Source organism: Thalassospira xianhensis MCCC 1A02616, from assembly GCF_003326475.1.
In the GTDB taxonomy this organism is placed as follows: domain Bacteria; phylum Pseudomonadota; class Alphaproteobacteria; order Rhodospirillales; family Thalassospiraceae; genus Thalassospira; species Thalassospira xianhensis.
This window is the reverse complement of record NZ_JPWA01000007.1, coordinates 1-57,671: the sequence shown is the minus strand read 5'-3', so window position 1 is coordinate 57,671 and position 57,671 is coordinate 1. Positions and strand designations below refer to the sequence as shown.

Here is a 57,671-nt window from a genome sequence, read left to right as displayed (position 1 = left end):
AATGGCTTGACACCCGACGCATAACCTTTATGTTCCGCGGCCTGAGATACACCTGAACACAGGAAGCTGAGATATGGCGAAGCCCGCTTCGATCCTCGTAAAGTTGGTAAGCACCGCTGATACCGGTTACTTCTATGTCGTTAAGAAGAACCCGCGGAATACCACCGAGAAATTCTCGTTTCGCAAGTACGATCCGGTCGTGCGCAAGCACGTCGAGTTCAAAGAAGCGAAAATGAAGTAATCTTTCAGCTAACGCTGACTGGATTATCGGAATTAAAAAAGACGTGACCTTCGGGTCGCGTCTTTTTTATTGCCTGATCGGATCGAATAAATCGTATCAGGCTGAAAATCGTTTCCACCCCGCCCCGGCCAGCATCAGCCAGCCAGTTATGAATGACAGCCCGCCAATCGGGGCGATCATGCCAAAGGTGCTGATCCCGGCAAAGGCAATGACGTAAAGCGCCCCGCAAAAGAACAGAATGCCCGTCAGCATCGCATAAGCCGCCCAGCGCAGAAGCCGTTCATCGGGCACCTGATAGGCAAGGGCCGCGATGGCAACCAAACCCGCGGCATGCACCAGTTGATAATGCGCACCGGTTTCCACAAGCTCGCGCGCACGGTTCATTTCCTCGCCCGCCATGCCGTGGGATGCAAATGCACCCAGCCCAACCGCGATTGCCCCGTTCAACCCTGCCATAACAACAGATAACCGCATGAAGTTGTTTTCCGATTTCATGATGCTTTGTACTGGCGACACTTTATCGCCCCGCAGACAACCGCGCCATGATCAAACGCAAAAAAAATGGCCGTACAAAAATGTACGGCCAGTAAACTCTCTTGGGGGAGATGTGCCGGACCAATTAAATGCCCGTCACTCTGTTTTTCTATCCTGAATAATCAATCGGCTCTGTGACATTCGTCACAATTTGTGAAACATTTTCAATTTTCTGCCGATAATTCATCACTTTGCCCTCAATTTTGATCTAATGGATCGATTCACTGAGGAATTCTTCAAGACGCTGTACATTGGGCACATACAGACCCAACTCGACTTTGGCGATCAAACCATTTCGGGCAAGTGTTCCCATGACACGGGCAACGGTCTCGCGAGATGTGCTGACCCTGCTGGCAATTTCTGAATGCACGGGCACAGGACTTAACATCGCAGATCCGTCTTCTGCGATCTCGATCTGCGAGCAACGCAAGATTTCCGCAACAACCCGTTCATTTGCACCAAGTGTGCTGACGTCAACAATGCGTCGGGTCGATGTTCTGACGATCCTTGCCAGTTCCCTGATGACACTCCAGGCAACAGAAGGATGGTTTTTGACGATTTTTTCGAAATTGGCGGGGCTTACAATCGCGACATCCGTATTTGTAACAGCCAGGACACAGGCTGAACGCGGCTCGCCGTCTATTGCCGAAAGTTGCCCGACACAACCGCCTGCCCCGATTTCTTCGAGCGTGATCTCGCGACCGGACAAAGAATAATTCACAATTCGGACCTTACCCGACAAAATCAGATAAACATCCGAACTGTCGGATTCGGGTTCAATAATCTGCGCCCCAGCCGAAAATGTTTTCCGGTTGATGTGCCGCTCGACATCTGCGAGTGCGACCTGATCAAGCCCCGCGAGAATACCGACCACCGATAATTCTACCATCTACCCCAGCTTTTCTATGCTTTCGCTATCATTTTCGCGTCAATGCGATGGTCAGACTTAACGCCATGCATTGCTTTTGAATGCTGTCCCGTAAAGATCATATGCAAAGCAGACGACACTGACAATCATCCGCGGCCACGTCCCCACGGCAATTTACAATACAATTGTATGACTATACAGCATCCAAACGAATGCTGCGGATGCGAAATCCGGATTTTCATGTTACGTTATAGTGATCCCCACACAGTTCGCATGCAGGAGGCCTGCCATGAGTCCCGAATTGGAGATTTTTCGCCGCAGCCCAAGCGACAACCCCAAATGCAAAACGCCGGTCGTTTTCGTCCATGGTGCATTTACAGGCGCATGGTGCTGGAACGAACATTTTCTAACCTGGTTTGCCGATCAGGGGTTTGAAACCATTTCATTTTCGCTGCGTGGCCATGGCGGCAGCGGCGGGCGCGAGCTGCGCAGTCTGGCATCGATTGACGATTATGTCGAAGACCTCGAAACGGTTGTCGATACGCTCGGCCAGAAGCCGATCCTGATCGGTCATTCGATGGGCGGCTATATCATTCAGAAATATCTTGAAAAGCATAAGGCAACCGCCGCTGTCCTGATGGCATCCGTCCCGCCCGAGGGACTTCTTGCCAGCAACACCATGATGGCAATGGCTCAGCCCGACCTTTATCTTCAGATGTTCTGGCTTCAGGCCATCGGGCCGCATACCCTGCTGCGTGACCGGCTGGGACGCGCGATGCTTTCACCCGATATTGCCGAAGACGAAGGCATGATCTATTTCGGCCGACTTGAAACGGAAAGCCATCGGGCACTTATGGACATGATGGGTGGCAATCCGGTGTTTCTGTCGCAAACCGATCTGCCGCCGATGCTGGCGATTGGGGCACGCAATGATGAAATTATTCAAAGCGAAGTGGTCAATCATACAGCAAGGCGTCTGGGAGCGGATTGTGTTCTGCTTGATGACATCGCGCACGCCATGATGCTTGACGCAAAATGGGAAAAGGCCGCGACCCAAATTGCCGAATGGCTTGAAAAAAACGTTATCGAAAAGCAGGACAGCACATCGAAAAAATCTGCTGCCTGATTGATTACGGAAAACGAATTCAGCTTTATAGGCAGGATGTTAGCGCATTCTGCCTTTTGTTTTTCGAACGCCGCCAACTGTTTTCTTTTCAATCACCACCATTTCTGGAAGCATGAGCTATCAGAACCACAACAAAAAGGTTGGTGACATGCCCCACATGACCAAAGGTTTCCGTCTGAAATACTTTCTGCTGAGCAGTGCTACGGCAATGCTGATGACGCTGCCGGTTCATGCACAGCAGGCGACGGATGCGATTGCCCCGGAAAGTGCAACATCACCGGTTTCGCATCGGGAAGCCGTGCGCGCGCCGAACTGGATGGTTACGGCAGCCAACCCGCTGGCGGTTGAGGCAGGTGCGACTGTGCTTCGTCGCGGCGGCAATGCGATTGATGCCATGGTCGCCGTTCAGACAATGCTCGGATTGGTAGAGCCACAGTCATCGGGACTAGGTGGCGGTGCCTTTCTGGTTTATTTTGATGCGCGTAGTGGCAAGCTGACAACCATGGACGGTCGCGAAACGGCACCGATGGCCGCCACACCGACTCTGTTTCAGACCGAAACCGGCGAGCCAATGGAATTTTATGATGCGGTTGTCGGCGGTCGGTCCGTTGGGACACCGGGAACACCAGCGTTGCTGAAAGTTGCCCATGAAAAATGGGGTCAACTGGAATGGCCGACATTGTTGGCCCCTGCCATAGAGCGCGCCGAAATCGGTTTTAATGTCTCTCCACGCCTTGCCGGACTGATCGCCGAGGATGCCGAAAAGCTCTCGCGCGATGACACGGCAAAGGGCTATTTCTTTGACGAAAATGGCGCGCCACTTGAAGCAGATGCGCTTCTGAAAAACCCGGAATATGCCAATACTCTTAGGGCTTTGGCGCAAAAAGGTACTGACGGGTTCTATTTTGGGCAGATTGCCAATGACATCGTTAACAAAGTTCAAGGGGCAAGCTGGAACCCCGGTGTTCTGTCCCTGAAAGATTTTGCCAATTATAGCGTCAAGGAACGCGATCCGGTTTGCGCCGATTATCGCGGCTATGAAATATGCGGCATGGGCCCACCATCCTCCGGGGCCCTGACAGTCGGGCAGATACTTGGCCTGATCGAACCGTTTGACATTGGCGATTTTGGCCCAAAATCGCCTGAAAGTTGGCGCTTGATCGGCGATGCGTCGCGGCTGGCTTTTGCCGATCGCGGCCGTTATATGGCCGACATTGATTTTGTGCCGATGCCATTGACCGGCCTACTTGATAAGACCTATCTGACAGATCGCGCCAAACTTCTGGAAACAGGCAGTGCACTGGGCAATGTGGAACCTGGTCTTCCAGCGTTCAGCCACGCGATGCGACTGGCCGATGATGAAGCGATCGAGTTCCCCAGCACCAGCCATTTTTCCATCGTCGATGCCATGGGTAACGTCGTTTCAATGACCACTACCATTGAAAACGGCTTCGGGTCACGCCTGATGGTGCGCGGCTTTATGTTGAACAATGAACTGACCGATTTTTCGTTCAAGACACACAGCAACGGTGTGCCGATTGCCAATCGGCTGGAACCGGGCAAGCGCCCGCGTTCTTCCATGGCACCGACAATCGTCATGCAGGATGGCAAACCAGTTATTGCCGCTGGATCACCGGGGGGATCACGGATTATCGGTTATGTCGCGCAGTCGTTGATCGGGATGATTGACTGGGGCATGGACCCGCAGCAGGCCATCAACATGCCCCACCTGATCAACCGTTTCGGAACGTTTGACATCGAGGCCGGAACAGAGGCCGAAGCGCTTGAACCATATCTTCAGCAACGCGGTTTCAAAACCGAGATTCGCGATCTTAATTCCGGTCTGCACATCATCCAGATTACTGATCAGAGCCTGATTGGCGGAGCCGATCCACGACGCGAAGGCATTGTTATCGGTGAGTAAAGATAGATTTCGGTGATTTGAGAACGAGGCGGCATCAATTAGATGCCGCCTTTTTCAATCGATCCAGTCAGCCAGAAAATCGCGCAATTCCAGATGATTTTCCGCGACATAATGCGCCCCTGCCCCACGCAGAGAATCCGCCGATGTCAGATCGACCAGACCGATTGTTGTCGCACCGGACGCAACACCGGCAAGGACACCACTGATGCTGTCATCGATCACCACGCATTCGGTGATATCGATACCGATTTTTTCGGCGGCCAGCAAATAGACATCGGGTGCCGGTTTCGCGTGGGCAACATCATGGGCCGAGCATATCCGGCCACGAAAACGATCCAGCAACCCGACCTTGCCAAGCGATACATCCATCTTGTCATGCGGGCCGTTACTGCCGATTGCCATCGGGATCCCTTTGGCATCGAGCAGCTCAAGAACAGCGCCCAGATCTGGATAGGGCATCAGATCTTTTTCAAATGATTTGAAGGTTCTGGCATAACATTCCTTAATCCAGCCGTCAGGTAACGTTACACTAAAAGATTCCGCCATTTTGGGTGCAACAGCCGCCAGCGTACCACCGATAAAAAACTCGTGGCTTTGCGCCGGGGTCATGTCACAGCCATATTCGCACAACAGATCGGTCAGGACCCTGTTGGCAAGATTTTCGGTATCCACCAGCACACCATCGCAATCAAAGATCACGCCGCGCACGACCGGTTTCGTCACAATCGCATCCATCATTTCCCTGCTCATGCTCCGGCCAGCTCGGACCAGCGCCCTTCGTCATAGGCCACGGTGCGGGTCGTGCCAAAATCGACAACCGGACGTTTGATCACGGTCGGATTGACCGCAAGGATGGCTGCCGCAGCCGCATCATCATTTTCAAGCACGGCCTTGTCGGCATCGGAAAGATTACGATAGCTTGGCCCGCGTTTATTGATCAGGGTCTTGCCACCGACTTCGGCAAGCCAGCCTTCGATGGTTTTGGCATCAATTCCGTCAACGCGGAAATCATGGAACTTGTGTTCAAATCCCTTGGCGTCGAACCATTTCAGGGATTTTTTAACTGTGTCGCAGTTTTTGATGCCATAGACCGTGATCATGAATTCTTCCTGTATTTCGCAATGCGCGATGCAGCCATGCATCGCCGAATGAGTTTTGACCCTAAATCCCGGAACATATATAAAGACCGCGCCCGGAAAACGGCAACCCCATTCACGTGCACAGGTTCAGGAACAACTCGGTATGACTGTCAATCGGCGTATTTCTGTCGCCCCGATGATGGATTGGACGGATCGGCATGATCGCTATTTCCTGCGGCAGATCAGCCAGCATGCCCTGCTTTATACCGAAATGGTCACCACGGGGGCCATCATCCATGGCGGTGCGGAACGGCATCTGCGTTATGACGCGGCCGAACACCCCATTGCCCTGCAGCTTGGCGGCAGCAACCCGGATGATCTGGCGCGCGCCTGCGACATTGCCAATAATTATGCCTATGACGAGATCAACCTGAATTGCGGCTGCCCGTCGGATCGCGTGCAGAACGGGGCATTTGGTGCCTGTCTGATGGCGACCCCCGATGTGGTGGCAAATTGCGTCAAAGCGATGATTGACACCAGTGAGGCGCCGGTAACGGTCAAAAACCGTATCGGCATCGACAATCAGGAAGATTACCCGTCGCTTAAACGGTTTGTGGAAACCGTGGCCGACGCCGGATGCAGGACCTTCATCGTGCATGCACGAAAAGCATGGCTGAACGGACTTAGCCCCAAGGAAAACCGCGAAGTTCCGCCGCTTAAATATGAACTGGTTTACCAGTTGAAACAGGAATTGCCGGAACTTGAAATCCTGATCAATGGCGGTATCAAGACACTGGACGAAACCGAAGAACATCTGAAAGAGGTTGACGGTGTGATGATCGGGCGCGAAGCCTATCAGAACCCCTATGTTCTTTCGGATGTCGACCGTCGTTTTTATGGCGATGACACCCCGGCCCTAAGCCGTCATCAGGTGGTCGAGGCGATGCTGCCGTATATCGATGAACATCTGAAATCGGATAACGGGACGCTGGGCCATGTGACGCGGCACATGCTGGGACTGTTTCAGCATATGCGCGGTGCAAAACAATGGCGCCGGTATTTAAGCGAGAATGCCCATCGCAAAGGTGCGGGTGTTGATACCGTGCGCGAGGCATTGGCACTTGTGTCCGAAGAAGATGCCAAGGCACTGTCTGCATGAGCGCAGATGAACAATCGCCCGATGCCCCGAAACAAACCGGCGGCATTACATGGCGGGAAGGCAACGTCCCCTATTCCCCGCAATTTGGCGATATTTATTACAATCCGAAAAACGGATTGGCCGAAACGCAATATGTTTTTGTTGCGGGCAATAACCTGCCCGAAGCATGGCGGGCACGCGAAAATTTCACGATTGGCGAAACCGGCTTTGGCACGGGCCTGAATTTTCTTGCCGCGTGGGATTGCTGGCAAAAGGACCCGGCGCGGTCCAGACGGCTTCATTTCATATCGGTTGAGAAATTCCCGCTGACGCGTGATGCGATGGCACGCGCGCATCAGAACTGGCCGGAATTGGCAGAAATTTCGGACCAACTTGTCACGCAATGGCCGACCGGCACGATATTGCCCGGTGTGCATCGGTTTGATCTGGGCGATGGTTCGGTTACGCTGACACTTCTGATCGGGGATGCGATTGGTTGTTACCGAGATTATCACGGAATGGTCGATTGCTGGTTCCTTGACGGTTTTGCCCCGTCGCGCAATCCCGATATGTGGCGGCCGGAATTGTTTGCGGCCCTTGCCGCCGCATCAAGCCGTGATGGTGCGACCCTTGCGACATTCAGTGCGGCACGCATCGTGCGCGACGGGCTGGAACAGGCCGGGTTCGAGATCAGCAAGCGCAAGGGATATGCCTATAAGCGCGATATGATCACGGCCAGATTTGCGCCGAAGGATGCACCTGATCAGGACACCAGCGGCAAAGGGATTGATGAAAATCCTTGGTTTGTCTTGCCAAAGACAACCGGCAAAAAACATATCGCGATCATTGGCGGCGGTATGGCCGGTGCCGCCTGTGCGCACGCCCTGCACAATCGCGGATGTGCGGTGACGCTTTTTGAAAAATCGGATCATTTGGCCGACGCGGCATCCGGCAACCCGATCGGAATGCTTGAACCCTACCTTACCGTCGATGATGCGATTACCGGGCGGTTTTACGAAGCCGGGTTCAGATACAGTCAGCGACTGGTACGCACACTTGCAGAAGCAGGCCATATCGAAGCTGGTTTCTGTGGCGTGCTTGATCTGATATCCGGCCCGCGTGATGAAGAACGTCAGGCAGGACTGATCAATAGACTGGGGCAAAATCCCGATCTGGTTCGCTTGCTTGATCGTGATGCCGCCAGTACCGCCTTTGGCCTTTCTCTACCGCATGGCGGGCTGTTTTATCCGGATGCGGGTTGGGTTAATCCGCCGTCGCTTGTGTCATACCTTGCGCGCGGAATTGAATGCCGTACGGGGCGCAATATTGTCGGCATTTTTGACGATGGCGACGGCAAAGTCGTGAAATCCGCCGATGATCGTGAATTTGGCCCATTTGATGCAGTTGTCATCGCAGGCGCAACCGAAACCGGTGCATTTGGCCAGACAGACTGGCTTTCGGAATATCTGCGCCCGGTACGCGGGCAAATCAGCTATTTTGATGAAACGACGCTTCGGGATTGTTACGGGGATCATCCGATCCGTTGTGTTTTAAGCCACAAGGGATATCTGACCCCCGCCAGAAACGGCATTCATGTTTTCGGCGCGACATTTGGGCGCAATGATAACCAAACGGATTTGCGTGAAAGCGACCATGCCTTCAATGTCGGACAACTGGGCAAAGTCTTGCCCACACTTGCCGACATGCTTGAACCATCGAAACTGTCTGGTCGGGCGGCACTTCGGACCACAACTCCCGATCATTTGCCCGTGGTTGGCCCGGCACCGGATTATGGGTCCTATCTTCTGGCCTATGCCGGTATAGACAAAGGAAAAAAGGCGGCGCGATATGTCGATGCGCCTTACCACAAAGACGTGTATATCTGTACCGGATTTGGCGCACGCGGGTTGATTGCAGCCCCAATTGCCGCCGAAATAATTGCCAGCGAGATCTGCAATATGCCCCTGCCCCTTGAAAAGTCCCTGTTGGATGCCCTCCATCCCGCACGGTTCATCGTGCGTGGTCTTAAACGGCGGCAGATCGCGGCATGATCAACAAGCCCATCCTTCCGTCATTTGACGACCCTCGCATGAAAACCGCAACGATCCTTGCGCTGTTTTTCGTGGGGCTTTTCCTTATTCAGGGTGTGTTTCTGCCCTATTGGCCGGTCTGGCTGAAAAGCCAGAGATTGTCGGCGGGCGAGATCGGTATTTTGCTGTCCCTGCCCAACTGGGTTCGGGTTTTTGCCGATCCGTTGATTGCACAGCGCGCAGATCGAACCGGCAATCGTAAAACGCCGATGCTTTGGCTGGCGGGAATTTACGTCGTTACGGTTCTTGCCTTCCCGGTATCGAGCAATTTCTGGTGGCTGGCCGGGTTGTCTGTGATCATCGGTTTCACCTTTGCACCATTATTGCCGCTGGGCACGACAATTACGGTTCATGAATGCAAGGCCAAGGAACTTGATTACGGGCGGGTGCGACTTTGGGGATCACTTGCCTTTATCGCCGCATCCTATGGTGCTGGATGGGTTCTTGATGGTACATCGACCGCATGGATTGTCTGGTTGCTGTTTATTGCCGGGATTGTCAATTTTGCCATCGTCACCCGCATGCCCGATCCGCAAACCGACCGGCCATTGCGCTCTGGCTCTTCGATCATCTATCTGATGCGTAAACCGGTCTTCCTGATTTATCTGGGCTGCATCGGTTTTGCACAAGGATCGCACGGGACGTATTACAGCTTTGCCTCTGTCCACTGGGAAAATGTCGGTTATCCACATGATGTGATCGGGGCATTCTGGTCGATCGGGGTGATTGCCGAAATAGCGCTTTTTGCCTTTGCCGGTAAATATGTTCGCGGTCGGCATCCGGGCATTTTGTTTGCCATCGGGGCCGCGTCAGGCGTTCTGCGCTGGACGGTTCTGGGCATGACCGACAATTTCTGGCTGATTGTTCTGGTGCAACCCTTGCACGCCATGACATTTGGCATTACCCATCTGGCGGCTGTCAGCTTTATTGCGCGTGCCGTACCGCCACAATTGGCAACGTCGGCACAAAGCCTGATGGCGACATTATCCATGGGTGTTTTCCTTGGCAGTGCGATCTGGGCATCTGGGCCGCTTTATGATCATTTCGGATCACATGCCTATTACGCCATGAGCGGACTTTCGATTGTTGCCTTTTTCTTTGCGCTTTGGCTGATCCGGCGCTGGCGCGGCGAAGACAACACGTTTTGTGAATGACCGGGACATGCCTGGGGGAAATCTGATGAGCAATCTTCCGCTTTCGCGGAAATGGCGCCGTTTGAAACTGGGGCTTAGGACGCTTTTGACGGCGTCGCCCGCCGGTTATTTCATTCCGTATCGCTATGCCGCCGAAACCGCCAATGCCGCTGGCCGACCGCATTACCCGGCCATCGAAGCGATGATGGATCAGGCCGCACCGACCATGAAGGCATGGCTGACCAAGGCCACTAAATATCAGGATGCGTTTGCCAGTTTTGGCAATGCCACCCCACCCGATCCGCGCTGGCAACAAAGCTGGTTTCCGCGACTGGACGGGATGATGGCCTATGTGCTGACGCGTGAATTTCGTCCGGAACGGATTGTTGAAATCGGATCGGGGCATTCCACACGGTTTTATCATCGCGCCATTCTTGATGGTGAACTTGAAACCATCTTTCACGCGATTGATCCGGCCCCGCGCGCCGATATTGCCGCCCTGCCGATTACGGTTGAACGGACCATCGTGCAAAAGGCCGATCCGGCCGTGTTCAAGACATTGTCGGGTGCGGATATCCTGTCAATTGATTCAAGCCATATCCTGATGCCCGGAACGGATGTTGATCTGCTGTTTTCAACGGTCATACCAGCATTGCCCAGTGGGGCAATCATTCATATCCATGACATCACCCTGCCCGATGACTATCCGGAAATCTGGCAATGGCGCGGATATAATGAACAGCAGGGCGTTGCGGCCTTGCTGGCCGGGAACGGATTTGAAATCCTGTGGTCCAGTGCCTATGCCACGACACGCCTGAAGTATCTTGTAGCCCGGTCGATTGCCAATGGCATTCACCTGCCCGAAGGCGCACACGAGACCAGTTTATGGTTGCGCAAGAAGTAATTCCGACCAGATAAGATCAAGCCAAACCGATAGTTTACAGAAATAACGGGGTGCCAAGCCCCGCCTGCCCACCGGGAAAACGTCCTTCCACCCGACCCGAGGTTAATCAGGATTAAGTCGATGTCGCGAACAGATGCTCCGGGTCTTGGCCGGGGACTGACCTTTGTCATGGCGATCGCTGCCGGTCTTGCCGTTGCCAATATCTATTATAATCAGCCGATGCTTGGCATCATCATGGCGGAATTCGGCCAAAGCGGCACAGCGGCCCTGATCCCGACGGCAACGCAGTTGGGATACGCCATTGGCCTGTTTTTGCTGGTGCCACTTGGCGATTTGTTTGACCGACGCAAACTGATCGTCCTGCAGTTTCTTCTGCTGGCCCTTGTGCTTGTGATCGAGGGATCCGCACCGACAGATTACATTCTGTTTGCCTCGTCAGTCCTGCTGGGTGCCTGTTCGACTGTCGCCCAGCAGATCATCCCCTATGCGACCGCCCTGACTCCGCCCGAAAACCGTGGCAAAACCATCGGAACGGTTATGGCGGGCCTGCTTTGCGGTATTCTTTTGAGCCGCACGCTGGCGGGGTTTGTTTCAACCCATCTTGGCTGGCGCGAAATGTTCTGGCTTGCCGCTCCGGTGGCGGTTCTTACAGCGATCCTGATGGCGGTGATGCTGCCAAAGGACAAGGCACGTACATCCATCGGCTATGGCGAGGCGCTTTTATCCGTCCTGTTCCTGTGCAAGCAACAGCCTGCCCTTCGCCGTGCGACATTGACGCAAGCCGCCCTCTTTGGCTCGTTCTCGGCGTTCTGGACCGTCTTGGCGCTGCATCTTCAGGAACCCGATTACCATCTGGGGGCGGATATTGCCGGGCTGTTTGGGGTTCTGGGCGCGATTGGTGTTCTGGCAGCGCCCCTTTCGGGCCGACTTGCCGACCGTTACGGCCCGGCCCGCGTCATTGCCGCAGGTGTTATCATTTGTGTGATTTCATGGCTGGCATTTGGGCTTTGGACGGCGCTGGCCGGCTTGATCGTCGGTGTGATCATTCTGGATTTCGGTGTGCAAAGTGCGATGATTTCCAACCAGCATGTGATTTTCGGCCTGGTCCCCGAGGCGCGCAGCCGGATAAATACCGTTTATATGACCGGTATGTTCCTTGGCGGTTCGTTCGGCTCGGCCGGGGCGACTTATGCCTGGGGGCTGGGCGGATGGCCCGCGGTTTGCGGCTTTGGCCTGGCACTTTCGCTAATTGCAATGGTGCCTTCCATGGCTCAACTGCGATCAAAGCCGATTACGCATTAAAACAAAACAGCCCGCCAATAGATGGCGGGCTGTTTTGCATATGGCAGGATGATCAGTTCTTGTAAGGATCAGCCGCGTCGCGCAGGCCATCGCCAAGGAAGTTGAACGCCAGAACGACGATCACGACCGGCACGACTGGCAACATCAGCCATGGATAGACGGCAACGGCGTTGATGTTCTGGGCCTCGTTTAGAAGCACGCCCCAACTGGTGACTGGTGCGCGCAGGCCAAGACCAAGGAAACTGAGCGCCGTTTCACCAAGGATCATGTTAGGGATCGAAAGGGTTACCGATGCGATCAGATGACTGGCAAAGTTCGGCAGCAGATGGCGGGCAATGATGCGTTTGGGCTTTGCCCCCATCAGGCGCGCGGCAAGCGCATAGTCTTCTTCGCGTAGTGCCAGAAGTTTCGAGCGCACCGCACGGGCAAGTCCTGTCCAGTCGATAAGGCCCAGAATGATCGTGATCCCGAAATAAATCAGAACCGGGCTCCAGGTCACCGGTAATGCCGCCGACAACGCCATCCATAGCGGGATTTCGGGCATGGAACGGATGACTTCGATCAGGCGCTGGGCTGTTGCATCGACCCAGCCGCCGTAATACCCCGCCGCCCCGCCAATAAGAATGCCGAGAATGAAACTGACCGCTATACCAACCAGACCAATGGTCAGCGACACGCGTGCGCCGTAAATCATCCGTGACAGCATATCGCGCCCCAGCCGATCCGTGCCCAGCAGGAACAGGGTTCCGTCCTCGGCCGGGCACATCACATGAAAATCGGCTTCGAACAGGCCCCAGAATTCATAGGGATCACCGGAGCAGAAGAAGCGGATTTTTTCGATGCGGCTGTCGCTTGGCGTATAGATCGGTTTCAGCGTTTCCATATCAATCGAGAAATCAGTGCCATAGGTAAAGGGCCCGACAAATTTTCCGTCATGGAACAGATGGATCGCCTGTGGCTGGTGATGGATATATTCCGAGTTTCGTGTTTCCTGCGCATAGGGTGCGAGGATTTCAACGATGAAAACGGATGCATACATAATCGCCAGAATGATCAGCGAAACATAAGCCAACCGATGGCGTTTAAGCCGCCACCAGATCAGCTGCCACTGCGACGCGAGATAGTATTTTTCCTGCGCGGCTGTCAGTTCCTCGCGATCCCAAGGATCAAAAGGCGCGGTATCAATGAAATGCTCGTTACGTTTATCGTCGCTGCGGCTCATTGTGATACCCCTCCCTGCAGGCGAATTCGGGGATCAAGCCAGGCAAGAAGCAGATCAGACACAAACATGCCAACCACGGTCAGAAGAGCCAGAAACATCAGGAATGATCCTGCCAGATACATGTCCTGACTTTGCAGGGCGGCAAGCAGCATCGGCCCGGTGGTTGGCAGCGACATCACAACAGATACCAGCACAGAGCCCGATACGACCTGCGGCAGGATATTGCCGATATCGGCGATAAACGGGTTCAGTGCCATGCGAAGCGGGTATTTGAACAGAACACGCACTGGCGATAAGCCCTTGGCGTGGGCCGTCACAACATATTGTTTGCTCAGTTCATCAAGCAGATTGGCACGCAGACGCCGGATCATCGACGCCGTACCCGACGTTCCGATCACCAGAACCGGCGCCCAAAGATGTTCAGCGACCGACATGACCTTTGCAAAGGACCAGCCCTGATTGATGAATTCCGGGTCCATCAACCCACCGATAGAGGTTCCGAAAACCACGTTGGCGTAATAAAGCAGAATCAGCGCAAACAGGAAGTTCGGCATGGCAAGACCAAGAAAGCCGAGCAAGGTAAAGCCATAATCGCCCCAGCTATATTGACGGGTGGCCGAATAGATCCCGATCGGGAAGCTGACGATATAGATGAACAGAACCGTGCTGAAATTCAGAACGACCGAAAGCCAAAGGCGATCCCCGACCACCTCGGTGACCGGAAGGTTATATTCGAAGGAAAAACCAAGATCGCCATGCAGTAATCCCCAAGCCCAATCGAAATATTGCTGCCAGATCGGTTGATCGAGACCGTATTGCTGTTTGAGGAAAGCAATCTTGGCGGGATCAACCGCCTCGCCCTGTGCCTGCAGTTCATTCAGATAGGTGGACAGGAAGTCGCCCGGCGGCAGTTGAATGATGACAAACACCAGCACGCTGATAAAAAACAGCGTGGGCATCATGACAAAAAGCCGTCTTGCCAAGAAAGTCAGCATCGGCGGTTAAGCTCCCCCTGACGCATCGCCCGGTTTCCCTGCCCGGAATGATGCGTTCGATTTCAGACCACTGCGATCAACGGTCCCACCAGAATGTATCGGGACGGTAAATACCAAAGAACGCGCCCGGTTCCCAGCTGTGTATCCCTTTCTCAGGTACATTCCGCAAATCATTGCGGACCACAACCGGCTGCGGCACATTACCAATCAGACCAATCGAAAACATGTTTTCCGCATTAATATCAAGAATGCCTTGCCAGGCTTCCTTGCGGGCAGTTTCATTGCCCTTCACCCATTTGCCATAAAGTTCCATGAGTTCCTTTGCAGCAGGTAAATCCGGTGCCTCGCCTGCCTCGCCATTGGTCTGGAAATACTGCCCCCATTTCGGCCATTGCAGGCTATCCTGCTGGATCGGAACGAATTCGGACGGAACGGTTGCAGGCGTTGCAAGACCGCTATCAACACCATTAAAAATCGACATGACGGTCTCACCGCTATAAGCGCGATTACGCAGAACTTCGCGCTGCAATCCCTTGACGAACAGTTTCACACCGATCTGTTTCCAACTGTCGCCGATCAGTTCTAGCATGTCATCATGTTCAGGATTTTCGCCCATGGTCTCGACAATGATTTCAAGCGGACGACCATCGGGCATCAAACGGATACCGTCACCATTGCGCTTGGTCAGGCCAATTTCATCGAGCAACGCATTGGCTTTCTTCACATCGAACTTAATGTAGCTTTCGCGATATTCCGGTTTGAAAAGCGGGCTTTTGGGCAGAACCGTATTGTTGGTTGGTGTCGCCAGACCAAAGAACATCACCCGGTTGATCTCGGTTCTGTTAATGGCAAGCGACAGTGCCCGACGAAAACGCACATCGCGCAGCAATTTCCGCCAAACCGGGTCGGAACAGGTCAGGTTCGGATAAAGTGCGGCATAGGCACCGTAACCAACATCCCAAAGGTTAACCTTGAAGTTTTGTTGTGGCTCGGACTGTTTGAGGAAGGTGTAATCCTGCAGTGACAGAATACGGCTTTGCAGGTCGACCTCGCCCGCACCGACCTTGGCCGGAACCAGTTTCGCGTTGGAGATATTGAAGATCATCCGGTCGATATAGGGCAACTGATTGCCGTCCGGATCAACGCGATGATAGTAAGGATTGCGCTCAAAGATGAAGCGGTCAGACGGTTCTTCGGTCCGGATCAGCCATGGCTCCAGCGATGGACGTTCAATATTTTCAAGCCTGTAGGGACGGTCCTTGTCAGTATGGAGCACCGCCCAGCTTCGCAAACCACGTTCTTTGACAATCGCATCAAGTTCGGCGGCATCACGGTAATCTTCGTGAAACTGTTTGAGGTAATGCGCCGGACGATAAATGAAAGGCGGACGCGTTGCCGCCAGTTCCGTCAGGAAGAACGGGTTGGGCTGGGACCAGCTGTAACGAACGGTATATTCATCGAGGACTTCGAAGGTTGCCGGTTCATCGCCAACGAACAGGAACCGGGGCGGACCAACAGGAAACAGTTCATCATTATTGACGATATCTTCCCAGAAATAGCGGAAGTCCTCGGCCGTGAACGGCTCGCCGTCAGACCATTTGTGGCCTTTACGAATATGCAGGGTAAATTCATTGCCCGCATCGTTAACATCCAGTCTTTCAAGAATGTCGGGCTTCAGATTGAGGTCTTCATCATAGCCGATCAGGCGGGCATATGCATATACAACCGCCATGCGAATATCACGCGAACGCCCCATGATGGTAACCAGATCACCACCATATTTACCGATTTCCTTGTTTTCGGCGGTAAAGTCGATGACCTTGGGATGTTCGGGCAGGCGTTCCGCCATCGGTGGCAGTTCACCTTTCGACACGGCATCCTTGAAATACGGGATTTCAGCCAGTGCCGGGCTGCCAAGCGATATTATTCCCGCCAGAATCATCCCCCCAAGGCCTGTGCGTGCACGTTTATTGCGTGACCTGTTGAACCACCCCTCAGAGAACGCAGGAACAATAATCGGGTTCATATGGCGATCTCCTGATAGTCGGCACGTGCGGCACGGACAAAATGATCTTCGGCAAACTGGACCATACGGGGGTCCGACTGCGCATCAATGGTAAAGGGCGCAGGCCAGCGGCGCGGATCTGAAGCCTTGCCATCGACGATCTTGGTGAAATCCAGAAGATGATCAAGATCGGCAAATGGCACGGCATTAAGCAATGCCTGGGTATAGGGATGAACGGGGTTTCTGAACAACTGTTCGCGCGGTGCCGACTCAACAATCCGCCCAGCGCACATCACCGCAATCCGGTCCGCGATATAATCAACCACTGCCAGGTTGTGCGAAATAAACATGTATGTCAGTTTAAGTTCACGCTGCAAATCCTTTAGAAGGTTCAGGATTTGCGCCTGAACAGACACATCAAGTGCAGATGTCGGTTCATCAAAAATCAAAAGGTCCGGCTTAAGTGAAAGGGCGCGCGCGATGCCAATGCGCTGCCGCTGCCCACCGGAAAAACTGTGCGGATAGCGGTTCAGGAACCGTGGATCAAGCCCCACCAGTTCCATCAGTTCCAGCACCATTTTCTTGCGATAGGATGTGTCACCGATACCATGAATGATCATCGGTTCCGTGATGATATCCTGCACGGTCATGCGCGGATTAAGCGAGCCGAACGGGTCCTGAAACACAAACTGGATACGCTTTCGATATGGATTGAGCTGATCTTCGTTCAAACCGGTCAATTCGGTCATCTGACCGCTTTCACCACGAAACAGGATTGAACCGCTATCAGGTGCCATCGCCCGCATGATCAATTTGGAAAGAGTGGTTTTACCGCAGCCGCTTTCCCCAACCAGACCAACACATTCGCCGCGATTGATCGTCAGCGATACATCGGCAACAGCGGCAATTTCCTGTTCCTCGGCCTTGAACCAGTTGCCCTTGCGGACGGCAAAGCTTTTATAAAGGTGACGGACGGCCAAAACCGGTTCGCTCGCCATTGCCGGATGCAATGCCAGAGACGGTGGAACATCCCCCTCGCCCGAAGAATCCTTGTCCCCGCAGAAAGTCAGCAGACTATCGACTTTGGGCTTGATTTCGCGCAACGGGCGCAGGCGTTCATCGGGCCCCATATCGAAATGCGGGACGGCAGAGAGTAGCGACTGGGTATAGAGGTGTCCCGGATTGACAAAAACATCATGCGTCAAACCGCTTTCCACAACCCGACCGTCATAAACCACCACCATTCGGTCTGCCATATTGGCGACCACACCAAGATCATGGGTAATCAGCAGAACAGACATTTGCAGTTCCGACTGCATATCCTTGATCAGGCGAAGTGTCTGGGCCTGTATCGTCACGTCAAGTGCAGTTGTCGGTTCATCCGCAACCAGCAGGGCCGGACGACATACCATCGCCATGGCAATCATCGCACGCTGGCGTAAACCACCAGACAGTTCGAACGGATATGTCTTTAACGACCTTTTCGGATTGGGAAACCCGACAAGTTCCAGCATTTCGCGGGCAAGCTCCTTGGCCTCGCCCGTCCCGACCTTGCGATGAAGGCGGACTGCCTCGCAAATCTGATCACCAATGGTATGAAGCGGCGAAAGGGAACTCATCGGTTCCTGAAAAATCATCGAAATACGGCCACCACGAATGGAGCGCATTTCAGCACCCGAGCGATCCAGCATTGCGATGTCGACCCGTGTACCGGGCTTTTTCGGATCCGCGAACACAATTGATCCGTTGGTAATCTGTGCCGATTTGGGTAGCAATCCCATAATTGCCTGGGAAATGGTGGTTTTTCCCGATCCGGACTCCCCGACAAGAGCCACGGTTTCCTGCGCACCAATGCGAAAGCTTACATTTTCGACCGCCTTGACCCGCATATGGGGCAAAACGAATTCGACTTTCAAGTCACGGATACGCAGTATATCGGTCATCTTCCCTCGCCAATGCCGCCTGCCCGACTTGATGCGGCTGCCTGGACCATTGTTTCGGCCTCATCCATGCGCATCAGATTGGTTCTTGTTATGTCGTCGACCAGTAACTGGTTATCTTTGGCCCAATCCCGGGCAATTTCAAGCAGATCATCAAAACCGTCCAATGTTGATTCTGTGACGATTTTTGCATCCCCTGCCTGCAGGGTAAGTTCAAACCATCCCTTTTTGCCATCGCGACGGGTAGAGAAATAACGCAACCGGAATTTGGAAAGTTCCGACCAGGCGAACGCCGTACCGCCACGCAAGTTGCTGATTCGGATACCATATTCCGAGACATAAATCTTTGATTGAAACCTTAGTAAGGTGCGGACGAAATAGACAACAAACAGCAATGCAAGCCCCGCGGCAGTCCACTGAATGATCGGCAACATTTCAGGGATCAATGCGATAACACCACAAATCAGCAGGCCAGCCACCGATTTCGCCATATCCGGAGCCATAAGTCTTGGTGGATATCCCATGATCTGCACATCACGATCACGCACACCAGCCGGTTTGACCGGATCGGCTGTTTCAACACCGCCGGTTTCTTCGATAGGGCTTATTGCCATGGGAAAACTCCGGGAATTCGCAACCATTTGAGCGCCGCATGCTCAAACGAAAACAGGTTTTCAAGAAATCGTGTTGTTGCATCGTCGTGAACCAGATGGTGGGTCAGAAGCCCGGTGGCTTCCGCGTCATCCACCACACCGTTCCGACGTGCTGACAAATGGGAAATCATCGCATTGATGCATTGATCTTCGCCCGCAAAACCACGCGTTCCGCGCCAGTCAATCACGTCGACATGCGTATTGACCATCAGGAGCCCCGGAACGGGATAGGCATCTGATCGCGCGTTAAACGTGCTGATACCGCGCAGACCAAGTGATGGCAAAGCCCTCATGACGTCATCGGCGATGCGGTTCCATGGCGGCACCATGACGGGCAGGAAACGGTTGCCAAACTGTGATGACAGAACGTCAAACCCACGGCGAATATCGGTGACAACCGCACCGATATCACGAACATCGTCCAGTTCCTGCTTTTTGCGACCTGCAGGCATATGGTTGGTATGCGACCAGCCATGTTGCAACACCCGGGTATCAAGTGTTTCTGCCAGACGCAGTACAAGATCGTGTTCAAGATCAGCCGGGATCACGGCAAGAGCCAAAGGAACCCCATGATCCTGCTCGAAGGCAAGAAGGGTTTCCAGGGCTGGCGTAACTGCAACCGCATCGTCGTCACGCCACCACATCGTGGCAATCCGTTCTTCGGACTGCCACAGATCCAGCTCTGCGCGAAGTTGATCCCAGGTGCTCATGCCTTCCCTCTTATTCTTTCTGCGAGTTTAGCCGCAGTTATCCCTGCCCCGTCCAGAGATATATCTAATTTAACAGGATTCTTCGCCCGATCTATTTGATTTGCCAATGATTGTGGATTCAAATCGTCGGGATCAAGCAACGACAGTACGTTCTTTCCCGCCAAAATAGCAGCACGTTCAGCCTGTTCGCTTTCACCACCATCGGCGAATGGAACCATGACCGATGCGGTTCCCGTCGCCAGAACATCCATCAAGGTATTATAGCCTGCCTGCGAGACGGAAACACAGGCATGTGCCATGCGTTCACGGAAATCCGGCAAAAAGCGATGCAAGTTTATCCCTGTCGGCAGGTTTTCCTCAAGGCGCTGGAATGCTTCACGCGGGAAATGCGGCCCGGCCACGATATCCCAAGGCTGATCGGCAAAGCGGCTGGATAGTGGACGCGCAGCAATTGCCGCCTCAATCAATGCAGTTCCGACCGCGCCACCACCGGCAGAAACAAGAACACCCTTTCTTTCGCCTGCCGCAAAATCGGCTTTGGGTGCGACATAGCCGGTATATTCGATCAAATCGGCGATATCATTGGCAAACGGGAAGCTGCGACCGAAATCAAAAAGCGCCGGATCGCCGTGAACCAGCACACGGTCAAAATGGCTGCGCGCGATATCACGCATCCATGCTTCTTTCGAACGATCGGATTTGCGCACCAGAAGGTCACGAACGGAACAGATACGGGGAATCCCCGCCTGCCCGGCCTTATCGAGTAACGGCAACAATTCAAACCGGAAGGCCCGACGGCCAAACGGGAACATTTCGACCATTAAAAGCTTGGGCGCAACGACATTGAACGCATCAAACAGAGCCTGCTTTCGCCGTTGCTTCCATGCCTCATCAACCGGGTTGCCGACTTCATCGATCAATCCGGAAAAACCGCTATCTGCGGTTCGGCAAGGGGGAAGCTGGATCACATTATCGCTGCCAAAATCCAATGAGGCATCCGGGATACCTCCGGTGACAACAGTTGTTGTCATGCCCAGCCTGCAAAGTTCCGCATTGATCAGGGCAACGCGTCGGACATGGCCGATGCCAAGCAGATGCTGAACATAGATCAGAATGTCGCTCATGTGGTTGTTCCGTCCCGTTCAAGAAGCGGACAATTCAGATCAACGATGCCAAGCCCGTCATCGGAAGACCAGGAAAAGACATGAACGGCTTTCCAATCGAGTTTGTCCGGGCTTTTTCCCATCATATTCCAACCGCATGCCGCAGCATAAACTGCACGAATAATGCCCTTATGTGTCACGACACCAAAATTACCGTCACGATTGCTAGCCAATGCGACCTCAACTCGGGAAAGGACATCGCGCGGGCTTTCCCCTCCATCCGGACGAAAGTCCCAGCCGCGATCTTCATTTTCCTGTATTTGCGCACCAAGATCACGGCGCAGATCAGATAGCTTTTTCCCTTCCCAATCACCCCAGTTCATCTCGATCCAATGCTCATCGGGTGAAACACCGTCAATCGCCAGTGCGTCTGCTGTTTGGATTGTCCGGATCAACGGACTGACCCGCCATGGAACAGCACACCATTTTTGGGGCAACTGAAGGCTGCGATATTCGTCAACAGTTTCGGGAAGCAGAGGAATATCGCTTTGGCCCTGAATACGTCTTTCTGCATTCCACGCGGTAACGCCATGCCGTAACAGGGCAAAATGAAAGCTGCTCATCCCTGTTTCCGTTTCCCGTGACTTTCCACCACATCATGCAGGACATTACCAAGCTCTTTGGCCGCAGCGGTTATTGTATGCATCTGTTCTGCTTTCTGCGAGGCGAATTGCCCCATATCGCGCAAGGCACTGTATCGGTCTGATGCCAGGCACTCGGCAAGTTTGCCTGCGAACGCATCAATATCGCCAACCGGTACCAACCATCCAGTTTTGCCATCCGCAACAATACCCGAAACACCACCACAGTCGCCCGCCAGAACAGGCAATGCTGCCGCCTGTGCCTCGAGGAGCGCCATACCATAGGCCTCGTTGATCGCTGGCCAGACGAACATGTCAGATCGCGCAAGAATGATACGCGTGTGATCGGTATCGCAAAGACCGGCGAAATCAAGCTGATCGGGGCTGATTGCGTGCCGTTCAAAAGCCGCTTCAACGTCGACGCGGGCCGGACCGTCGCCGATTACGGTCAGATGCCAGTTTATCACATTGTGCGCATTGAGCCTGCCAAGTGCGGCTGCCAGCAACTCGTAAGATTTCAGCTTATCGCCCGGCCGCATCATTGCGGTTGTCACCAACTGAACCGGTTTATCGGGATCGATTTCACCGCGATCGGCAGCATGCCAGTTTTCGGTATGAGTAAAGGGTGCGAGATAATGCAACCGGTCCTGAGCACATATCGGCGCCAGACATTCCATATCCGCCTGATTTAGGGAGAATACCGAACTGGCACATCGCAGGGCATGTTCAACGGCTGCGTGGCTTTGCGCCCAGGGGCCGTTTGCACGTTTAGGGGCGAAGGATGCCTCGGCTACGACATAAGGGATATCCAGCGCTTTCGCGATCACCGGGCCAATCCAGTCCGGGGCCTTGTAATAAAGATGGTAGGTAAACCAGATGTCGGGGCGTTTGCGTTTGCCGTTCTGATATTGCCGCAATAGCCGCGCGACCAGCTTTGATGCCAGTTCGGCGATTTGCGCCTGACGCAGGATATTGCCATCGCCAACCCGGCTGCGCAGGCGCGATGCGATATCAACTTTATGTCCGGCTTGCGCTAGCGCTTCACACAGAAGGCGCGCCATCAGGCGATCCCCGGATGGTATCGGATGATCAATCGGCTTTAACGGTGCATAAAAGGCGATCTGCACGTTTGCCGTCCCCTACTCCGCTGCCGGTTGTTGCGCGGCAGTTCTGGCTACCGGTGCATCAACACCAAAGCGATATGCCAGTTCCTTCATGCCGGTATAGAATGAGAAATCCCGTCGAACGATTTCGTTGCCCTTGCGCCCCATCTGATCGCGCAACGCCGGATTGGCAATCAATTCAGCCATTGCCAAGGACAATGATTTGGGATCACGTTCGGGAACAAGTTTGCCGTTAAGGCCATCGGTAATCAGTTCCGGAATGGCTGAAATTGCCGTTGAAACCGCCGCCAGACCGCAAAGCTGTGCTTCCATCAGGACATTGGGCAATCCGTCACGATCACCATCCTGTTCCACCCGGCTTGCCAGAACGAACAGATCGGCGGACTGACAGCCCGCAATCACTTCTTTCTGGTCACGCGGCCCCTGCCAGTCACAATGATCTGAAATTCCAAGATCGGTCGCGAGCGATTTGTATTTATCGCCATTGCCACCACCAATATGAACAAACCGCCAATGCAGATCCTTGGGTAAATCGGCAAGTGCACGCAGAAGATCGTCATAACCCTTTTTCCCTACCAGCCGACCAACCGACAGAATCGTTACCGGATGTTCGGAATCCCGGCCGTCACGGGGCATCCGGTCCGGAAAATCTTCGGGGAAACGGGAAAAATCAAGGCCGTGATAAAGCAAATTCACCTTGGCCGGATCATCGGCCAGCTTTTGCAGATGGTCGACATTGGCCTTCGTGCAGGTCACCAGCCAATCCATATCGGCCAGCTTTTCACGCATGTCCCAATCTTCGCTGGTGTAGATATCCTTGGCATGTGCAGAACAACACCACGGAAGACCGCGCATCATCGCTGTATATCGCGCAACCGATGCCGGGGTATGCAGGAAATGGGCATAGATGCGCGTGATATCGTCCGGCAGCTCCGCCGCCATTACCAATGCTTGCGCAAAACGACGGGCGCGGTTCGGTGTGCGATCCCGGCGATAGTCCTGCCACCAGATATTTCTTGCCCGACGATATCCCGGCATTTTGCGGGCCTTTAGCCAGCCGCGAAACACGCGCATCGGTTCCTGATAGACATATTCCGGCAGGTAATCAATTTCAGCCGTGATCCTTTCGTGGACCGGGTGGCGTTTTTTATCGGTCGGATGACGCAGTGATACAATACGATAAGGAATACCTGCTTGCTGAATACCGAGGATTTCCTGGGCAATAAAGGTTTCCGACAATCGTGGATATCCTTTCACCACGATTGCAAGCTTGTCGCATGTCATCTGTTGTTATCCCGGAAAATCTTACTCGGCAGCAAGCTGCGGCGGCAGCCAGCGTTCAACCTGATCGCCAACACTATCAAGGCCACCCATCAGGTTTGGTACGGTTACATGTGACGGCTTTGGCTGATCAATCAGACCACGAAGGGCTTCGGCCATCTGCATCGGCGGACGCCCGCTATCTTCGGTCAGCATTTTGACCAGACCAAGTTTTTCGGCAGCCGACGCGCGAACATATTGTTCAAGCCGCGGCACGGTTCGCGGCACAATGATTGCCGGTTTGTCAAAGGACAGGATTTCACAAAACGTATTGTAGCCACCCATTGCGATCACACCGGCAGACCGATCCATCAGCATTTCGACATTGGCATCGAAGGTAATGACCGAAAGCTTATCGATCTTTTCCGCGCGTTCCATGAACGCCTGCTGGTCATTTGGTGCCATGAACGGCCCCAGCACGACAAGCGAAGGAACAGGAATATCAGGATCGGCCTCATAGGCACTGATCACCCAATCAACCAGATTAACCCCGTCCCCGCCACCACCGGTCGTGACGAGATAATAGGGTTCCTCAAGACCAAGCGCGCCATGTTCCGGGGTCGGTTTGCGCGTCGCGGTACGCGGTAAATATCCGGTATAGGTCATTTTTTCTTCGACACCCGGCGGCAGATCAATGCCTTCAAGCGGATTACAGATGTCTTTGAGGCCATAGACCCAGATTTCGTCGTAAAGGTCGGCCAGAGCCGGAACGCATTTTTTGCGATCCCATTCTTCACGCAGATTGACCGGGTCATCCATCACGTCGCGCAAGCCCATGACAAGGCGCGTGCGACGGTGGCGCAACATCTGAAGTGTCGATTCAACTTCACCGCGCAAGCCAAGCGGTTCCTTGTCGACGATGAACAGATCGGGATTAAACACATCGGCAGTATGCTGAATAATGGATTCACGCATCGCCAGCGTCTGATCGACATCAATATTCAGATTAAGCGACGTGTATTCGCCATTCGAGAGCTTGATCACGCCCGGAATGCGCACAAAGTCGACTCGCGAACGGAATTCGAAACTGCCGATGATCGGCGATCCGGAAAGGATCAGCACAGATACATCGTCCCGACGCGAAACAAGCGCATGCGCAATGGTCCGGCAGCGGCGCAAATGGCCCAAGCCGAATGTATCGTGGCTATAGATCAGAACACGATAGCCGGTATTCCCCACGATCGACATATATCCGCCCGCTCTCGTAGTGTCCTTCGATACCTTCTCAACCCGATATAGGGTGACACGATATCGCCCGTTGGCAAGCATTTCCGTATTTTACGGTATTTCCAACCTGCCATCGGGCTATTGCTCTCATGCCGATGCGATATCTTGCAAGACTTTTTCGAGCAGGGCTTCGCGTTTTTCGTTGCTGTCGAGTGCACGAAGTTTTTCAGAAAGTTCTGTAACACTATGGGCATAGCGGTTGTGCCAGTCATCACGGGACATCTCGCCAACAGGCAGGCGCGGTTTGAATTCGGCCTGTTTTGCCTGCCCGCGTTTGAGCGTCACGGTGTCATCAAGCACCGGGAGTGCAATTTTGCTTTCTTCGATCCCGTTATTGATCATGGCCTGTTGCAAAGCGGCGCGCGCCCCGTCTTCGCCGTGGGTCAGGAAAATGCGCCGCGATATCGGCATCCTTTCCTTTGTCCAGCGCAGCAGCATGTCCTGATCGGCGTGTCCGGAATAGATATCAAGCGTCCTGATTCGGGCGTGCACATCGACTTCATCACCATGAATGCGGACATGCTTTGCCCCGCCCTGCAGCACACGGCCCAACGACCCGGCAGCCTGAAAACCGACCATCAGCACCGTGCATTCCGGCCGCCACAGATTGTTTTTCAAATGATAGCGAATGCGCCCGGCATCGCACATGCCACTTGCCGACAAAATGATCGCGCCGCTTCTGACCCTTGCCAACTGCATGCTTGCCTCAACATCGGGCACCATATGAAAATTGGGATGGGCCAGGGCACGTGCATCATCATGGGAGAGATGCTTGGCAAAAACCTCGGTCGCACGCTGGGCCAGCGGGCTATCGACAAAAACATCCGCCTTGGGAAGTTTTCCACGATTAAACAGGGTCGCCAGATCGACAAGCAGTTCCTGTGTACGAGCCACCGCGAAACTCGGGATTACAAGATTACCGCCGGCCTGAATGGCTTGGCGAACCTCGACAGCCAGCATTTCGCGGCGCTCTGCATCGCTGACTTCGGGGCGATTGCGATCACCATAGGTGGATTCAACAAACAGATAATCGATGTTTTTCGGCCCTTCGGGCGCATCGTTAAACACCGCCTCGCCCGTGCCGATATCGCCAGAAAACAGCAGCCGCAGGGTACGTGGCTCACCGTCTGGGGCCTCATCATCCACTTCGATTTCTATCGAAGCGGATCCCAAAAGATGCCCGGCATCCCAGTAGCGCGCCCGCAAGCCCGGCAGAACTTCACGCCATTCATGATAGTCGACGGGTTGCAACCGTTTGAGAGTCTTTTCCGCATCTTCACGGGTATAGATCGGGGTGACTTCCGGTCGACCGCGCCGAACATTACGGCGGTTAAGGCGTTCGACCTCGGTTTCCTGAATGTAACCTGAATCAGGCAGCATATAGGTCAGAAGATCGCAGGTCGGTTCCGTCGCATAAATCGGCCCGTTAAAACCTGCCTTTACCAGTTTGGGAAGTAAGCCGGAATGATCGATATGCGCATGGGTCAAAAGCACGCCACGAATGTCAGCAACCTTGAACGGGAAAGCCCCATAGTTCAGTTCGCGAACTGTCTTGCTGCCCTGAAACATGCCGCAATCGACAACAATGTCGCCACTGTCGGTGCGCAGTAGATAACATGAACCGGTGACACCACCCGCAGCCCCACAAAAAGTCACTGATACAGTCATCCGCTTTCCACCCTTGTTCCGTTGTTTTGTTAAACATCACCGGAAAAGGATGCAAATTCCATGATCTGGATCAGTTTTTAAAATGCCTGCAAACCACCGAATGGCAGATAGAGTACCTGATCACCCTTTCTGACCTGCCCGCAATCCTCGGCGATTTCGATCAGGCCTTCGGCCCACACCATCGAGGATAACATGCCGGAACTCGCCGAATGGTAAGTCATGGCAACCCATTGCCCATCGTCATCCTGCACCAGACGGGCGCGCAGCCATTCGCGGCGCCCCGTACCACGGTTGAAGTCAAACCCTGCGATGGCCGGCAATCGCAGGGGCGCACAAACGTCGTCCGATGCCCCCATCATATGAGAAAGAAGCGGCATGGCATAAAGCAGCCCGGAAACCATCACCGAAACCGGATTTCCCGGCAAGCCGATGACAACACAATCCCCAATACGACCGCGCATCAAAGGTTTGCCCGGTTTGATTGCCAGTTTCCATGCCTGAATTTCGCCAAGACTATCTACAACAGGCTTCAACAAATCCGCCTTACCAACAGATACCCCACCCGATGTCATGATGACATCATGTGTTTGGGCAGCCCCCTTTAAGGCGGTTTTCAACACATCAAAATCATCAGCCAGAAGGCCAAGATCAGTAACCATGCACCCGCAAGCGCGCAGCATGCCGATCATGGCAAACCGGTTAGAATCGTAAACGCCGCCGGGCGGCAGCGGATCTCCGGGCTTTGCCAGTTCATCCCCGGTCGAGAAAACGGCAACCGACAAGGGCTTAGACACCAGCACTGACTGATACCCCTGCCCGGCGGCAACCGCGATATCCTGCGGGCGCAAGCGTTTACCGGCTGGCAGGATAACCGCACCAGTCTCAACATCTTCGCCGCGACGACGGATATGTTGATGCTGGCGGGTCTGTGCGACCACATCCTGCGAAACGGTCAAAAGCGTTTCATCGGCATTCGCCGTGACATTTTCCTGAATGATGATGCAATCTGCGCCCTCAGGAATGGCAGCCCCCGTCGCGATGCGGATTGCCTGCCCACGCGGGATTTTCCCCGTAAACGGCTGCCCCGCCAGCGACACACCGCCGACAGTGATTTGCACATCCACTTTACCGACAAGTTCCTGCAGGTCGGCATGATAGAATGCATATCCATCCATTGCCGAGTTATCCGCAGACGGGACGTCGACCCTGGCAACGATATCCTTGCGCAGGATCGCCCCATAACAATCAGTAAGAGGCGCCTCAATTACCGGTGCACGAACAGCGACTTCGTCAAATGCAATACGCAGCGCATCTTCAAGCCGCGTCAGTCCCGGTTGGTGGCAAATATCTGAATTGGCAGGATTATTTTGTGACGTGGTCATCAGCAGCCTGTCGAACTTAACGGGATCATATAGCGGCGATAGTGATCCGGCGGAACGGGAACGTCAATGGCGCGACGATGCACCATCATGCCCCGGGCGGGATCGGGAAATAGCCCGACTTAACATAATCACCGGAACGACACCGACAATGACGATGGTCAATGCACCAAGGGCTGCCTGTTCGATCATTTCATCCTTGGCGAACTGATAGACATGCGTCGCCAGTGTTTCGAAATTGAACGGCCGAAGGATCAGCGTCGCCGGGAGTTCCTTCATCGCGTCCACAAAGACGAGAACCGCCGCTGCCAGAATGCCGCCACGCACCATCGGAAAATGAATGCGCTTCAATGTTCCCCAAGGGCTTTCGCCCAATGTGCGGGCCGCGTCATCCATGCTTGGTCGGACCTTGCCAAGTGCAGCCTCAATAGAGCCATAGGAAACCGCCATAAAACGCACAGCATAGGCAAAAACAATGGCAAAGACCGTCCCGCTCAGAAGCAGGCCGGTAGATATGCCAAACGTTTCGCGCATCATGGCATCAACCGCGTTATCAAACCGGGCAAACGGGATCAGAACCCCGATCGCCAGAACCGCCCCGGGCACGGCATAACCAACCGATGCCATGCGAATGCAGAACCGCAGAAGAGGTTGCGGGAAAAGACGCAAAGCATAGCCAAGGAACACAGCACAACCAACCGCAACAAAGGTTGCAAGACCCGATACCAGCAAACTATTGCCAGCAAACTCAAAGAAATCGGCGGTCCAGCTTTGATCAAAATAGCCAACGGAATAGTAGACCAACACCAATGATGGGATCACAAAACCCAGCACAATCGGCAGGATGCAGACAGCCAGCGCAAAAAATTTGGCGACCGGACCAAGCTCATAACCCGGTAATTCCTGAAAGCGGTTGGTCGTATCGTGGAAACGCTGGCGACGGCGTGAATAACGTTCAGCCACGATCAGGACAATCACGACCGCCAGCATGGTCAGCGCGATCTGGGCAGCTCCGCCGGCATTTCCCATACCGAGCCAGACATTGAAAATACCAGCCGTCAGGGTATGAACAGCAAAGAAATCGATGGTCCCGAAATCATTCAAGGTTTCCATCAGCGCAATGACGACACCAACCACGATAGCCGGACGCGCCAAAGGCAAGGCAACCGTTACGAACGAGTTCCAGGCCGAACGCCCGAGAACACGTGCAGCTTCGAGAACACAGACCGACTGTGCCAAAAAGGCCGCCCGGGCCAGCATGTAAACATAGGGATAAAGCGTCAGGCTAAGCACCAGTATCGCCCCGCCCTTGGTCCGGATATCAGGAAACCAGTAATCACGCGCGGTTTGCCAGCCGAAAATCTCGCGTAGAAGACGCTGCAACGGACCGGCATATTCCAGAAGATCGGTGTAGACATAGGCAACAATGTAGGCCGGAACTGCCATCGGAAGCAGCATCGCCCATTCAAAGAACCGTTTACCCGGCAGGCGACACATGGTTACGACCCATGCCGCCGAAACACCGATCAACGTGACGCCAATACCAACCCCCAGCATCAGGATACCGGTATTTTTCAGGTATCGCGGCAACATGGTGGATGCCAGATGCGGCCAGATGTTTTCCGTTGGGAACAACGCCAGATAAACAACCGCAATCAACGGTGTTGCGACAAGAAGTGCGATAATAAATGCCCCGGCCAGCCAAAGACCTGATTGGCCGCGCGGCAGCCAGCGCATGGAGGTTCCAAGCGAACGTTCGCGCAACGGATCAAGCGTCTCGGTTACGGCAGAAGGCCGGATATCGCGATCGTCTTCGGTCTGGCAGGAATTGTTCACGCGAGCTGCGCCCTATTCGTTAAAGCCGACTTCGTCGATCAGACGAATGGCCGCACCACGGTTATTGGCAACTTCGTTAAGCGGCAGGGTATCGGATTTGAATGTGCCCCAGGAACGAACCATTTCCGACCAAGCCACCCCCGGCTTGACCGGATATTCAAAGTTCACGTCTGCATACATGTGCTGCGCCTCGTCCCCGGACAGAAATTCGACCAGCTTGATCGCATTTTCCTTGTTCGGCGCATTCTTTATCAGGGCCACACCCGAAATATTCACATGCGTGCCGCGGTCGCCCTGATTGGGGAAAACAATCCGAACATCCTTGGCGGCATCGGCTTTGTTTGGATCATCAAGCATCTTGCCGTAATAATAGGAATTGCCGATTGCCAGATCGCAAACGCCTTGGGATACGGCCTCGATCTGATCGATATCCGCCCCTTGCGGTTTGCGCGCAAGGTTGTCCTTCAGTCCCTGAAGCCAGGTTTTTGTGTATTCCTCGCCATGACGGGCAATCATCGAGGCCACCAGTGCGATATTGTAAACATGCATTCCAGAACGGACACAAATGCGCCCCTTCCATTCCGGATCGGCAAGTTCTTCGTATGTCGCAATGGCGTCGGGCTTCACACGATCAAGCGACGTATAAAGGACACGTGCACGGGTGGTCAGGCCGACCCACAGGTGATCCTGATCACGAAACTGTTCGGGGATATTGGCATCAATCACATCGCTTTGAAGCGGTGTCGCTATATCGGCATCAACGGCGTCCTGAATACGGCCAATATCAACAGTAAGCAAAAGGTCGGCTGGACTGTTACGGCCTTCATGTTTGATGCGTTCAACCAGACCGCTTTGGGAAAACAGTGTGTTGACCCGAATGCCGGTTTCCTTGGTGAATTGTTCGAACATTGGTTCTATCAGGAAAGGCTGTCGCAGCGAATAGACATTAACTTCCTCGGCAGCATTCGCATGAAATGCCGTCAATCCGACCACTGCGCCCATCATGCCAAAGACCTTGTTGCGCAGTGAAGTCATCATGAATCTCCTGAAATGGTCGCAAAGCGTGAAGGCAAGTAAGAATGATTTGTACTCGCTGCCCGGGAAATTAAAGGGCAGCCGCCCTCTTTTGCAAGAGCGAATAGAACATAACCGCCTTGTCGGCCTCCTGCCTCTGCACGGAGCCGGACCCGTTTAGCCAACAAAAAAAGGGACGGTAATGGTTACCGCCCCTTTCCGGAATTATTCGAAAAACGAAAATTCAGTTATTCGTCGTAGCCGACCTGATCAACCATGCGAACCGCATCGGCACGCAGACGGGCGATTTCGGCCAGCGGAAGTTCGTCAGCCTTGAAGGTGCCCCACGACTTTACATAGTCGGACCATTCAACACCCGGTTTGACCGGATATTCATAGTTCACTTCGGCGTAGATTTTCTGCGCTTCGTCACCCGAAAGGAATTCCATCAGCTTGACAGCGTTTTCCTTGTTCGGTGCACCCTTGATCAGGGTCATGCCGGAAATGTTCATCGACATGCCGCGACCATCCTGATTCGGGAAAACGATGTTTACCGATTCAGCCCATGCACGCTGTTCCGGATCATCAAGCATCTTGCCATAGTAATAGGTATTGGCGATGGCAACATCGCATTCGCCTTCCTTGATCGCCTTGACCTGACCGCGATCATTGCCCTGTGGCTTACGTGCAAGGTTTGCTTTCAGGCCCTCGAGCCACGTTTTGGCTTCTTCGGCACCATGATGGGCAATCATCGAGGAAATCAGGGCAACGTTATAGTCATGCGAGCCTGGACGAGTGCAAACGCGACCCTTCCATTTCGGATCAGCAAGATCTTCGTAGGTGGTGATTTCACCTTCAGCGACACGATCCTTGGAGGCATAAAGCGCACGACCACGCTGGGTCAGGGCAAACCACTGATCGTTTTCATCGCGCAGATGGGCCGGAATGTTGGTTTCGAGGACATCACTGTCGACGGCCTCTGTAACACCCGCATCAACGGCTTCCTGAATTCGGCTGATATCGACCGTCATCAGAACATCGGCCGGGCTATTGACCCCTTCCTGCTTGATGCGTTCAACAAGACCTTTTTCGGCGAAGATCACATTGACCTTAACGCCAGTTTCCTTGGTGAAGCTTTCAAACAGCGGTTCTACAAGAAAAGGCTGACGCAAGGAATAAACGTTAACTTCCTGTGCCGACGCAGCCGTAGCAGCAACGGTGGCGGCTCCCAACACCGTACCGCAAATAATCTTTCTGATGTCCATGTGAACGTTCCCCGTTGAAATCCATGAAATCCGCATGCATCTGCAAATCAGTTGCAAATGCAAAGATGCAATTAAGCGCCCTGCGCCGCGATTTCAACAGAGATCACCCTAATTCAACCCGGCGATGTGATGTATTTCACATATAGAAATATCGACCTGATCCCAAAGATTGCGGCAAGCCGGAAAATGCAACCTAAAGCAGGTTGAACGAACCCTTACTTGCGCTTTTCCAGGCATCAAGGAATTCCTGATAGGCTGGAATATCACCTGCGCGTTCTTCAAGCCATGCAACGGTCAGATTGATAGCATGATTATAGCCGTCATGGTCGCTTAGACCGGTGTGAAGCACATAGCGCAGATAAAGAAGATAGGTGTTCAGAACATCGGTTTCGCAATAACGACGAATGCCTTCGATTTCGCCATTGTCATACATATCCGAGACCTTGCTGCCGTCAACGCCGGTCTTGCCGGGAAGATCAAGGGCGGCACAAACCTCGTTCATTTTGGTTCTTGCAGATGCCCCATAGTCGGAAAGAACTTCGGCAAGATCACAATGCCAGTTCGGCGCATAACGCGATGTATAATTTTCCCATTTATTCGCCGACTGATGTAGCCAGCGCGCAGACACACCATGCTTCATAGCACGATACTTCAAAACCGGCAGATCGAACCCGCGTCCATTGAAGCTGACCAGTCTGGGATAAAGTTTACCGCAATAGGCAAAAAAGCCGTTCACGAGGTCCTTTTCCTCGCTGGTCAGATCGCCACCGGAACGCAGTTCTTCAATCTCGTAGGTTTCCAGATTGCCATCACGCTGTATCGTCGCGCGCAGGAAGCTGATGGCAACAACCTTGTGAAACGGCTGGCGCGGGAAGCCGTTCCGGCCATCGGTGATATCAAGATGATATTTTTCAAGCATTTCACGCCCGGTCACTGGATCAGGTGCGGTTTCACCGGTCAGTTGCGGCAACACATCGATATCGGGAACGGTTTCGATATCAAAAACAAACAGACTGTCATGTGTCATGGTGCCCCCGGCAGAAATGCGTTTCGCGCAGCATAAACATGCTTGGCAGAAGTTTCACGAACTTCCGGGCAAAATTCATCCTCGCAATCACATCCGCACTGACATCTCCTGACACAGCTGTCAGGAGATGCAGTTTAGACTTCAAATCATTATGGCACATCACAAGTCTGGCAAATGTCGGCAAGCAGGGTTGCGTCACCTTTGACCCCAAGGTTAAACTTCACACCACCTGTATCAGGGGCAAAGTCCAGTCAGGGGATCGAGCACACAACCACTGGTGACATGGCGGCATTCAACCGCCGGACATTGCATTTGATGCGCTTCCGGACCGTAGAAGATAGTCAAAGGGAAAAGTGATGAACATCCTGCCTACCGGAGCCGCAATGCTTATGGCCGCTGGCCTTGCATTCTCTACCTACACAAGCGCACAGGCACAGGATGCCAGTTGCGAGATCGACCGTCCGGTGATGTTCGCCGGACTGAATTATGACAGCGCGCTTTTCCATAACGCGGTTGCACGCTTCATCATTGAAAAGGGCTACGGATGTAAAACCGACGCCCTGCCCGGTGACGTCATTCCGCTTTTGACCGGTGCGGGCAAAGGTGACATCGATGTCGTCATGGAAATCTGGCGTGACAACGTCGCTGACGCATGGAAAAAGGCCGAAGCCGCCGGAAATGTAACTCAGATAGGTGTGAATTTCGATGACGCCGTCGAAGGCTGGTTCGTGCCGCGTTACGTTATCGAAGGTGACAAGGAACGCGGGATCGAGCCGATGGCACCGGATCTGAAATCCGTCGATGACCTGCCGAAATATGCCAGTCTGTTCGAAGATGCCGAAGAACCGGGTAAGGGCCGTTTTTATAACTGCCCGGCAGGCTGGGTGTGCGAAAAGGTCAATTCGGGGAAACTCGCGGCCTATGGCCTGAATGACAGTTTCACCAACTTCCGACCGGGCACCGGTGCCGCACTTTCCGCAGCAATCGCATCTGCGCACAAGCGCGGTGAACCGGCACTTTATTATTACTGGGGACCGACCTGGGTGATGGGTCTTTATGACAGCTATCGCCTTGAAGAACCTGCATATGATCAGGCAATTTTCGACAAGCTGAAAACGGATGAAAATCCGACAAAGGCCACAGCCTATCCGGAAAGCACGGTCACAGTCGGGGTGAATACGGAATTCATGAAATCAGCCCCCAAACTGATCGAATTCCTGACGCATTATGAAACCAGCAACGCCATGGTTTCGGAAATGCTGGCCTATATGCAGGAAAACGGTGAAAAACCCGAAGATGCGGCCCTTTATTTCCTGAAAGAAAAGCCGGGCGTGTGGAAAGCATGGGTGCCGGAGAAAGTCGCAGAACGGGTTGAAGCTGCGCTTTAACAACACAGGTAGCAACACCTGATCGCTGTGCGATCTTTTAGATATCGATCACGGGGCAGGTTTCGATCTGCCCCCTTTTTACTGCCTGTTTGCTACCGGTTCCGGGGGCCGTCTTGTCATCTAGTTCACGGAGAACCGATCCGATCCCATCCGGTCGGCGGTCTGGGGTCGACTTCTTCGGTATCCATCAGACGGGCCACGTGCTGCAGTGATGCGAGGATACGGCTGCGTTCGTTCTGATCGAGTCTTTCATAACGCTGCATGAATTCACCATCCATCAGCGGCGGCGTATTACTTAGAACTGCAAGTCCTTTGTCAGTCAAACGGCTGTTGACCACCCGTTTATCATCGGCATTTCGGGCACGCTCGATAAAACCGCGTCCTTCCAGCCGGTTCAGGATCGTCGTTACGGTCGCCTGACTCAGCGATACATGACGGGAGATCTCCTTGACGGTCACCGCACCAAGTTCCTCGATCGCCAGAAGCACGACGAGCTGCGGAACCGTAAGACCACAAACCTTCATCACATGTTTTGAGTGCAGATCGGTTGCACGAATGATCTGCCGTAGAGCAACCAAAACATCGAGAAACTCGCGTCTTTTCTGCTGATCCGAGATCATGTGCGCAATCCTCCCTGTCATATTATCCGCCCAACTTAGCGCCATTATAATTTGACATCAAATGTTTTGATCTGTAACTATCAGATTACAGAATGTGACGAAATTGGGGGAGCAGGCGCGATCCGGCGCAACGATCACACCTGTCTCGACATGACATTTTCAATGGATGGCATCGCGCGGTTTCCGGAACCCGGGATACACGCCGCCTGTTGTCCGATAACAACAAATGACAAGGGCCAATGACCGATAAAATCGTTGTAAAGGACCTTTATAAAGTCTTTGGCGACCGTCCCGATCAAGCCATGCAGATGATCAACAACGGGATCGACAAAGCCGAAATTTTTGACAAAACCGGACAAACCGTCGGTGTTTGTGGCGCCAGCTTTACCGTCCGCGAGGGTGAAATTTTCGTTGTGATGGGGCTTTCGGGCTCCGGAAAATCGACACTGGTTCGCCTGTTAAACCGCCTGATTGAGCCGACATCGGGCCAGGTGCTTTATGACGGCACAGATATAGCGGCCATGAGCGATGAGGAACTGCGCGAATTACGCCGCAGGGATATGTCCATGGTATTCCAGTCCTTTGCCCTGATGCCCCATATGAGCGTCGTCGACAACGCGGCATTTGGCCTTGAACTGGCCGGGGTTGCCGAGGAAGAACGCCACCAACGCGCCCTGAACGCGCTTGATCAGGTGGGGCTGAAAGCACAGGCGAATTCATACCCCGACGAGCTTTCCGGTGGCATGCAGCAACGCGTTGGCCTTGCCCGCGCTCTTGCCAATGACCCGTCTGTCATGTTGATGGATGAAGCGTTTTCCGCCCTTGATCCGCTAATCCGGACCGAAATGCAGGACGAACTTCTGACCCTGCAACGTGAACACAAGCGCACCATCATCTTTATCTCGCACGATCTGGATGAAGCGATGCGCATCGGTGACCGGATCGCAATCATGGAAGGCGGCATTGTTGTTCAGGTCGGAACGCCAGAGGAAATCCTGAACAATCCGGCCAATGACTATGTCAAATCGTTCTTCCGCGGTGTTGATGTATCCACAATTCTTACGGCCAAGGATATCGTCGTCAAACGTCAGGTCACCGTGATCGAACGCGAAGGCGTTGGTCTTAAAACCGCCCTTAACCGTCTGCGCAACGAAGACCGCGAATATGGCTATATCGTTGGTGACAAACTTGATTTTCACGGGATTATTTCCGTCGACAGCGTCGATAAGGCAATCAAATCAGGCGCTGACAAACTTTCCGCAGCGTTCCTGCCTGATATCGACGCTGTTGCCCATGACACACAGCTTTCCGATCTGATCGGAACCGTAGCCCATACACCTTGTGGCGTACCGGTCATCAATGAAAACGGCAAATATCTGGGCGTAATCAACAGGGCCAATCTTTTGGCGACTCTCGACCGCGAAGGAGATGGCGCAAATGGCTGATAACAGCAATCCATGGGGTGCCGCCACCGATAACGGCGCGGCAGACGCCGCAAAAGACGCAACCACATCGGGGGCTGCCGATGCTGCCCAGAGTGGTGCCTCCAACCCGTGGGGCAGCAGCGCTTCTGATACGGCAGGCGACTGGCTTTCCAATGCCGCCCCTGCCCCGGAACATCATTTTGATATCCTCCATCCGTTTCAGGATGCGGTCATTCCGCTTGATATCTGGGTCAATCATGGACTGGAATGGATTGTCGATAACTTCCGTAGCGTCTTTCAGGCGATCCGCTGGCCGATTGATGCAGTCCTTTCAGGTGTCGAAACCGGGCTGCTGGCAACACCGGCCATTGTTGTCATTCTGATTCTGTCATTGATTGCGTGGCAGTTGGCCGGTCGCCGTCTTGCGATTGGCACTTTGATTTCAATGATTGCCGTTGGCCTGATCGGTGCATGGTCAGAGGCCATGGTGACGTTATCACTGGTTATCACATCGGTTCTGTTCTGTGTGGTTCTAGGGCTGCCGACCGGTATCTGGCTGGCGCGCAATGAACGGGCGGCAAATACCGCACGCCCCATTCTTGACGCGATGCAGACAACACCGGCATTCGTTTACCTTGTCCCGATCGTGATGCTGTTTGGTATCGGCAATGTGCCGGGCGTGGTCGTGACGATCATCTTTGCCCTGCCGCCTCTGATCCGCCTGACCATCCTTGGTATCCGTCAGGTGCCCGGCGATCTGGTGGAAGCAGCACGTTCCTTTGGCGCCAGCCCGAAACAGCTTCTGTTCCGTGTCCAGCTTCCGCTCGCCATGCCGACAATCATGGCCGGCGTGAACCAGACCTTGATGCTCGCCCTTTCGATGGTGGTGATCGCATCGATGATCGCGGTTGGTGGCCTTGGCCAGATGGTTTTGCGCGGCATTGGTCGCCTTGACATGGGCCTCGCCACGGTTGGCGGTGTCGGGATCGTGCTTCTGGCGATCGTGCTGGACCGCATGACGCAGGCCCTTGGTCAGGACCAGCGTAGCAAGGGCACCCGTCACTGGTACGAAAGCGGGCCGGCCGCAATTATCCGTTCCCTTATGGGCAAGAAATAACCGGTACGCCGGTTTGAAAACAAGGGCAGAGAACGGCCCCTATCAACCAACAAGGAGAAGCTAATGACGATCCTGAAGAAACTTTCCACAGGTGCCGCGATTGCGGTGACCAGCTCGTTTCTGATCAGCGGCGCTGCATTCGCCGACGATATGAAGCCGGGTGAAGGCGTTGAGGTTCAACCGCTTAAAAGCTCGATTGCCGAAGAAACATTCCAGACCGTTCTGGTGATGAAGGCACTTGAAGAGCTTGGCTACGACGTCAAGGACATCCAGGAAATCGAATACGCCGCAGGCCATGTTGCCATAGGCAATGGCGATGCAACCTTTTTGGCCGATCATTGGAATCCGCTGCATGCCGATTTCTACAAGGCAGCCGGTGGTGACGAGAAAATCTATCGCGAAGGTGTGTACTCACCGGGCGCGTTACAGGGTTACCTGATCGACAAGAAAACTGCTGATGAATACAACATCACCAATATCAGCCAGCTGTCCGATCCGGAAATTGCCAAGATTTTTGACAATAACGGCGATGGCAAAGCCGATCTTGCCGGCTGCAACCCGGGTTGGGGCTGTGAAGGTGTGATTGAGCATCACCTTGATGCCTATGACCTGCGTGAGACGGTTGCCCACAATCAGGGTTCCTATTCCGCGATCATCGCCGATACCATCACCCGCTACAAAGCCGGCGAACCGATCCTGTATTACACCTGGACCCCGTATTGGGTTTCGGGGGTTCTGGTTCCGGGTAAAGACGTGACCTGGTTGCAGGTTCCGTTCTCATCCCTTCCGGGTGAAAACAAGGATGCCGACACCGCCCTTCCGGATGGTTCGAACTATGGCTTCCAGGTGAACAACCAGCAGATCATCGCCAACAAGGCATGGGCAGAAGAAAACCCGGCTGCGGCGAAACTGTTTGCAATCATGGAACTGTCGGCCAACGATATCTCGGCCCAGAACCTTCGTATGCGCGATGGCGAAAAATCGGCCGAGGACATCAACCGCCATACCGATGCCTGGATCAAGGCAAATCAGGCGAAATTCGACGGTTGGCTTGAAGAAGCACGCAAAGCAGCGATGTAATCGTTTCGAAGATCACGAAATGTGCATTCGATGACGAATGGAACAACCCGCACCCTTGGTGCGGGTTGTTTTCTTTTGAGTACCTTTACACAAAACTGTCAGGAGATGTCAGGCACCCAAGTATTTAATCGTGCGTTGGCGGGATCATATTGCTAGGCTCCTACGTTCATTGGTTTTCTGAACACAACCGGCCGGACGTGCACGATGTTTCCAGAACAATTGAATGTGCCCTTGGGCAAATGGGTCAATCGCTTTGTCGACTGGCTGGTGGTGAATTATGGCGACGCGTTCGAAGCATTTGCCGACAGCCTGCTGACAGTACTGGTCTGGCTGGAACAGATCCTGCGCGGCACTCCCTGGTGGATCGTTGTGATTGCCATCGCCGTGATCGGGTTTCATGCCAGTCGCAACTGGAAAATTGCCGCAGGGCTTGCGATTGCGATGGTCGCCATCGGGTCACTGGGGCTTTGGGACAAGGCGATGCAGACCCTTGCCCTGATGATCGTTGCCACGGCCCTTTCCGTTATCATCGGTGTTCCGGTCGGAATTGCCATGGCAATGTCAAACCGCCTGCGCGCTGTGATGCTGCCGATCCTTGATACCATGCAGACGATGCCGAGTTTTGTGTATCTCATCCCTGCCCTGATGCTGTTTGGGCTGGGAAAGGTTCCGGCAATCCTTGCCACCGTGATTTACGCAGCCCCGCCGGTCATTCGACTAACCGATCTTGGCATCAGACTTGTTGATCCCGAGGTACTTGAAGCATCCCGGTCATTCGGGGCCAATCGCAGGCAAATTCTGTGGAAAGTACAGCTTCCCCTTGCGCTGCCCAATATCATGGCCGGGATCAATCAGACGACGATGATGGCGATTTCGATGGTGGTGATTGCATCCATGATCGGCGCGCGTGGACTTGGCGAACAGGTACTGATGGGCATCCAGCGCCTTGATGTCGGTGCGGGCATGGAAGCAGGCATCGCGATTGTGCTTCTGGCGGTTGTGTTTGACCGGATCGGTCAGGCCTATGGCAAGCGATCACATCGCAGCCACAAGGCGGAGGGAAAATCATGAGCTATATCGAAATCCGCAATATTTTCAAAATCTTCGGCCCCGATCCAGAAAAGTCGCTAAAGCTTGCACGAGACGGCGCAGACAAGGATGAAATACTTGCCCAAACCGGCCATACGGTCGGGCTGCATGATGTGTCTCTTTCTATCGAACGCGGTGAAACATTTGTGGTTATGGGACTTTCGGGGTCTGGCAAGTCAACTCTGATCCGCCATCTTAACCGGCTGATTGACCCGACATCCGGCGAAGTGCTTTTTGACGGCACCGATATCCTTGCCATGAGCATCAATGAGCTGAATGCGTTCCGGCGAAAGCGGCTTGGCATGGTATTTCAACGCTTTGGCCTTCTGCCACATCGCAGTGTGGTGGATAATGTCGGCTATGGCCTCGAAATTCAGGATGTGGATCGCAGCACGCGCGAGAATGCGGCACGCAACTGGATCGAACGGGTCGGCCTGGCCGGATATGAGGACAAGTTTCCCGATCAGTTATCAGGCGGCATGCAGCAGCGCGTCGGCCTTGCCCGTGCGTTGACCACGGACCCCGAAGTCCTTTTGATGGACGAGGCATTTTCCGCTCTTGATCCCCTTATCCGCAATGATATGCAGGATGAACTGATGAAGCTTCAGGGCGAGCTTCACAAAACCATTGTGTTTATCACCCATGATCTGGACGAGGCACTTAAACTGGGCGACCGGATTGCGATCCTGAAGGATGGCAAACTGATCCAGATCGGTCGGCCCGAAGAAATCATCATGCGTCCCGCTGATGATTATGTCCGCGCCTTTACCCGTGATGTGAACAGATCGCGTGTGCTGCGCGCCAAAACATTGATGCAACCGTTGGTCAATGGCGGTGAAGTTAATGCAAGCTGGCCCGAGATTACCGGTGATATGCGCCTTGAAGATATTCTGCCTGTGGCGCTGGCAACAGGCGGATCAATGGCCGTGATCAATGGCAAAAAGGAACCAATCGGGATATTGAGCAAGGAACAGGTGATTGCCGCGCTGGCGGCATAATTTTGTAATTAGTGGCTTATAATTGCTTGATAAAATTCTTATATTCAAACGAATATCAAAGATAAGATCAGGCGAAAACCACTGTTATGGCCACAAATTGAACACCGGCACCCCCAATATACTGCATGTCGTTTGCGAAAGAGATCGCACTGATTTGATGCCGGCATCCCTGCTTGGCTTCGACATCCGCACATCATCAATGGCAGATAAAATTCCGCTGGATGCCGACACCATCGTGCTTGATGTCGACCTTGGCAACGGTGAAAACATCGCTAAGCTTGCGGCATTCCGCAAGGCCGCCCCTACCCGGTGCAAACAGATTTTCGCGATTACAAAAGGCAACCTGCAGGAAGAATTGCAGGCAACCACACTTGGCGCACGCAAGACGATCCACAAGCCGCTTGGCGATGCCGGACTGGCAAAGATCATCGAAGACATCCGTGAAACGGCGGGGATATTCAGCCCGACAGCCAGCAAGGCCGTCAACGGGGCCGCAAGAACACTTGAAAATACCTTCGCCCGGTTTACCGCCAACAAACCGGTTGATCTTGGCGAGGTTGCGGCAACCGGCGAAGAAATCGCCAAGACCATTAGCAATATTGGCGTTAATGAATGGCTATCCACTGTACGGGCCTATCACCATACGACATTTCAGCACATTCTGATCGTAACCGGATTGGCCTGCGCATTTGCGACCAATATGGGGATGCGCAAGGCAGATATTGAAAAACTGACGACCGCAGGACTGCTGCATGATATCGGGAAGGTGGATATACCTGCGTCAATCCTTGATAAACCAGGCAAGCTGACAGCAGAAGAGTTTGATGTCATCCGCACCCATCCCGGGGCAGGATACAAATTTCTGGCCCAGCAGGACGGCATTGCCGAAGATGTTCTGGATGCAATCCTGCATCATCACGAATTTCTGAATGGCAGCGGGTATCCTGACGGTCTGGCAGGTGACCAAATTCGCGATCTGACGCGTATTCTGACCATCTGTGACATTATGGGCGCTCTGCTGGAACGTCGCACCTACAAGGAACCCTTTACCGTCGCGGAATCACTGGCAATTCTTTTACAAATGGCCAATGACGGCAAACTGGAAATGGTTCTCGTCCATGCCTTGGGCAGGACACTGGAAAAGAATGTCAATTCCATTCAGCAAACTCCGGATGAAAGCCTGATTGCCCTGGCACCGCTTTATCAGTCGCCCGTCGAAGCCCGATAACGCCCTATATCATGCACCATCGCCCGGTGCGCCTCCGCAGCCCGGGCAACATCTATCGAAAACAGCTCGACCAGTGCTGGTTGATCTTTGTCCTTTTCCGATAATACCGGCTGTTGCCCGTACAGTTCCCAGTCAATGTGAAGATCAGGGTCATTCCAGGCGATCCCACGATCATGCTCGGGACTGTAATAATCCGATACCTTGTAAATCACGGTCGTATTGGGACGCATCGTGCGAAAACCATGCGCAAATCCCGGCGGGATCCATAACTGATACCAGTTTTCTTCGGACAGCTCGATCTTGATATGCTGCCCGAAAGTCTGCGAATGAGGGCGCAGATCTACAGCGATATCCATGATCGCCCCGGTGGTCACGCGCACCAGCTTCCCTTGCGCGCGCGGTTCGGATTGATAATGCAGGCCCCGAATGGTGTTGATCGGTTTGCTGATGGACTGGTTTTCCTGCACCAATGTTACATCGCCAATTGCCGCACGAAATTCGTCTTCACGGAAGGTCTCGGCAAATGTCCCGCGCGGATCACGATGACGGTTCGGCACAAACAGCACCGGGCCATCAATATCAAAACGATCAAATTCCATGGCCTTGTCCTTTACTTTGTAATCGAAACGGGAAACCGCACCAATTGCCGCGGGACCCGCCATTTGCCGTTATGGGGCTTTGGGATCAAACGTACGAAAACGAGGCTGGCCTCGTCATCGACAGTACTGAAAAGCCGATCCTGACTATCTTCGTCAATCATGGTGGCATAGGCGGCAAACGGGTCCCCCGGCCCGGCGTCGGGATCAAGATCTTCGTCCAGAAGAAACTTGGGCTCCGACCAGTTTTTCATATCCGGCGATGTCGAATAAAACATTCCGTGCCGATCCGAGCCGTCCTTGTTGCGCTGACGGTGCTGATAGATCGCGATGAAGGTATTTGTTCCTTCATGCCGGACCAATCCACGGATGGACGTAATGCCACTCGGGCCGACGCGCGCGCAATCGGTTTGCTTTACCTGCCACCCCTGATCGGTCAGACGGGCTGCATCAATGAAATCGTTGCCATCCCATACCTGCCAACTTGACGGATCGTTTGCTGGTGCACGCACCAGACAATTGCGAGAGTTTTTCCATTCCTCCTCGCGACGCCAGACAATCGCATAAAGGTAATTCTGCCAGTTGATGATGTTGGTCACCGTCACATAGCTTGGTGCACGTTTCCGATCATCCCGATACGGTTCCGGCGGAGGGAAAGGTGCGTGATGCGGCGGCTGGCCAAGATAGTCGAACGTTTTTCCACCATCGGTCGATTTCAGCGTCACCAATCCATTGATCCAGCAATCAATCCGCTTTGTCCGTCCCTTGCAGGGCATTTCGTGACGATACGGCATGAAACTGGCACTGCCGAGTGCGTAAACGTTTCTGCCATCGTTGGTGTAAATTGCATGGATCCAGGTGCGATCATCCAAAAGATCAGGCTGCGCTTTCCCTGCGGCCATGAACCGGCTGTCGCAATCGGGTTTCAGACTGTCAAAGCCGTAACCAACAAAAGCACGGTTTTGGAAATTTGGCGCAAACAGGATCATGCGCCCCCTGTCATCACGAAACGCGCGCGCGGGAGCATCTGGCAAATGGTGCGAATCACAACCGGAAACATCGCTATCAAAAATGACTTTCTCCGGCCCGGTAACAGTAAGTTCAAACGCCGCAGAATTCGGTGATGAAAATGCAAGGATGCCGCCACCTGACAGCACGGTTGCAATCAGGATCGTCACGTAACGGATATGCGATCTGTTTAACACTTGCCCATCCATAGCCATACAAGATGAAAAGAAGACCGGGCATGACCGGAACTAGGAAACCGGCCATGCCCACGCAGCATTGATCACGCCGCCTCAACCACATAAGGGGTCGGGGTAGTGCCGAGGCGATGCGCCATGCCGTTCTCTTCAAGGAAGGTTTTCAGTTCGCCAAACCGCATCTGGTAGGTTTCCTCGAAATGGCCGAAATCTGCCTGATCCCATGCTTCTTCGAAGGAAAATTTGTCGATATAGCGACCGTCGACATGCGGAATACCAAGCGTTTTGACAAACTCGCGGGTCCGCGTGTCATAGGTGATGTAAAGGGCTGGTACTTCATTGGCGAGCGCCAGAAGATTGCCATGCAAACGGAACCCGGTCACAGCATCAAGATGCCGCTCGGCTTCCTCGAAATCGGCCACCGTCTCGAATACTGCGAGTGACGATTTATAAATTTGCAATAACGGATCTGTTTCACCGTATAACCAGCCTTCCGTGATGAGCTGATTGACGGCCTTTGACATCACTTCATCCGCATTGGCAATCTGGTTGCAGCGCGCATAGAAGATCGCCTTTTCTTCCAGCTCGCCAGCACAAAGAAGTTCGGTTTGATATCGTTCGGCCAGTGTCCGGATCAGATACCGTTGGAACATGACGCATCTGGGTGTTTTGCGCCGCAGGGTAAAGCCGAGCTTTTTGATATCGGTCGACTTGAGACGCGGCAGGGTCAGTTTCGGTTTGCAGTGCCGAAATGCCGTAGGACACCCGAAAATACGGACATTTTTGATCCCGATCGAATTCAGCGCCTTCTTCGAAAGATGGCCGCGCACGCCAAGAGTGGTTGAACGATGCGAAACGACCTGCAAAAAGCGTTTGGTCGATTCATTGACATATTCTTCCGAATTATCAGGGGTCTGCACACCGATCCCGAATGCGATAACCGGAACTTTGGTCTGCTCCAGAACACGTGTGATCGGATCCCATTGACCATTGGTATGGATATAGTTCGACCCGCGCAAAAAGATGTAGTCGAGCTGATTGATATCCTCAACCTGAGCCGGTGTCAGGTCGCCGCTGGCCGGGGCGTAAATGGGTTGCAGTTCAGCGTAATCAAGAATTCGCAGAGACGAATCATAAACAAAGCAATCACCAATATTGCTGAAATGACGCGTCGATTTTTCGGGCGAACCAAAGTTATGTGTTACCACTCCTAAATTCTCGACAACTCTGCCTGCCGGCATGAGAACGCCGATACGAGGTTTATGGCCAGTTGAGGGGTTTTTCTGGCTCATGTCTGGTACTCCTGCTGTGGCGGTTCGGGCCGTTTTTTTTCAGTCCTTCTGAACCGCTTGCTCGTAATGGACGTTTCCTCCCTTCCTGGCGCTTGGGTCTTATGCGGCGTCAACGACCTGACGGGTTTTAAGGCTTTCTTCCCAATCAAGGGCGTGACGCACAATCATTTCAAGATCATCATGTTTCGGAACCCAACCGAGTTTCTCGCGAACACGATCCGCGCCCGCAATCAAGGCCGCCGGGTCACCCGGACGACGTTCAGCCAGTTTGACGGGGAAATCGACACCCGATACTTCCTTGACCGCTGAAATCACTTCCTTGACTGAAAAACCACGACCATAGCCGCAATTCATCACATCGCTTTCACCACCATTTTCCAGATATTCCAGCGCAAGCACATGCGCATTGGCAAGGTCGGAAACATGGATGTAGTCGCGAATGCAGGTACCATCCGGGGTTTCATAATCTTCACCATAGATTTCCAGATGCGAACGGACACCTGTTGCCGCCTGACTGGCGATTTTAATCAGGTGGGTCGCCTTGCGTGATGTCTGCCCTGCCCGTCCTTCGGGATCGGCACCGGCAACATTGAAATAGCGCAACGCGACATAATTCATGTCATGGGCAACAGATGCATCGGCCAGCATCTTTTCCGTCATCATTTTCGACGTGCCATAAGGCGAAATCGGTTTTGACGGGAAATCTTCAAGGATTGGGGTTTTGGCGGGTTCACCGTAAACACCCGCAGTCGAGGAAAAGATGAAATGCCGGATGCCAGCATCGACAGCAGCCTGTGCCAGAGCACGGGAATTCACAGTGTTGTTATAGTAATAATCAAGCGGATAAACCACCGATTCCGGCACGATGATCGATCCGGCAAAATGCATGATTGCCGTGACATCGTGATCCGCAACAAGCTTGCGAACCAGTTCATAATCACCGCAGTCACCTTCGACAAAGGCAGCCCCGGCCGGAACAGCCCAGCGATGCCCCTGACTGAGGTTATCGAGGACGACGACCTTTCGCCCGGCATCCAGAAGTGCAAGCGCTGCGTGGCTACCGATATAACCTGCGCCACCCGTTACAAGTACAGTCATTGCCGTGTCTCCTTGTTATCGCTATCCTTTTTCGGACATGCTTGTGGTGGCACAGTCATCCCGCCCGATACCGGTGCGGGATGACTGCACCGGGTTTGATCAGGCGACCTTGCGCTCGGGCTGAGCGTCACGGGTCATTACATCGACCATCTTGTGATCGATATTGTTTTCCGTCAGGAACGTTGCCATCTCGCGGTAGGTCTGGAACCAGGCGCGATTGAATTTGTCGAACAAATCCTGATTCCAGTAATCCTCGAGCACGAACTCCTTCTTCGAGAACACGTCATAGGACGGGATCTGATAGGTTTCGGCAAATTCGACTGTGCGGCTGTCATAAGTGAAATAGATCGACGGAACACCGTTCGACAGCGCCATCAGATTACCGTGCAGGCGATAACCCAGAACACAGTCTTTCTGACGTACAAGGTTTTCGTAATCGGCAACCACGTCGGAATAGAACATCTTGGAGCGATACAGGCGTTCCATCTCGTCATCCATGTACCATTTGCCGACATTCGGATTGCCACGCAGCTCGGCAATGGCCTGTTCTTTCTGTTCGTCGGTGCCAAAGACCAGTTTCTTTTCTTCGGGCTCACCCTGTGCCATCAGTGTGACATTATCGAACCGGTGCGCGAGGTCCTTGACCAGATCACGATGGAAGGTCAAATAACGTTCGATATTCTGCGCGTAGGACGACGAAACTTCGCGGCGAAGCGTGATACCCACATTCTTGACGGTATCAAGTTCCGGCAAGTTGATCCGCATGTTCGGATTGTTCGAACGGAAAGCAGTCGGGCAACCGACAATACGCACATTGCGAATGCCGATATCCCACAGAACCTGCGCGGTATAGGCACCACGCACCCCGATAGACGTGGTTGAATCTGCCATCATGTGCAGAACGGTTTTCGTCTGTTCGGACAGATTGATCTTGCCTTTGACCGGGGCCTGAGCGCCCAAGCCGAAACCGAGAACCGGCAGGCGTAAACGTTCAAGTACCTCGATGGTGTTGCGCCAGTCCATCTGGGAATGGATGTAGTTCGACCCGCGCAGGAAGACATAGTCATATTCCTCGCGCAGCTTGTCGATCTGGGCCATATCCGGGTTGGCAATCTCGACAACGCCAAGCTTTTCAAAATTCATCAGTTTCAGCGACGAATCATATACGAACGCATCGCCGATGTTATGGTAGTGATCGATATAGCGTTGAATCTGCTGATAATTGTACCAACGGACGCTGTCGTGGTCGTAGACTTCGCCCGATGGAATCATTACGAGAACGCGCGCCATAGTGTTTCTCCTTGGCTAGGTGACTTCTGATTATCGTTATGCCGTGCTGGCGACGGAGTGCTGCGACACAGGAGTCACAGACATCGGGCGGGTCTCGAGAACCTCCCGGTACTGCGCGAGATGTTGCTCGGCGCAATCGATATAGGTCGGCGGGCGCGGAATTCCCTCGCGCATCCGATCCCAGATTTTGTTGTCGGTAAGGGCATCAACAAGACGATCGGCAAGGTCTTCGGCACTACCGACGCGGAAATGCAGGCCATTGACGCCGTCGGTGATTTTTTCAGCCATGCCACCGATATTCGAACAGATCATCGGTCGCCCGTGGAAGAAGGCTTCCTGAATCACGATCGGGGAATTTTCCCACCAGATCGACGGAATGATCGTCCAGTCGGCCAGTTCCATCAGTTTGGGCATTTCGCTGTTCTGATACGCACCGTAGAACCGGACACGTTCTCCGGCCTTTTCGATCAGGTCGTGAACTTTTTCCTGATATTCAATAGGTTGCCGCTCAAGGTTGCCGCCAAAGATCATCATGCGGGCATCATCACCCCAGATGTCATCAGGTACCCGCCCCACCGCATCAAGCAGGATATCGGCCCCCTTGAACATGGTCAGTTGCCCGAAAAATGCGAACCGCGACCGGCGCGGCTGTGCCTTGGATAACGGGCGTGTGTTTGCCGCTTCCTTCACGTCCAGGCCGTTTTCGATCACAGACATCTTGTCACGATCCAGCCCCCAGTCGACAAACCGGTCAGCCAGAAAATCGCTTGGCGAAACATAATGGTCAGCCAGATTAAGCATCGCCTTGATGAACCGTTCCCGACGCAGGAAGGATGCCGGCGAGATATTCTGGAAACAGCCATTGCATTCAATCGGGCTGGCCCGGTTGCATAGCTTCGTTCCACCACTTTTGACCATCTGCCCGTGGTTGTGACAAATCGTCAGGAATTCGTGGAAGGTAAAGAAGATCGCCGCATCCGGCATGGCTTCGCGGATCGCATAGATCGTCTCAAGCCCAAGACCAAGATAATGATGGAAATGCACCACATCGGGCTCGTAATCACGTACGAACCGCAGCAAATCGCGGTCTATTTCATCGGTATTCCCGTTCGATAGCAAAAAATGATCATAATTTTCAGCGTGATACAGGATTTCGTTGTCTTTCTGGCGCAGGCTCATCAGTGCCGATGCACCATGGCGCGGCACCGGATGACCGACGCGGGCCAGATAGAAACTTTCCACCCCGTCCAGTTCGTTCAAACCTTTATGCAGGTTGTACGAGGCCACTTCGGCCCCACCCAGCGACATGCTGGGATGTCCGTGCGAAATGATGAGGACACGCAGGTCAGTCGACGGCATGATTGTGGCTCCGCAAATTTGAGACGACCAATGACCACCGGCGATCAAACGCCCAGCGGTCAAGACGATGCGAAAGTTCCTCCCAGGCGGGGGCGCTTGTTATCGATTGTTCGCTCCCCAGTACTTCGATTTCAGGAATCCACCACGACGCCGTTCCGCCCATGCGCAGTTTCAGCGCAAGGTCGAGCCCCTTTTCCGACGGGCCGATATAGCCACGGGTAAAACCGTTTATGTCTTCGAATGCCTTGCGCGGCATGACGCAGCATTCCGGGGTTCCGGCGCTGACCTCTGTCGGTTCGGCGTCGGCAAGAACCGCACGCGGATAGCCAACATAACGATCCGACAGATACTGTCCGTCGACATCGCCCTCGATCCAGGTGCCTGCCCAACGGACAGAGTCATCTTCAAACAGGATCGTCGGACAGACGACGCATTTGCTGCCTCGCTTGCGATAGGCGGCAAGCAAAGGTTCGAACCATCCCGTGTCGTGAGGCAGGATATGTGCAGAAACAAGGGCAATCGTTTCGGAATTGGTTGCGGCAACCCCGACTTCAAGCGCGTCGCAGAAATCTTCGACACCCTCGGCAAATACGATACGGACATTAAGCTTGTAAAAGGCTGCCAGTCGCATCATGTCGCTTCCGACCTGATCAAAGCTTTCAGCGGGTCCGGCAATCACAATCGGCAGATGACGCGTGACTTCATCAAGCCCCAGCAAGGCAATGGTCACACCGATATCGCTAATCGTATCGTCAACACCAACTATCAGGGCAACCGGCGCGTCTTCATCGAAATTGCCGATATCGTGAGTATCAATGGCAAACGGGCTTTGCGCCGTCATGTTCTGCAACATCGGGCCAAACTGGCGTTCGATACTGTTTGAGGCCGTGACCGAACGCGGATCAAGGGACGGCAAAACACGCGACAAAGCCTGTCGCGCCGATGCACGGGTTGGATTCAGCGGACAGTAGGCGGGAAACGCGTCGGATATGGACAGTTCCAGATAAACCGGCTGATCGGATGCCGGGATATCTTCCAGCGGACAGAACACCAGAAAACCATGGCTGTTACGTGCCGGATTAAGCCCCGAGAACATTGGATCATTGACAAAGGCATTGGTGACATCAGGACGTGATTGGCGGGTCCATCGATCATCAATGCGTACCGCTTCACCACCGACACGCAGCATGACGGTTTCAACCGCGAGGTCCGGATCCAGCATCCAGCCGGATACCAGAATGCCACTGCCTTCGATTACCAGCGAAAAGTCGATCCCGATGCGTACAGGCCGATCCAGTTCAGAAACAGTATCGCGTCCGTCAAATCGATGGGCTGCCATACGGATCTGTTCAAGAATATTATCGGGTGCCTTTACCCGATCAAGAACAGAACGAATATGTGCAGGCACGTCGGGCAAGGCAACCAGCACACGTTGCTGGTAAACCTCGATCGAAAACCAGCCGTCACGCCCCCGGAAATAGACGCGTTGCAGCTTGTTCGGATTGATCCGGGTATCGCCGGTCATAAGCCCTGTAACGCCTGTGGCATGCTCACCAAGATCATCACGCACGAACTCGGCACTCGTCAGTTCGGCCAGAACCGGGCCTTCGTCAATTGCAATAACGCGGGTACGCCCGGTAGGGAAGTTGCTGGACCAGCCCTGGATGTAAATGTCGCCTTCTTCCAGACCGCCAAGAACTTCAATAAAACCATTGCTGCGCGCAGCAATTCGAACAAGAGCCGCCACAGTACGCAGACGCTTCATGTTAGGATTGCCCGCAAGCAGGGCTTCGATAACGCCATCAATCACTGTGGCAAAAGCCGACCCTGACTGTTCTGCGACTGCAGACAAAATGGATTCAAGCCCTTGGGATCGGCTTTCAATCCGGTATTCTCCAGGTTGTCCCGGTGCTTTGAACAGGGCCGTTTTCAAGCGGCGTTGCGACACATTCTGCATTGGCAGAAGTGCAACAAACCCATAAGCAGCTTCAAGCGGGCCATCGGCACGGCGCCAGCTGATGATCGATGCCTGAACTTTGGCATCAGATTGACCGTTCAGGAATACATCGATTGTCGCCGGCATTGCGGCTCCGACACCAGCCATAAGTGCAAGCCCGTCATCGACCAAAGCAGCCACAACGGTCCTGCCGTCCAGCGGCATTCCAGACGGTTCAGTCATGCCCTGCCCTCCTTGTCATTTGTTGTGATTGTGAATTGAAAAACAGCTCGCCCCTGTCAGACGACAATGTCATTCCAAACGAAGGTGCCGAGAATTCCCGACTGCTCGCGATATCGTTGAGATAACGGCCATAATCGCTTGCAGCGCTGAAGCCGGCGCTGCGGGTCAATGCATCGCGATCAATCCAGCCCAAACGCCATGCGGTTTCTTCCGGGCTTCCGATTTTAAGACCCTGACGTTCTTCAACCGAATAAACGAACTGTGCCGCCTGAAGCAGGCTTGCAGGTGTCCCTGTATCAAGCCACGCGCAGCCGCGGCCAAGCATCTCGACGGTCAGTTCACGGTCTTCGAGATAACTGCGGTTAAGATCGGTAATTTCGAGCTCGCCGCGTGCGGATGGCACAAGATCGGCAACACGGTCAGGCGCAGTCGCGTCAAAGAAATAGAGCCCCGTCACCGCCAGATTGGATGGCGGATTGGACGGCTTTTCAATGATATCAAGCGGTTGACCCTCTGGATCAAATGCCATCACACCATAGCGTTCCGGATCGCGCACGGCATGAACAAACACCGTCGCACCGGTGTGACGTTTGGCTGCGTTGCGCAGTCGTTCGCCCAAGCTGTCGCCGTGGAACAGATTATCACCAAGGATCAAAGCACAAGGTTCACCATTCAGGAATTCCCGCCCGATCAAAAGGGCTTCGGCAATACCGTTTGGTGCGTCCTGTTCGGCGTAGGTCAGATTGATACCAAACTGTTTACCATCCCCGAGCAATCCCACGAACGCATCGGTTTGGCCCTTGGCTGTGATGATCAGTATGTCGCGAACACCTGCCAGCATAAGTGTGCTGAGCGGATAAAAAACCATCGGCTTATCCCAAACCGGCAACAACTGTTTGCTGGTTGCATGGGTAATCGGCCATAGTCGTGAACCGGTCCCACCGGCAAGAATGATGCCCTTCACGCAACCCTCCTGCCGCGTATACCGGCTTGTTGAATGGTATGGGAAAGACCGTCCTGCCAGTGCTCGCAAGACAGACCGAGGATTTCTTCAATCTTCTGGCAATCAAGAACCGCATAAACAGGCCGCGGCGCAATATCAGGCTGCTCTGACGCGCTGCTTGCAGCGATAAGGCTCACATCTGCATCAAGTTCACCCGCAATGGCATGGGCAATCTCGAACGGGCTAGCCGATCCTTTGCCCACCGCGTGATAAATCCCGCCCGGCACATCGTCACCATCAAACATGCTCTTGCAAATCAAAGCTATTTGGTTTGCAAGAGAGTGCGCCGAAGTTGGTGACCCAAACCGGTCGGCGATTGCCCTGATCCGTTCTCCATTGGCGAGTTTGTGCGCAAATGCATGAACAAAACTCGGCCGCCCATTGCCATGCAACCAGGCTGTTCTGAGTACGATGGTTGACGGAGCTGCCATAAGGGCGGCACGTTCGCCAGCACGTTTGGTCGCTCCGTACCAGTTGATCGGCTCCGGTTCATCCTCTTCGTGATAAGCACGGCCTGCCTGACCGGAAAACACGAAATCAGTTGAAATCTGAATCAGGCGAATGCCGAGTTTGCTTGCAATTTCCGCAAGAATAGAGGGTACATCGGCATTGATCTGCCGCGCTTCGCTACGCTGGGTTTCTGCAGCATCAACATCGGTAAAGGCCGCCGCGTTAATAATCACGGCAGGCGGGGTGGTCGCGAGAAGCTTTGCTATCCCATTCAGATTGCCCATGTCGATTTCCAAACGCACCGGTGCCCAGAACGGAATAGCAAGTTCGCGTAAGCACGTTTTACATTCAAGCCCAAGACGACCAGAACCGCCCAGCAACAACACATAGCGTCGTTCAGCAAGTTCAGACAAAGCTGGATGGGTAATGAGTGTCATGACGATACCCTGCCTCACCACACCATCGCGCCGATGGAAATCCCGACTGTCACACCGATCAGACAGGACAGAACCAAAAGCGGCGTTTTAAGGTCGTTGCGATGCTGCTCGGTAAGAGCGGAAAGCCGTTCGTCAAAGCCGCCAAGTGACTTATCGAAGCGAACAAGGAAAACTTCGAGTTCCTCGACACGACGGTTCAATTCCTCCTGCCCGGTACGAACCAGTTTTACACCGGCTTCGATCCCGTCATCAGCAGATGCCATCTGATCCATACGCTTGGATGTATCGATAAGACGCTTGGCAGCTTCGCGCTGACCGTTTTGCAAAATGTGCTGGGCCGCAAGCAGCCGATCAAGCCGGTCCAGAATCTTGCTAAGTGGTGCATTAACAGCTGATTGTGCCTGCTGTTCGCTTTGCGACGGAATACGCAACTCGATCTGATCACCGGTTTCCGGTGTAATCGCAAAAACGGTAACATTTTCAACGCTGGCTAACGCTGCTTCGGGCAATTCGGCCTCGAAGGCATGCGCACCATCGCCAATACCATTACGACGCAGATCGACACGTTCGTTTTCGGCTTTCACGCGCAACAGGGTATGCCCGTTCAAACGCACGATAACCTCAATGCGTGCATCCGGACGTTCCGGAGACCACACCCAACCAAACAGACGTTCGCGGTCAATCGCGTCTACGCGTCCCTCGATTGTCGGGATCGCCTGCTCGGCATCGTTTTTTATCGCATCATTGGCAACCGGTTTTGCAGACGTTTCTGTCAGGTCTTTCTGGGCAATCGCCATGAATGCCTCCTTTTATCTGTGTCAGGCCGCGACGAAATCGGGACGGATCATCTTGCGAAACAGCACAAGGTGCTTTTGCGCGACATCGTCGATACCGGCTGGCGGGCGCACATGCCCCGACAGCTTCTTCCAGAGTTTCGGATTGGTGGCGCAGTCCTTCATCACACGGGCCAGTTCAGCCGGATCATCAGCACGCACATGAATGCCGTCATGCCCGTCACGAACCATTTCCGCCATGCCACCGATGCCGCTTGTGATGACGGGGCGGCCATGCTGGAAAGCTTCCTGAATGACCAGCGGGGCATTTTCCCACCAGATTGACGGCACAACGACCCAGTCGACCCGTGACATCAATTCCGGAATATCAGCCCGTTCATAAGCACCCATCCGGTGAACTTTCGTGCCCGTCGCATCGAAAAGACCATCAATCTTTTCATTAAAGGCAACCGTCTGGAACGGCGCCGCACCATGAATGCGCAGTTCGAAATCAACATCATCGGCAGCCAGTTTCTGACTGGCTTCCAGCAGGACATCGGCCCCTTTCCAAGGATTCAGGTTGCCGAAATAGCCAAACACATTCGGCATGCCTGTGCCCAGATCGCGCTTTGGTGCTGAGGGTTCGGGCGGACGGCCATTGTGGATGACTTCGATCTTTGCCGGGTCAATTCCCCAATCGACATAACGATCACGCAGGAATGCACTGGGTGCGAGAAAGCGATCAACAATGCGAAGGTGGTTGCGCAGATTGACCGTCCGCATTGAAAACCGTTCCGGCGCAATGCCATCAAGCCCACAACGTTTGCCAATCCGGTCCGCTTCCAGATAACGCTGACGGGTGCCTCGATGGATCATCAGCCCGTCGTTGGGGCAAATCGGATAATAGTCATGCAAGGTCATCACGATCTGGCAATGGGGCAGAACGCGCCGGATCAGCATCGGCAACTCGATCCCCCAAAGAATCAGATGATGGATATGCACCACATCCGGATCCCAGGTTTTCAGGAGCTCGGTAAAATTCGGCGCGACGGCATAAAGATCCGTCTGCGACATGTTAAACCGGTCAAAATGCCCCGCCCAGAACAGCATTTCATCACCGGCATCATTGATCGCCTGAAAGCTGGTGCCCGGGCGACGTTCACGATGGATATCGTTGGTCGCGCCAACGAAAATGGCTTCGCACCCTGCCCGCTTATAGGCATTGAACAGATCGTGGGCGAAAATCTCGGTGCCGCCGGGATGCAAATCGGGATGATTATGTGCCAGAACCATGATACGGGGATTCATGCTTTCCTCCGCGGTTTTTCTGCAATCAGGAAGTCCTGGTAATGATCGGCCTGATCACCGTGCCAGGTTCCGAAACTTTTTGTCATCAGGCTAAATCCGGCGGTACGCATCGCACCGTCAATAAAGCCATCATCAAAGCCCACAGCCGCCATCGGGTTTTCACCCTTGAGATGCCAGCACGGCTGGTTTTCCAGTTTTTCCAGACTGGTCAAACGTGGGTCACAACCGGGCTTTGACAGCTCTTCTGGATCACGGATGACAAATGCTGTCAAAAACAGCTTTCCGCCCGGGCGCAGCACGCGGAACACCTCGGTGCAATAGGTTTCGATTTCTTCAGGCGGCAAGTGGGTTGCCACCGAGATCATTGCCGTGAAATCGAATGCACCGTCCTGAAAAGGCAGCCGCATGCCACACCCGCCAATAGATCCTTCAGGGTTATACAACGCGTTTTTGACATCCTGTGTCTGGAAGCCAAAGTTGGAATAAACCGGCGCGATTGTCCGTTTGCACCACTCGATACCGTTCGCAACCGGGTCAATGCCTTCGTAAATCGCCTTGTCCGCATCAAGATATTGGGTCAAAGGCACCGCCATCCGGCCAATGCCGCAACCGATATCAAGCACATCGTGATCGGGCATCAACCCGGCACGGCGCACAAAATGTCCAAGGAATTCGGCACCGATGGCACGATAGTCACCATCGCCGACAAAAACGGCTTCCTCAGGTGGCACCGGCAGAAAACGATTGGCGATGATCTGCTGGCAAAGCCAGTCAAGATGCTGTTCGCCTTTGGCGTCCAGTACCGGTTCATCGTGATTGGAAAATGCCAGAACCTGGCTCATGCCGCTTCTCCCTGGTCGTCATCATCCGAAACGCGGTTTTGCGGCCGGTTCTGCGGAACATCGTTTTCATGAAAATCTTCGAGCATGTCGCGCCAGCGCGAGGCATGAAGCCAGGCGTTGTACTGTGTCGCCACGCCGAGCATGTAATCCGTGTGGGTTGAAATCGACTTGCGCTCGAAATGGTAGAGGCTGGCGTCGGGGACATATTTGATGTCGAAATCGGCCTTGCGGATCTTGAGGCACAGATCGCTGTCCTCGTAATCGCCGATCACGTAATCCTCGGTAAAGCCACCGACGTCATTGAACGCACCGCGATGCAGCAGCATACAGGCCCCGGTAATTCCCGGAACGGAACGTTCGATATTGGCATCAGGGAACTGGTCCGGAAGCCCCTTGAAGAAATGATGGTTAAGCCACTGCCCGCGTTCATTTTTGGCAAAATACATTCCCGCGTGCTGTAACGAACCGTCTTCAAACAAAAGCTTCGGCCCCACTGCGGCAACTTCCTGCGGACCACCCATTTTCGAGGCCAGCAATTCCAGCCAGCCGATCTGATGGGGGATGACGTCGGAATTGAGCATTGCAATCAGGTCCGCACGGGCATGTTCAGCCCCGGAATTGCAGGCACGCGCATAACCACCGTTGCGGCTCATGACCACCAGACGTATCGGCATGCCGTAAAGCAGATGCAACCCGCGAAGCAGATGTTCGCATTCTTCGGCCTGTTCCGGGGAATCAAGCACATAGATCACGTCGCAATATTGCGAAATCCAAGGATCGCACGCAAAAGCACCAACCTGTGCGCGCAGGAAATCCAGGACCCGATATAAGGGCACGACAATGGAAACCGCAGGGTCTTTGCGCGGTTCACCTAACTCTATGGTCCGGTCAATCTTGGCTGCTGCCAGCAACTTCTGCTGCAAATCACCAATGACCGGTGACAGGCAGTTTTCAATAATCTCGTCGGTCAGATGTTGCGGCGGAACCGCACGCAGGATGCGCGCGCGCGCTTCGGCCGGGTCAATCGGCTGCGCGGTCGGCACCATCAGATGACGGCTGCCAGATGTCAGCCGCATCAAGCTGCGCGGCTGCAGGATCGGCACCTGGCTTTGGATTTCTCGATAAAATCCGACGAAACCGGTTGCCGAAACGGTACGATCATCATCCATGACATTACCAGCATAACGGTAGAAACCCTCGCCGAATGGATGTGCCGTTCCCTTGCTGTCAAGAATATCGATCCCGGCAATCATTTCAGCCGGATCACGATACCAGCCGCCAATCAGGGTGCCGCGTGCCGTGGTTACGGCAAGGTCGACCTCGCCGCTCGGCAATCCGCCGCCACCGGTTACCCGCTGACTTGAGAGCGGACACCGCAACTGGAATTCAAGGGCGGCCTTGCGGGCCTTGGTGTCGCCACGCGCCATCGC

General features: G+C 53.8%; 50 protein-coding genes. 15 read left to right on the top strand and 35 right to left on the bottom strand.

Annotated features, from left to right (window positions below):
• The first annotated feature begins 73 nt into the window (after positions 1–73).
• Positions 74–241 (top strand): 50S ribosomal protein L33, encoded by a 168-nt coding sequence (gene rpmG, locus TH5_RS07860; RefSeq protein WP_007089918.1) that lies wholly within the window; start codon positions 74–76, stop codon positions 239–241.
• Between the two features lie 96 nt (positions 242–337).
• Here rpmG and TH5_RS07855 read toward each other — a convergent pair whose 3' ends face one another.
• Positions 338–757: a DUF423 domain-containing protein gene (locus TH5_RS07855; RefSeq protein ID WP_244204851.1), complete on the bottom strand. Its 420-nt coding sequence runs from the start codon at positions 755–757 to the stop codon at positions 338–340.
• 226 nt (positions 758–983) lie between these two features.
• A complete protein-coding gene (locus TH5_RS07850; protein WP_062949157.1) occupies positions 984–1,664 on the bottom strand; it encodes a Crp/Fnr family transcriptional regulator in 681 nt (226 codons plus the stop codon).
• 268 nt (positions 1,665–1,932) lie between these two features.
• Between TH5_RS07850 and TH5_RS07845 the strand changes: the two genes are divergently transcribed.
• A complete protein-coding gene (locus tag TH5_RS07845; protein ID WP_114121383.1) occupies positions 1,933–2,769 on the top strand; it encodes an alpha/beta hydrolase in 837 nt (278 codons plus the stop codon).
• 112 nt (positions 2,770–2,881) lie between these two features.
• Entirely contained in the window at positions 2,882–4,693 is a 1,812-nt protein-coding gene (gene ggt, locus TH5_RS07840) for a gamma-glutamyltransferase (protein WP_114121382.1), read from the top strand.
• Between the two features lie 54 nt (positions 4,694–4,747).
• On the opposite strand, the gene TH5_RS07835 is transcribed toward ggt, so the two are convergent.
• Positions 4,748–5,443, bottom strand: a complete 696-nt coding sequence (locus TH5_RS07835; RefSeq protein WP_244204850.1) for an HAD family hydrolase — start codon at positions 5,441–5,443, stop codon at positions 4,748–4,750.
• A complete protein-coding gene (locus TH5_RS07830) occupies positions 5,440–5,793 on the bottom strand; it encodes an ArsC/Spx/MgsR family protein (protein ID WP_114121459.1) in 354 nt (117 codons plus the stop codon). Before TH5_RS07830 ends, TH5_RS07835 begins: the two co-directional genes overlap by 4 nt.
• A gap of 142 nt (positions 5,794–5,935) precedes the next feature.
• On the opposite strand from TH5_RS07830, the gene dusA reads away from it, so the two are divergent.
• The 5 genes from dusA (at position 5,936) to TH5_RS07805 (ending at position 12,339) form a co-directional block, all read left to right on the top strand.
• Complete coding sequence (gene dusA, locus TH5_RS07825; protein ID WP_114121381.1) at positions 5,936–6,931, top strand: tRNA dihydrouridine(20/20a) synthase DusA; 996 nt, start codon at positions 5,936–5,938, stop codon at positions 6,929–6,931.
• A complete protein-coding gene (gene mnmC, locus TH5_RS07820; RefSeq protein WP_114121380.1) occupies positions 6,928–8,961 on the top strand; it encodes a bifunctional tRNA (5-methylaminomethyl-2-thiouridine)(34)-methyltransferase MnmC2/FAD-dependent 5-carboxymethylaminomethyl-2-thiouridine(34) oxidoreductase MnmC1 in 2,034 nt (677 codons plus the stop codon). Before dusA ends, mnmC begins: the two co-directional genes overlap by 4 nt.
• Positions 8,958–10,154, top strand: a complete 1,197-nt coding sequence (locus tag TH5_RS07815) for a 3-phenylpropionate MFS transporter (protein ID WP_114121379.1) — start codon at positions 8,958–8,960, stop codon at positions 10,152–10,154. The genes mnmC and TH5_RS07815 overlap by 4 nt, the downstream gene beginning before the upstream one ends.
• 25 nt (positions 10,155–10,179) lie before the next feature.
• The gene (locus TH5_RS07810) at positions 10,180–11,037 is read left to right on the top strand and encodes a class I SAM-dependent methyltransferase (RefSeq protein WP_114121378.1); all 858 of its coding nucleotides are present in this window, start codon (positions 10,180–10,182) and stop codon (positions 11,035–11,037) included.
• A gap of 120 nt (positions 11,038–11,157) precedes the next feature.
• Positions 11,158–12,339, top strand: coding sequence for an MFS transporter (locus TH5_RS07805; RefSeq protein WP_114121377.1), 1,182 nt, complete (start codon positions 11,158–11,160; stop codon positions 12,337–12,339).
• Positions 12,340–12,391: 52 nt separating this feature from the next.
• Here the strand turns inward: TH5_RS07805 and TH5_RS07800 are convergent, their stop codons facing one another.
• From TH5_RS07800 to TH5_RS07720, 17 genes are all read right to left on the bottom strand, one after another.
• On the bottom strand, positions 12,392–13,561 hold the full coding sequence (locus tag TH5_RS07800) for an ABC transporter permease (RefSeq protein WP_114121376.1): 1,170 nt from the start codon (positions 13,559–13,561) through the stop codon (positions 12,392–12,394).
• On the bottom strand, positions 13,558–14,556 hold the full coding sequence (locus tag TH5_RS07795; protein WP_114121375.1) for an ABC transporter permease: 999 nt from the start codon (positions 14,554–14,556) through the stop codon (positions 13,558–13,560). Before TH5_RS07795 ends, TH5_RS07800 begins: the two co-directional genes overlap by 4 nt.
• Before the next feature lie 76 nt (positions 14,557–14,632).
• On the bottom strand, positions 14,633–16,582 hold the full coding sequence (locus TH5_RS07790) for an ABC transporter substrate-binding protein (RefSeq protein ID WP_114121374.1): 1,950 nt from the start codon (positions 16,580–16,582) through the stop codon (positions 14,633–14,635).
• Complete coding sequence (locus tag TH5_RS07785; protein ID WP_062949175.1) at positions 16,579–18,504, bottom strand: ABC transporter ATP-binding protein; 1,926 nt, start codon at positions 18,502–18,504, stop codon at positions 16,579–16,581. The genes TH5_RS07790 and TH5_RS07785 overlap by 4 nt, the downstream gene beginning before the upstream one ends.
• Entirely contained in the window at positions 18,501–19,115 is a 615-nt protein-coding gene (locus TH5_RS07780) for a hypothetical protein (RefSeq protein WP_062959724.1), read from the bottom strand. Before TH5_RS07780 ends, TH5_RS07785 begins: the two co-directional genes overlap by 4 nt.
• Positions 19,106–19,864, bottom strand: coding sequence for a polysaccharide deacetylase family protein (locus TH5_RS07775; RefSeq protein WP_062959723.1), 759 nt, complete (start codon positions 19,862–19,864; stop codon positions 19,106–19,108). Before TH5_RS07775 ends, TH5_RS07780 begins: the two co-directional genes overlap by 10 nt.
• A complete protein-coding gene (locus TH5_RS07770; RefSeq protein WP_114121373.1) occupies positions 19,861–20,988 on the bottom strand; it encodes a glycosyltransferase family protein in 1,128 nt (375 codons plus the stop codon). The genes TH5_RS07775 and TH5_RS07770 overlap by 4 nt, the downstream gene beginning before the upstream one ends.
• Positions 20,985–21,590: a histidine phosphatase family protein gene (locus TH5_RS07765; protein ID WP_114121372.1), complete on the bottom strand. Its 606-nt coding sequence runs from the start codon at positions 21,588–21,590 to the stop codon at positions 20,985–20,987. The genes TH5_RS07770 and TH5_RS07765 overlap by 4 nt, the downstream gene beginning before the upstream one ends.
• Positions 21,587–22,735 (bottom strand): glycosyltransferase family 4 protein, encoded by a 1,149-nt coding sequence (locus TH5_RS07760; RefSeq protein WP_114121371.1) that lies wholly within the window; start codon positions 22,733–22,735, stop codon positions 21,587–21,589. Before TH5_RS07760 ends, TH5_RS07765 begins: the two co-directional genes overlap by 4 nt.
• Positions 22,736–22,747: 12 nt before the next feature.
• Positions 22,748–24,016: a glycosyltransferase family 4 protein gene (locus TH5_RS07755; protein ID WP_114121370.1), complete on the bottom strand. Its 1,269-nt coding sequence runs from the start codon at positions 24,014–24,016 to the stop codon at positions 22,748–22,750.
• A 21-nt stretch (positions 24,017–24,037) separates the two neighbouring features.
• Positions 24,038–25,240 (bottom strand): glycosyltransferase family protein, encoded by a 1,203-nt coding sequence (locus TH5_RS07750; RefSeq protein ID WP_114121369.1) that lies wholly within the window; start codon positions 25,238–25,240, stop codon positions 24,038–24,040.
• Positions 25,241–25,366: 126 nt separating this feature from the next.
• The gene (locus TH5_RS07745; RefSeq protein WP_114121368.1) at positions 25,367–26,947 is read right to left on the bottom strand and encodes an MBL fold metallo-hydrolase; all 1,581 of its coding nucleotides are present in this window, start codon (positions 26,945–26,947) and stop codon (positions 25,367–25,369) included.
• Between the two features lie 77 nt (positions 26,948–27,024).
• Entirely contained in the window at positions 27,025–28,329 is a 1,305-nt protein-coding gene (locus TH5_RS07740; protein ID WP_114121367.1) for a molybdopterin molybdotransferase MoeA, read from the bottom strand.
• A 63-nt stretch (positions 28,330–28,392) separates the two neighbouring features.
• Positions 28,393–30,162 (bottom strand): ABC transporter permease, encoded by a 1,770-nt coding sequence (locus tag TH5_RS07735; RefSeq protein ID WP_062949195.1) that lies wholly within the window; start codon positions 30,160–30,162, stop codon positions 28,393–28,395.
• A gap of 12 nt (positions 30,163–30,174) precedes the next feature.
• Positions 30,175–31,197: a Fe(3+) ABC transporter substrate-binding protein gene (locus tag TH5_RS07730; RefSeq protein ID WP_114121458.1), complete on the bottom strand. Its 1,023-nt coding sequence runs from the start codon at positions 31,195–31,197 to the stop codon at positions 30,175–30,177.
• A gap of 227 nt (positions 31,198–31,424) precedes the next feature.
• A complete protein-coding gene (locus tag TH5_RS07725) occupies positions 31,425–32,441 on the bottom strand; it encodes a Fe(3+) ABC transporter substrate-binding protein (protein ID WP_114121366.1) in 1,017 nt (338 codons plus the stop codon).
• A 193-nt stretch (positions 32,442–32,634) separates the two neighbouring features.
• On the bottom strand, positions 32,635–33,468 hold the full coding sequence (locus tag TH5_RS07720; protein WP_097050392.1) for a 3'-5' exonuclease: 834 nt from the start codon (positions 33,466–33,468) through the stop codon (positions 32,635–32,637).
• A 356-nt stretch (positions 33,469–33,824) separates the two neighbouring features.
• Between TH5_RS07720 and TH5_RS07715 the strand changes: the two genes are divergently transcribed.
• Positions 33,825–34,856, top strand: a complete 1,032-nt coding sequence (locus TH5_RS07715; RefSeq protein WP_062949198.1) for an ABC transporter substrate-binding protein — start codon at positions 33,825–33,827, stop codon at positions 34,854–34,856.
• A gap of 125 nt (positions 34,857–34,981) precedes the next feature.
• Here TH5_RS07715 and TH5_RS07710 read toward each other — a convergent pair whose 3' ends face one another.
• Positions 34,982–35,476, bottom strand: a complete 495-nt coding sequence (locus TH5_RS07710; protein ID WP_114121365.1) for a MarR family winged helix-turn-helix transcriptional regulator — start codon at positions 35,474–35,476, stop codon at positions 34,982–34,984.
• 239 nt (positions 35,477–35,715) lie between these two features.
• On the opposite strand from TH5_RS07710, the gene proV reads away from it, so the two are divergent.
• The 6 genes from proV to TH5_RS07680 all read left to right on the top strand — a co-directional run bounded on the left by proV (position 35,716) and on the right by TH5_RS07680 (position 42,412).
• The gene (gene proV, locus TH5_RS07705; protein WP_114121364.1) at positions 35,716–36,921 is read left to right on the top strand and encodes a glycine betaine/L-proline ABC transporter ATP-binding protein ProV; all 1,206 of its coding nucleotides are present in this window, start codon (positions 35,716–35,718) and stop codon (positions 36,919–36,921) included.
• Complete coding sequence (gene proW / locus TH5_RS07700; RefSeq protein WP_114121363.1) at positions 36,914–38,017, top strand: glycine betaine/L-proline ABC transporter permease ProW; 1,104 nt, start codon at positions 36,914–36,916, stop codon at positions 38,015–38,017. The genes proV and proW overlap by 8 nt, the downstream gene beginning before the upstream one ends.
• Positions 38,018–38,080: 63 nt before the next feature.
• Entirely contained in the window at positions 38,081–39,097 is a 1,017-nt protein-coding gene (gene proX, locus TH5_RS07695; protein WP_114121362.1) for a glycine betaine/L-proline ABC transporter substrate-binding protein ProX, read from the top strand.
• A 204-nt stretch (positions 39,098–39,301) separates the two neighbouring features.
• Complete coding sequence (locus TH5_RS07690) at positions 39,302–40,168, top strand: ABC transporter permease (protein WP_114121361.1); 867 nt, start codon at positions 39,302–39,304, stop codon at positions 40,166–40,168.
• Complete coding sequence (locus tag TH5_RS07685; protein WP_114121360.1) at positions 40,165–41,184, top strand: quaternary amine ABC transporter ATP-binding protein; 1,020 nt, start codon at positions 40,165–40,167, stop codon at positions 41,182–41,184. Before TH5_RS07690 ends, TH5_RS07685 begins: the two co-directional genes overlap by 4 nt.
• 157 nt (positions 41,185–41,341) lie before the next feature.
• A complete protein-coding gene (locus TH5_RS07680) occupies positions 41,342–42,412 on the top strand; it encodes an HD-GYP domain-containing protein (RefSeq protein ID WP_114121359.1) in 1,071 nt (356 codons plus the stop codon).
• On the opposite strand, the gene rfbC is transcribed toward TH5_RS07680, so the two are convergent.
• The 13 genes from rfbC to TH5_RS07615 form a co-directional block, all read right to left on the bottom strand.
• Positions 42,388–43,011 (bottom strand): dTDP-4-dehydrorhamnose 3,5-epimerase, encoded by a 624-nt coding sequence (gene rfbC / locus TH5_RS07675; protein WP_114121457.1) that lies wholly within the window; start codon positions 43,009–43,011, stop codon positions 42,388–42,390. The genes TH5_RS07680 and rfbC overlap by 25 nt on opposite strands.
• Positions 43,012–43,022: 11 nt before the next feature.
• A complete protein-coding gene (locus TH5_RS07670; RefSeq protein ID WP_114121456.1) occupies positions 43,023–44,213 on the bottom strand; it encodes a hypothetical protein in 1,191 nt (396 codons plus the stop codon).
• Between the two features lie 83 nt (positions 44,214–44,296).
• On the bottom strand, positions 44,297–45,502 hold the full coding sequence (locus TH5_RS07665) for a polysaccharide pyruvyl transferase family protein (protein WP_244204849.1): 1,206 nt from the start codon (positions 45,500–45,502) through the stop codon (positions 44,297–44,299).
• 99 nt (positions 45,503–45,601) lie between these two features.
• Positions 45,602–46,600 (bottom strand): UDP-glucose 4-epimerase GalE, encoded by a 999-nt coding sequence (gene galE / locus TH5_RS07660; protein WP_114121357.1) that lies wholly within the window; start codon positions 46,598–46,600, stop codon positions 45,602–45,604.
• 99 nt (positions 46,601–46,699) lie between these two features.
• A complete protein-coding gene (locus tag TH5_RS07655) occupies positions 46,700–47,890 on the bottom strand; it encodes a polysaccharide pyruvyl transferase family protein (protein ID WP_114121356.1) in 1,191 nt (396 codons plus the stop codon).
• A 36-nt stretch (positions 47,891–47,926) separates the two neighbouring features.
• A complete protein-coding gene (locus TH5_RS07650) occupies positions 47,927–49,249 on the bottom strand; it encodes a glycosyltransferase family 4 protein (RefSeq protein WP_062959706.1) in 1,323 nt (440 codons plus the stop codon).
• Complete coding sequence (locus TH5_RS07645; RefSeq protein ID WP_114121355.1) at positions 49,236–51,428, bottom strand: glycosyltransferase family 2 protein; 2,193 nt, start codon at positions 51,426–51,428, stop codon at positions 49,236–49,238. The genes TH5_RS07650 and TH5_RS07645 overlap by 14 nt, the downstream gene beginning before the upstream one ends.
• The gene (rfbA, locus tag TH5_RS07640; RefSeq protein ID WP_114121354.1) at positions 51,421–52,392 is read right to left on the bottom strand and encodes a glucose-1-phosphate thymidylyltransferase RfbA; all 972 of its coding nucleotides are present in this window, start codon (positions 52,390–52,392) and stop codon (positions 51,421–51,423) included. The genes TH5_RS07645 and rfbA overlap by 8 nt, the downstream gene beginning before the upstream one ends.
• The gene (rfbD, locus tag TH5_RS07635) at positions 52,389–53,318 is read right to left on the bottom strand and encodes a dTDP-4-dehydrorhamnose reductase (RefSeq protein WP_114121353.1); all 930 of its coding nucleotides are present in this window, start codon (positions 53,316–53,318) and stop codon (positions 52,389–52,391) included. The genes rfbA and rfbD overlap by 4 nt, the downstream gene beginning before the upstream one ends.
• Before the next feature lie 14 nt (positions 53,319–53,332).
• Entirely contained in the window at positions 53,333–54,115 is a 783-nt protein-coding gene (locus TH5_RS07630; protein ID WP_114121352.1) for a hypothetical protein, read from the bottom strand.
• A 21-nt stretch (positions 54,116–54,136) separates the two neighbouring features.
• Positions 54,137–55,399 (bottom strand): glycosyltransferase family 4 protein, encoded by a 1,263-nt coding sequence (locus TH5_RS07625; protein WP_114121351.1) that lies wholly within the window; start codon positions 55,397–55,399, stop codon positions 54,137–54,139.
• The gene (locus TH5_RS07620) at positions 55,396–56,241 is read right to left on the bottom strand and encodes a class I SAM-dependent methyltransferase (RefSeq protein WP_114121350.1); all 846 of its coding nucleotides are present in this window, start codon (positions 56,239–56,241) and stop codon (positions 55,396–55,398) included. Before TH5_RS07620 ends, TH5_RS07625 begins: the two co-directional genes overlap by 4 nt.
• Positions 56,238–57,671 (bottom strand): glycosyltransferase family 2 protein (locus TH5_RS07615; RefSeq protein ID WP_147250063.1); only part of this gene is annotated, 1,434 nt, incomplete at its 5' end. The genes TH5_RS07620 and TH5_RS07615, both read right to left, overlap by 4 nt.

Coding starts and splice junctions, on each gene's coding strand:
- rpmG (WP_007089918.1), top strand. CDS start 74: ATGGCGAAGCCCGCTTCGATCCTCGTAAAGTTGGTAAGCACCGCTGAT.
- TH5_RS07850 (WP_062949157.1), bottom strand. CDS start 1,664: ATGGTAGAATTATCGGTGGTCGGTATTCTCGCGGGGCTTGATCAGGTC.
- TH5_RS07845 (WP_114121383.1), top strand. CDS start 1,933: ATGAGTCCCGAATTGGAGATTTTTCGCCGCAGCCCAAGCGACAACCCC.
- ggt (WP_114121382.1), top strand. CDS start 2,882: ATGAGCTATCAGAACCACAACAAAAAGGTTGGTGACATGCCCCACATG.
- TH5_RS07835 (WP_244204850.1), bottom strand. CDS start 5,443: ATGAGCAGGGAAATGATGGATGCGATTGTGACGAAACCGGTCGTGCGC.
- TH5_RS07830 (WP_114121459.1), bottom strand. CDS start 5,793: ATGATCACGGTCTATGGCATCAAAAACTGCGACACAGTTAAAAAATCC.
- dusA (WP_114121381.1), top strand. CDS start 5,936: ATGACTGTCAATCGGCGTATTTCTGTCGCCCCGATGATGGATTGGACG.
- mnmC (WP_114121380.1), top strand. CDS start 6,928: ATGAGCGCAGATGAACAATCGCCCGATGCCCCGAAACAAACCGGCGGC.
- TH5_RS07815 (WP_114121379.1), top strand. CDS start 8,958: ATGATCAACAAGCCCATCCTTCCGTCATTTGACGACCCTCGCATGAAA.
- TH5_RS07810 (WP_114121378.1), top strand. CDS start 10,180: ATGAGCAATCTTCCGCTTTCGCGGAAATGGCGCCGTTTGAAACTGGGG.
- TH5_RS07805 (WP_114121377.1), top strand. CDS start 11,158: ATGTCGCGAACAGATGCTCCGGGTCTTGGCCGGGGACTGACCTTTGTC.
- TH5_RS07800 (WP_114121376.1), bottom strand. CDS start 13,561: ATGAGCCGCAGCGACGATAAACGTAACGAGCATTTCATTGATACCGCG.
- TH5_RS07795 (WP_114121375.1), bottom strand. CDS start 14,556: ATGCTGACTTTCTTGGCAAGACGGCTTTTTGTCATGATGCCCACGCTG.
- TH5_RS07790 (WP_114121374.1), bottom strand. CDS start 16,582: ATGAACCCGATTATTGTTCCTGCGTTCTCTGAGGGGTGGTTCAACAGG.
- TH5_RS07785 (WP_062949175.1), bottom strand. CDS start 18,504: ATGACCGATATACTGCGTATCCGTGACTTGAAAGTCGAATTCGTTTTG.
- TH5_RS07780 (WP_062959724.1), bottom strand. CDS start 19,115: ATGGCAATAAGCCCTATCGAAGAAACCGGCGGTGTTGAAACAGCCGAT.
- TH5_RS07775 (WP_062959723.1), bottom strand. CDS start 19,864: ATGAGCACCTGGGATCAACTTCGCGCAGAGCTGGATCTGTGGCAGTCC.
- TH5_RS07770 (WP_114121373.1), bottom strand. CDS start 20,988: ATGAGCGACATTCTGATCTATGTTCAGCATCTGCTTGGCATCGGCCAT.
- TH5_RS07765 (WP_114121372.1), bottom strand. CDS start 21,590: ATGAGCAGCTTTCATTTTGCCCTGTTACGGCATGGCGTTACCGCGTGG.
- TH5_RS07755 (WP_114121370.1), bottom strand. CDS start 24,016: ATGACATGCGACAAGCTTGCAATCGTGGTGAAAGGATATCCACGATTG.
- TH5_RS07750 (WP_114121369.1), bottom strand. CDS start 25,240: ATGTCGATCGTGGGGAATACCGGCTATCGTGTTCTGATCTATAGCCAC.
- TH5_RS07745 (WP_114121368.1), bottom strand. CDS start 26,947: ATGACTGTATCAGTGACTTTTTGTGGGGCTGCGGGTGGTGTCACCGGT.
- TH5_RS07740 (WP_114121367.1), bottom strand. CDS start 28,329: ATGACCACGTCACAAAATAATCCTGCCAATTCAGATATTTGCCACCAA.
- TH5_RS07730 (WP_114121458.1), bottom strand. CDS start 31,197: ATGACTTCACTGCGCAACAAGGTCTTTGGCATGATGGGCGCAGTGGTC.
- TH5_RS07725 (WP_114121366.1), bottom strand. CDS start 32,441: ATGGACATCAGAAAGATTATTTGCGGTACGGTGTTGGGAGCCGCCACC.
- TH5_RS07720 (WP_097050392.1), bottom strand. CDS start 33,468: ATGACACATGACAGTCTGTTTGTTTTTGATATCGAAACCGTTCCCGAT.
- TH5_RS07715 (WP_062949198.1), top strand. CDS start 33,825: ATGAACATCCTGCCTACCGGAGCCGCAATGCTTATGGCCGCTGGCCTT.
- TH5_RS07710 (WP_114121365.1), bottom strand. CDS start 35,476: ATGATCTCGGATCAGCAGAAAAGACGCGAGTTTCTCGATGTTTTGGTT.
- proV (WP_114121364.1), top strand. CDS start 35,716: ATGACCGATAAAATCGTTGTAAAGGACCTTTATAAAGTCTTTGGCGAC.
- proW (WP_114121363.1), top strand. CDS start 36,914: ATGGCTGATAACAGCAATCCATGGGGTGCCGCCACCGATAACGGCGCG.
- proX (WP_114121362.1), top strand. CDS start 38,081: ATGACGATCCTGAAGAAACTTTCCACAGGTGCCGCGATTGCGGTGACC.
- TH5_RS07690 (WP_114121361.1), top strand. CDS start 39,302: ATGTTTCCAGAACAATTGAATGTGCCCTTGGGCAAATGGGTCAATCGC.
- TH5_RS07685 (WP_114121360.1), top strand. CDS start 40,165: ATGAGCTATATCGAAATCCGCAATATTTTCAAAATCTTCGGCCCCGAT.
- TH5_RS07680 (WP_114121359.1), top strand. CDS start 41,342: ATGCCGGCATCCCTGCTTGGCTTCGACATCCGCACATCATCAATGGCA.
- rfbC (WP_114121457.1), bottom strand. CDS start 43,011: ATGGAATTTGATCGTTTTGATATTGATGGCCCGGTGCTGTTTGTGCCG.
- TH5_RS07665 (WP_244204849.1), bottom strand. CDS start 45,502: ATGAGCCAGAAAAACCCCTCAACTGGCCATAAACCTCGTATCGGCGTT.
- galE (WP_114121357.1), bottom strand. CDS start 46,600: ATGACTGTACTTGTAACGGGTGGCGCAGGTTATATCGGTAGCCACGCA.
- TH5_RS07655 (WP_114121356.1), bottom strand. CDS start 47,890: ATGGCGCGCGTTCTCGTAATGATTCCATCGGGCGAAGTCTACGACCAC.
- TH5_RS07650 (WP_062959706.1), bottom strand. CDS start 49,249: ATGCCGTCGACTGACCTGCGTGTCCTCATCATTTCGCACGGACATCCC.
- TH5_RS07645 (WP_114121355.1), bottom strand. CDS start 51,428: ATGACTGAACCGTCTGGAATGCCGCTGGACGGCAGGACCGTTGTGGCT.
- rfbD (WP_114121353.1), bottom strand. CDS start 53,318: ATGACACTCATTACCCATCCAGCTTTGTCTGAACTTGCTGAACGACGC.
- TH5_RS07630 (WP_114121352.1), bottom strand. CDS start 54,115: ATGGCGATTGCCCAGAAAGACCTGACAGAAACGTCTGCAAAACCGGTT.
- TH5_RS07625 (WP_114121351.1), bottom strand. CDS start 55,399: ATGAATCCCCGTATCATGGTTCTGGCACATAATCATCCCGATTTGCAT.
- TH5_RS07620 (WP_114121350.1), bottom strand. CDS start 56,241: ATGAGCCAGGTTCTGGCATTTTCCAATCACGATGAACCGGTACTGGAC.